At 64.8% G+C, this 57,671-nt stretch carries 49 protein-coding genes, 1 tRNA gene, 2 pseudogenes and 2 riboswitches (1 of these 54 running past the window's edge); of the genes and pseudogenes, 33 read left to right on the forward strand and 19 right to left on the reverse strand.

Features of this window, described 5'->3' with window-relative positions; genetic code table 11:
• Positions 1-261 precede the first annotated feature (261 nt).
• The 5 genes from sucD to recA form a co-directional block, all read right to left on the reverse strand.
• On the reverse strand, positions 262-1,143 hold the full coding sequence (gene sucD, locus HWY30_RS28770) for a succinate--CoA ligase subunit alpha (protein ID WP_013090441.1): 882 nt from the start codon (positions 1,141-1,143) through the stop codon (positions 262-264).
• 130 nt (positions 1,144-1,273) lie between these two features.
• Positions 1,274-2,443, reverse strand: coding sequence for an ADP-forming succinate--CoA ligase subunit beta (gene sucC, locus HWY30_RS28775; RefSeq protein WP_013090442.1), 1,170 nt, complete (start codon positions 2,441-2,443; stop codon positions 1,274-1,276).
• Between the two features lie 55 nt (positions 2,444-2,498).
• On the reverse strand, positions 2,499-3,173 hold the full coding sequence (locus HWY30_RS28780) for a DUF2889 domain-containing protein (RefSeq protein WP_176078965.1): 675 nt from the start codon (positions 3,171-3,173) through the stop codon (positions 2,499-2,501).
• Positions 3,174-3,303: 130 nt separating this feature from the next.
• Positions 3,304-4,062, reverse strand: a complete 759-nt coding sequence (recX, locus tag HWY30_RS28785; RefSeq protein ID WP_090801744.1) for a recombination regulator RecX — start codon at positions 4,060-4,062, stop codon at positions 3,304-3,306.
• 7 nt (positions 4,063-4,069) lie between these two features.
• Entirely contained in the window at positions 4,070-5,146 is a 1,077-nt protein-coding gene (recA, locus tag HWY30_RS28790; RefSeq protein WP_018421721.1) for a recombinase RecA, read from the reverse strand.
• Positions 5,147-5,400: 254 nt separating this feature from the next.
• On the opposite strand from recA, the gene HWY30_RS28795 reads away from it, so the two are divergent.
• The 4 genes from HWY30_RS28795 (at position 5,401) to HWY30_RS28810 (ending at position 9,787) form a co-directional block, all read left to right on the forward strand.
• Positions 5,401-6,189, forward strand: a complete 789-nt coding sequence (locus tag HWY30_RS28795) for a response regulator transcription factor (RefSeq protein WP_090805455.1) — start codon at positions 5,401-5,403, stop codon at positions 6,187-6,189.
• Between the two features lie 9 nt (positions 6,190-6,198).
• Positions 6,199-7,758, forward strand: coding sequence for a sensor histidine kinase (locus HWY30_RS28800; protein WP_090801746.1), 1,560 nt, complete (start codon positions 6,199-6,201; stop codon positions 7,756-7,758).
• A gap of 207 nt (positions 7,759-7,965) precedes the next feature.
• Positions 7,966-9,624 (forward strand): MFS transporter, encoded by a 1,659-nt coding sequence (locus HWY30_RS28805; protein ID WP_090805456.1) that lies wholly within the window; start codon positions 7,966-7,968, stop codon positions 9,622-9,624.
• 86 nt (positions 9,625-9,710) lie between these two features.
• Positions 9,711-9,787: transfer RNA gene (locus tag HWY30_RS28810), tRNA-Met, on the forward strand.
• A 182-nt stretch (positions 9,788-9,969) separates the two neighbouring features.
• On the opposite strand, the gene HWY30_RS28815 is transcribed toward HWY30_RS28810, so the two are convergent.
• Complete coding sequence (locus tag HWY30_RS28815; RefSeq protein ID WP_090801747.1) at positions 9,970-11,181, reverse strand: MFS transporter; 1,212 nt, start codon at positions 11,179-11,181, stop codon at positions 9,970-9,972.
• 299 nt (positions 11,182-11,480) lie between these two features.
• Positions 11,481-11,580, forward strand: a riboswitch (guanidine-I (ykkC/yxkD leader).
• Between the two features lie 57 nt (positions 11,581-11,637).
• On the opposite strand from HWY30_RS28815, the gene HWY30_RS28820 reads away from it, so the two are divergent.
• From HWY30_RS28820 to HWY30_RS28855, 8 genes are all read left to right on the forward strand, one after another.
• Entirely contained in the window at positions 11,638-12,708 is a 1,071-nt protein-coding gene (locus tag HWY30_RS28820) for a putative urea ABC transporter substrate-binding protein (RefSeq protein WP_090801749.1), read from the forward strand.
• 75 nt (positions 12,709-12,783) lie between these two features.
• On the forward strand, positions 12,784-13,596 hold the full coding sequence (locus HWY30_RS28825) for an ABC transporter permease (RefSeq protein ID WP_090801751.1): 813 nt from the start codon (positions 12,784-12,786) through the stop codon (positions 13,594-13,596).
• Entirely contained in the window at positions 13,593-14,384 is a 792-nt protein-coding gene (locus HWY30_RS28830) for an ABC transporter ATP-binding protein (RefSeq protein ID WP_090801752.1), read from the forward strand. The genes HWY30_RS28825 and HWY30_RS28830 overlap by 4 nt, the downstream gene beginning before the upstream one ends.
• A 13-nt stretch (positions 14,385-14,397) precedes the next feature.
• Complete coding sequence (locus HWY30_RS28835; protein ID WP_090801754.1) at positions 14,398-15,114, forward strand: urea amidolyase associated protein UAAP1; 717 nt, start codon at positions 14,398-14,400, stop codon at positions 15,112-15,114.
• A 15-nt stretch (positions 15,115-15,129) separates the two neighbouring features.
• Positions 15,130-15,771 (forward strand): urea amidolyase associated protein UAAP2, encoded by a 642-nt coding sequence (locus HWY30_RS28840; RefSeq protein ID WP_090801756.1) that lies wholly within the window; start codon positions 15,130-15,132, stop codon positions 15,769-15,771.
• Between the two features lie 172 nt (positions 15,772-15,943).
• Positions 15,944-19,543, forward strand: a complete 3,600-nt coding sequence (gene uca / locus HWY30_RS28845) for an urea carboxylase (RefSeq protein WP_090801758.1) — start codon at positions 15,944-15,946, stop codon at positions 19,541-19,543.
• A 17-nt stretch (positions 19,544-19,560) separates the two neighbouring features.
• Positions 19,561-21,393 carry an allophanate hydrolase gene (gene atzF / locus HWY30_RS28850; RefSeq protein WP_090801759.1) on the forward strand — a complete coding sequence of 611 codons (1,833 nt, stop codon included), beginning with the start codon at positions 19,561-19,563 and terminating at the stop codon, positions 21,391-21,393.
• Positions 21,394-21,507: 114 nt separating this feature from the next.
• A complete protein-coding gene (locus tag HWY30_RS28855) occupies positions 21,508-21,846 on the forward strand; it encodes a hypothetical protein (protein WP_090801761.1) in 339 nt (112 codons plus the stop codon).
• A 76-nt stretch (positions 21,847-21,922) separates the two neighbouring features.
• On the opposite strand, the gene HWY30_RS28860 is transcribed toward HWY30_RS28855, so the two are convergent.
• The gene (locus tag HWY30_RS28860; protein WP_090801762.1) at positions 21,923-22,366 is read right to left on the reverse strand and encodes a MarR family winged helix-turn-helix transcriptional regulator; all 444 of its coding nucleotides are present in this window, start codon (positions 22,364-22,366) and stop codon (positions 21,923-21,925) included.
• 187 nt (positions 22,367-22,553) lie between these two features.
• Here HWY30_RS28860 and HWY30_RS28865 point away from each other — a divergent pair, with 187 nt between their 5' ends.
• Complete coding sequence (locus tag HWY30_RS28865) at positions 22,554-24,041, forward strand: DHA2 family efflux MFS transporter permease subunit (protein ID WP_090805458.1); 1,488 nt, start codon at positions 22,554-22,556, stop codon at positions 24,039-24,041.
• Between the two features lie 23 nt (positions 24,042-24,064).
• Here HWY30_RS28865 and HWY30_RS28870 read toward each other — a convergent pair whose 3' ends face one another.
• Complete coding sequence (locus tag HWY30_RS28870) at positions 24,065-24,778, reverse strand: FadR/GntR family transcriptional regulator (protein WP_090801764.1); 714 nt, start codon at positions 24,776-24,778, stop codon at positions 24,065-24,067.
• A gap of 172 nt (positions 24,779-24,950) precedes the next feature.
• On the opposite strand from HWY30_RS28870, the gene dgoD reads away from it, so the two are divergent.
• Together dgoD and HWY30_RS28880 are read left to right on the forward strand one after the other, a co-directional pair.
• A complete protein-coding gene (gene dgoD / locus HWY30_RS28875; protein WP_090801766.1) occupies positions 24,951-26,099 on the forward strand; it encodes a galactonate dehydratase in 1,149 nt (382 codons plus the stop codon).
• A 246-nt stretch (positions 26,100-26,345) separates the two neighbouring features.
• Entirely contained in the window at positions 26,346-26,648 is a 303-nt protein-coding gene (locus HWY30_RS28880; RefSeq protein WP_090801767.1) for a hypothetical protein, read from the forward strand.
• 80 nt (positions 26,649-26,728) lie between these two features.
• Here the strand turns inward: HWY30_RS28880 and HWY30_RS28885 are convergent, their stop codons facing one another.
• Both HWY30_RS28885 and copC read right to left on the reverse strand, forming a co-directional pair.
• The gene (locus HWY30_RS28885) at positions 26,729-27,658 is read right to left on the reverse strand and encodes a CopD family protein (RefSeq protein WP_090801769.1); all 930 of its coding nucleotides are present in this window, start codon (positions 27,656-27,658) and stop codon (positions 26,729-26,731) included.
• Positions 27,655-28,032, reverse strand: coding sequence for a copper homeostasis periplasmic binding protein CopC (gene copC / locus HWY30_RS28890; protein ID WP_090801770.1), 378 nt, complete (start codon positions 28,030-28,032; stop codon positions 27,655-27,657). Before copC ends, HWY30_RS28885 begins: the two co-directional genes overlap by 4 nt.
• 394 nt (positions 28,033-28,426) lie before the next feature.
• Here copC and HWY30_RS28895 point away from each other — a divergent pair, with 394 nt between their 5' ends.
• From HWY30_RS28895 to HWY30_RS28910, 4 genes are all read left to right on the forward strand, one after another.
• Positions 28,427-29,158 (forward strand): c-type cytochrome, encoded by a 732-nt coding sequence (locus HWY30_RS28895; protein WP_090801772.1) that lies wholly within the window; start codon positions 28,427-28,429, stop codon positions 29,156-29,158.
• 21 nt (positions 29,159-29,179) lie between these two features.
• Positions 29,180-30,481, forward strand: a complete 1,302-nt coding sequence (locus HWY30_RS28900) for a c-type cytochrome (RefSeq protein ID WP_090801774.1) — start codon at positions 29,180-29,182, stop codon at positions 30,479-30,481.
• A gap of 132 nt (positions 30,482-30,613) precedes the next feature.
• On the forward strand, positions 30,614-31,234 hold the full coding sequence (trhA, locus tag HWY30_RS28905) for a PAQR family membrane homeostasis protein TrhA (RefSeq protein WP_090801775.1): 621 nt from the start codon (positions 30,614-30,616) through the stop codon (positions 31,232-31,234).
• A gap of 225 nt (positions 31,235-31,459) precedes the next feature.
• Positions 31,460-33,040, forward strand: coding sequence for a DEAD/DEAH box helicase (locus HWY30_RS28910; RefSeq protein ID WP_090801777.1), 1,581 nt, complete (start codon positions 31,460-31,462; stop codon positions 33,038-33,040).
• Between the two features lie 59 nt (positions 33,041-33,099).
• Here the strand turns inward: HWY30_RS28910 and HWY30_RS28915 are convergent, their stop codons facing one another.
• From HWY30_RS28915 to HWY30_RS28930, 4 genes are all read right to left on the reverse strand, one after another.
• Entirely contained in the window at positions 33,100-33,633 is a 534-nt protein-coding gene (locus tag HWY30_RS28915; protein WP_090801778.1) for a hypothetical protein, read from the reverse strand.
• A 138-nt stretch (positions 33,634-33,771) separates the two neighbouring features.
• Positions 33,772-34,599: a ferritin-like domain-containing protein gene (locus HWY30_RS28920; protein ID WP_090801780.1), complete on the reverse strand. Its 828-nt coding sequence runs from the start codon at positions 34,597-34,599 to the stop codon at positions 33,772-33,774.
• A gap of 362 nt (positions 34,600-34,961) precedes the next feature.
• Entirely contained in the window at positions 34,962-36,332 is a 1,371-nt protein-coding gene (locus tag HWY30_RS28925) for an MFS transporter (RefSeq protein ID WP_090801781.1), read from the reverse strand.
• Positions 36,333-36,517: 185 nt separating this feature from the next.
• Complete coding sequence (locus HWY30_RS28930) at positions 36,518-38,158, reverse strand: gamma-glutamyltransferase family protein (protein ID WP_090805460.1); 1,641 nt, start codon at positions 38,156-38,158, stop codon at positions 36,518-36,520.
• Positions 38,159-38,477: 319 nt separating this feature from the next.
• Here HWY30_RS28930 and HWY30_RS28935 point away from each other — a divergent pair, with 319 nt between their 5' ends.
• The 3 genes from HWY30_RS28935 to HWY30_RS28945 all read left to right on the forward strand — a co-directional run bounded on the left by HWY30_RS28935 (position 38,478) and on the right by HWY30_RS28945 (position 40,609).
• Positions 38,478-39,257: a DeoR/GlpR family DNA-binding transcription regulator gene (locus HWY30_RS28935; protein ID WP_090801783.1), complete on the forward strand. Its 780-nt coding sequence runs from the start codon at positions 38,478-38,480 to the stop codon at positions 39,255-39,257.
• A 306-nt stretch (positions 39,258-39,563) separates the two neighbouring features.
• Entirely contained in the window at positions 39,564-39,761 is a 198-nt protein-coding gene (locus tag HWY30_RS28940) for a hypothetical protein (RefSeq protein WP_167368606.1), read from the forward strand.
• 194 nt (positions 39,762-39,955) lie between these two features.
• Positions 39,956-40,609 carry a TetR/AcrR family transcriptional regulator gene (locus HWY30_RS28945; protein WP_090801787.1) on the forward strand — a complete coding sequence of 218 codons (654 nt, stop codon included), beginning with the start codon at positions 39,956-39,958 and terminating at the stop codon, positions 40,607-40,609.
• Between the two features lie 28 nt (positions 40,610-40,637).
• Here the strand turns inward: HWY30_RS28945 and HWY30_RS28950 are convergent, their stop codons facing one another.
• A complete protein-coding gene (locus tag HWY30_RS28950; protein ID WP_176078966.1) occupies positions 40,638-41,012 on the reverse strand; it encodes a hypothetical protein in 375 nt (124 codons plus the stop codon).
• A gap of 199 nt (positions 41,013-41,211) precedes the next feature.
• On the opposite strand from HWY30_RS28950, the gene glpD reads away from it, so the two are divergent.
• The 3 genes from glpD (at position 41,212) to HWY30_RS28965 (ending at position 45,284) form a co-directional block, all read left to right on the forward strand.
• Positions 41,212-42,741: a glycerol-3-phosphate dehydrogenase gene (glpD, locus tag HWY30_RS28955; RefSeq protein WP_090801790.1), complete on the forward strand. Its 1,530-nt coding sequence runs from the start codon at positions 41,212-41,214 to the stop codon at positions 42,739-42,741.
• A gap of 259 nt (positions 42,742-43,000) precedes the next feature.
• The gene (glpK, locus tag HWY30_RS28960; RefSeq protein WP_090805462.1) at positions 43,001-44,500 is read left to right on the forward strand and encodes a glycerol kinase GlpK; all 1,500 of its coding nucleotides are present in this window, start codon (positions 43,001-43,003) and stop codon (positions 44,498-44,500) included.
• A gap of 97 nt (positions 44,501-44,597) precedes the next feature.
• The gene (locus tag HWY30_RS28965) at positions 44,598-45,284 is read left to right on the forward strand and encodes an HAD family hydrolase (RefSeq protein WP_090801791.1); all 687 of its coding nucleotides are present in this window, start codon (positions 44,598-44,600) and stop codon (positions 45,282-45,284) included.
• A gap of 95 nt (positions 45,285-45,379) precedes the next feature.
• Here the strand turns inward: HWY30_RS28965 and ribB are convergent, their stop codons facing one another.
• The 3 genes and pseudogenes from ribB to HWY30_RS28980 all read right to left on the reverse strand — a co-directional run.
• A complete protein-coding gene (ribB, locus tag HWY30_RS28970; RefSeq protein ID WP_176078967.1) occupies positions 45,380-46,099 on the reverse strand; it encodes a 3,4-dihydroxy-2-butanone-4-phosphate synthase in 720 nt (239 codons plus the stop codon).
• 148 nt (positions 46,100-46,247) lie between these two features.
• Positions 46,248-46,431: riboswitch (FMN riboswitch) on the reverse strand.
• 137 nt (positions 46,432-46,568) lie between these two features.
• Positions 46,569-47,270, reverse strand: a complete 702-nt coding sequence (locus HWY30_RS28975; protein ID WP_090801795.1) for a helix-turn-helix domain-containing protein — start codon at positions 47,268-47,270, stop codon at positions 46,569-46,571.
• Between the two features lie 131 nt (positions 47,271-47,401).
• A pseudogene (locus tag HWY30_RS28980) lies at positions 47,402-48,079 on the reverse strand (MFS transporter); the annotation flags it as partial.
• Between HWY30_RS28980 and HWY30_RS28985 the strand changes: the two are divergent.
• The 7 genes and pseudogenes from HWY30_RS28985 to lnt all read left to right on the forward strand — a co-directional run.
• A pseudogene (locus tag HWY30_RS28985) lies at positions 48,070-48,726 on the forward strand (substrate binding domain-containing protein); the annotation flags it as partial. The pseudogenes HWY30_RS28980 and HWY30_RS28985 overlap by 10 nt on opposite strands.
• Before the next feature lie 132 nt (positions 48,727-48,858).
• Entirely contained in the window at positions 48,859-50,244 is a 1,386-nt protein-coding gene (miaB, locus tag HWY30_RS28990) for a tRNA (N6-isopentenyl adenosine(37)-C2)-methylthiotransferase MiaB (protein ID WP_090801796.1), read from the forward strand.
• A 43-nt stretch (positions 50,245-50,287) separates the two neighbouring features.
• Positions 50,288-51,370, forward strand: coding sequence for a PhoH family protein (locus HWY30_RS28995; RefSeq protein ID WP_090801798.1), 1,083 nt, complete (start codon positions 50,288-50,290; stop codon positions 51,368-51,370).
• Between the two features lie 82 nt (positions 51,371-51,452).
• On the forward strand, positions 51,453-51,914 hold the full coding sequence (gene ybeY / locus HWY30_RS29000; RefSeq protein WP_090801800.1) for an rRNA maturation RNase YbeY: 462 nt from the start codon (positions 51,453-51,455) through the stop codon (positions 51,912-51,914).
• Between the two features lie 41 nt (positions 51,915-51,955).
• Positions 51,956-52,615, forward strand: a complete 660-nt coding sequence (locus tag HWY30_RS29005) for a gamma-glutamylcyclotransferase (RefSeq protein WP_090801802.1) — start codon at positions 51,956-51,958, stop codon at positions 52,613-52,615.
• A 219-nt stretch (positions 52,616-52,834) separates the two neighbouring features.
• Positions 52,835-53,740 carry an HlyC/CorC family transporter gene (locus HWY30_RS29010; RefSeq protein WP_090801803.1) on the forward strand — a complete coding sequence of 302 codons (906 nt, stop codon included), beginning with the start codon at positions 52,835-52,837 and terminating at the stop codon, positions 53,738-53,740.
• A gap of 118 nt (positions 53,741-53,858) precedes the next feature.
• Complete coding sequence (lnt, locus tag HWY30_RS29015) at positions 53,859-55,616, forward strand: apolipoprotein N-acyltransferase (RefSeq protein ID WP_090801805.1); 1,758 nt, start codon at positions 53,859-53,861, stop codon at positions 55,614-55,616.
• A gap of 82 nt (positions 55,617-55,698) precedes the next feature.
• Here lnt and HWY30_RS29020 read toward each other — a convergent pair whose 3' ends face one another.
• Positions 55,699-56,313, reverse strand: a complete 615-nt coding sequence (locus tag HWY30_RS29020) for a glutathione S-transferase C-terminal domain-containing protein (protein ID WP_018421769.1) — start codon at positions 56,311-56,313, stop codon at positions 55,699-55,701.
• 211 nt (positions 56,314-56,524) lie between these two features.
• Between HWY30_RS29020 and HWY30_RS29025 the strand changes: the two genes are divergently transcribed.
• On the forward strand, positions 56,525-57,671 hold the 5' portion of the coding sequence (locus tag HWY30_RS29025; RefSeq protein ID WP_090801806.1) for an aminopeptidase P N-terminal domain-containing protein. It continues 272 nt past the right edge of the window; the window shows 1,147 of its 1,419 coding nt (coding positions 1-1,147); its start codon is at positions 56,525-56,527; its stop codon lies beyond the right edge, outside the window.

The raw sequence follows: 57,671 nt of genomic DNA on the forward strand, positions 1-57,671 counted from the left end.
GTATCCGCTTCCTGTTCGTCAGGCCAGCGCTTTGCTTCCGGCTTCCTTCGGATTCGCAGTCGCCCGCGACACCCTTGCCTTCCGCTAGCTCTTCCCCTTGTCGGGCGAGCAGAGGACTTTCACCTCCCAGTAAGTGCGCCCTGCCGGGCGCACAAAAAAAAAGCGGGGGAGTCTGCACTCCCCCGCTTTTCGGGACCGCCCGCTCACGAAAGGAGTTCGTAAGCGTATCAAAATCGCGCGCCAACGGCACGCGAATTCGATTTACAGCATCGCCTTCAGAAGACGCGCCATTTCCGACGGGTTCTTCGTGACCTTGATACCGCACGCGTCCATGATTTCCAGCTTCGCTTCGGCGGTGTCCGCACCGCCCGAGATCAGCGCGCCGGCGTGGCCCATGCGCTTGCCCGGAGGCGCCGTGACGCCAGCGATGAAGCCAACCACCGGCTTCTTCATGTTGTCCTTGATCCAGTGCGCGGCGTTCGCCTCGTCCGGACCGCCGATTTCGCCGATCATGATGACGGCGTCCGTATCCGGATCGTCGTTGAACATCTTCATCACGTCGATGTGCTTCAGACCGTTGATGGGGTCGCCGCCGATGCCGACTGCCGACGACTGGCCGAGGCCGATCGCGGTCAGCTGGCCGACTGCTTCATACGTCAGCGTGCCCGAACGCGACACGACGCCGATGCGGCCCTTGCGATGGATGTGACCCGGCATGATGCCGATCTTCAGCTCGTCCGGCGTGATCGTGCCCGGGCAGTTCGGTCCGAGCAGCAGCGTCTTGCGGTTTTCGCGACGCATACGGTCCTTGATCTCGATCATGTCGCGGACGGGAATGCCTTCCGTGATACAGATTGCGAGATCCAGGTCGGCTTCGACTGCTTCCCAGATTGCGGCGGCAGCGCCTGCCGGCGGAACGTAAATCACCGACACGGTCGCGCCCGTCTCAGCCTTGGCTTCAGCGACGCTCGCGTAGATGGGGATGCCTTCGAAATCTTCGCCGGCGCGCTTCGGGTTCACGCCCGCGACGTACGCTTCGCGGCCGTTTGCGTATTCACGGCAAGCACGCGTGTGGAACTGACCGGTCTTGCCGGTGATGCCCTGCGTGATGACCTTGGTGTCTTTGTTGATCAGAATCGACATGTATTGACCTCTGTTCGTTTGGCGTCGCGCGGTAGCGCCACTCGGCGCGATGCTTCACGCCTGTGTCGCTTGCGCGCCGCCACTCGTAAACCTGGCAAATGAGCTGGTAAATGCGCCGTGGACAGCTGGCTTACGCCTTGCCCGAAGCAGCCGCGACGACCTTCTGAGCCGCCTCTTCCATGCTGTCCGCCGAGATGATCGGCAGGCCGGATTCGGCGAGCATCTTCTTGCCCAGGTCTTCGTTCGTGCCCTTCATGCGGACCACGAGCGGCACCTTCAGCGACACGGCCTTCGAGGCCGCGATCACGCCTTCCGCGATCACGTCGCAGCGCATGATGCCACCGAAGATGTTGACCAGAATCGCGGTCAGGTTCGGGTTCTTCAGCATGATCTTGAACGCTTCGGTGACCTTCTCGGTCGTAGCTCCTCCGCCGACGTCGAGGAAGTTCGCCGGTTCGCCGCCGAACAGCTTGATGGTGTCCATCGTTGCCATTGCGAGGCCGGCGCCGTTCACCAGACAGCCGATGTTGCCGTCGAGCGAGATGTACGCGAGGTCGAACTTCGACGCTTCGATTTCAGCCGGATCTTCCTCGTCCAGATCGCGGTACGCGACGATTTCCGGGTGACGGAACAGCGCATTCGAGTCGAAGTTGAACTTCGCGTCGAGTGCGATGACCTTGCCGTCGCCGGTCAGGATCAGCGGGTTGATTTCGGCGAGCGATGCGTCGGTTTCCCAGAATGCCTTGTACAGGCCTTGCAGGATCGCGCGAGCTTGCGGGATCGAAGCGTCGGGCACGCCGATCTTCTTCGCGAGGTCGTCTGCTTCCGAGTCCTTCAGGCCGGTCGACGGATCGACGGCAACCTTGTGGATCAGCTCAGGCGTCTTTTCCGCGACTTCTTCGACGTCCATGCCGCCTTCGCTTGACGCCATCACGACGATCTTCTGCGAAACGCGATCGATCACGAGACCGACATACAGTTCCTTCTTGATGTCGGCGCCTTCTTCGATCAGCAGGCGGTTCACCTTCTGGCCTTCCGGACCGGTCTGGTGCGTGACGAGCTGCATGCCGAGGATCTGGTTCGAGTACTCGCGAACCTGTTCCAGCGACTTGGCGACCTTGACGCCGCCGCCCTTGCCACGGCCACCCGCGTGGATCTGAGCCTTCACGACCCACACCGGGCCGCCCAGCTCTTCCGCGGCCTTGACCGCATCATCCACCGAGAAGACCGGCTTGCCGCGCGGTACCGCGACACCGAATTTCCGCAGGATTTCCTTACCCTGGTACTCGTGAATCTTCATGCGTGATTCCCTTCAGTCTGAGAGTTGGATAGAACTTCGATTCCGTTGCCGCCGTTCAGGCCGACGCGTCGCCGCTTCGTTCGCGGGCCGCCGCGCCGTCCGACGAGGCCGCGCGTTGCGCCGGACGCGGTGCATGACCATACCAGCGCGGATAAAACTGTTTCACCGCCTCGCCGTCGAAACGCAGCGCGTGGCAGCGTCCCAGCTGGAATGGCGGTTTGTCGTTGGAATGCTCGCCTGTGCCGTTGGACGATTCGTCTCCCGAACCCGCGTTCGCGCCCGGCGTGCCGTCATCGGTGTTCCATACGTCGCCGGCGAACGCCTGGATCGCGGCGGTCGGCAGGATCGCGCACAGCTCGGTGAGATGCGTGCAACCGGCCGTGCCGGCCAGCAAACGGGCAGCATCGCGACGGAAGTTGTGGAACAGATTGAGCCCGATGAGGGCACGGTAGGCGGGATTGCTGGCCTGGCACAACCCTGGATAGGGCACCCAGTCGGACGACGCCTCGGCGTTGACGACATTGAGCTTGCGATCGATGGTGATGCGAAGCCAGAGTTCATGGATCGGCTGACCATTGGGCCGGACACCCGACGCAAGCGCCACATCGCGTGGCTTTTCGTCGGTCAGGCACGCTTCCACATCCCACAGGCCATCGGCTCGCTCGTAAGCTTCCGCTCTGATTGCGCGACGATGGCGCAACTGACGGGACACTGGCGGGGAGAGCGACATGCGGGAAGGAAAGGCCGGATTGGAAAACTTCTGGAGTTTAGCATAACGGCTATTTGGGACAGCCCCGATTGCGCACGGCCTGGCGTCAGGTTACGGCGCGGTAATTGCCCTACCCGTCGAGACTGGCGTGTTAGTCGCCGTCCCCGATGTCGTCGATACCCTTCAGGATCTTGCCGATCGTCGCGCCGGAGAAGCCGCGCGACGCGAGAAAGCGCGCCTGCTTCGCGCGCTCGGCCGGCGTTTGCGGCAACTGGCCGAACTTCTTGCGCCAGACCGCCTGGGCGCGCGCGAGTTCGGTTTCGCGCAATTGCGCGCTCGCCTCTTCGACGAGCGCCGTGTTGAGCGCGTGTTGCTTCAGTTCGCCGAGAATGCGGCTCGTGCCGAGCCGCGATGCGCGCCGATGGATCAGGCTTTCCGCGAAGCGCGAGTCGGATAGCCAGTTTTCGGCCTGCAGCGCGTCGAGCACCGTGTCGAGCGAATCGGTTTCCTCGACGTAAGGCTTCAGCTTGCGGGCGAGGTCGGCGCGGCTATATTCGCGGCGCGACAGATAGCCGAGCGCGCGCGCTTTCAGCGAACGGGCGGGGCGTTGGGATTTTCTGCTGTCGTCTTTGTCGGACTGGCCCGGCTTCTCTTCGCCGGGTTGGCGACGCGAGCGGGTGTAGGTGACTTCGGAGGGGATTGGGGAATCGAGCCCGGAGGAATCCCGGCTGGACGACGCTGCAGCGGGTGCAGACCGCGTACGCTGCGGGCCGCGGCCCGCGGCGCGGTCATGTGCGTCGAACGATTCGAACGGATCGCCGGACTCAGGCGATCCGTCCGCCGCGTCGCGCGGGCCGTCCGGATAGCGTCCGGAGTCGAAACCGGACAGCGGCCGGCCTTTGCGTATCACTTGATGCTTACTCTTCTTCGCCCGCGACTTCAGCGTCCGCGCCGGTCACGGCGTTCGCCATCGCGGTGACGCCCAGCGATTCGCGGATACGGTTCTCGATTTCCCGAGCGATATCCGGATTTTCGCGCAGGAATTCACGCGCGTTGTCCTTGCCCTGACCGATCCGCTCGCCGCTGTAGCTGTACCATGCGCCGGCCTTGTCGACGATCTTCGCCTGCACGCCGAGGTCGATGATTTCGCCCTGACGCGAGATGCCCTCGCCGTACAGGATGTCGAAAATCGCTTCACGGAACGGCGGCGCCACCTTGTTCTTGACGACCTTCACGCGGGTTTCGTTGCCGATCACTTCGTCGTTCTTCTTGATCGAGCCGATGCGGCGAATGTCGAGACGCACCGACGCGTAGAACTTCAGCGCATTACCGCCCGTGGTGGTTTCCGGGTTGCCGAACATCACGCCGATCTTCATGCGGATCTGATTGATGAAGATCACGAGGCAGTTCGTGCGCTTGATCGTGCCGGTCAGCTTGCGCAGCGCCTGCGACATCAGACGCGCCTGCAGACCCGGCAGCGAGTCGCCCATTTCGCCTTCGATTTCCGCCTTCGGCACCAGCGCCGCGACCGAGTCGATCACGATCATGTCGATCGAGCCCGAGCGCACCAGCGCGTCGGCGATTTCGAGCGCCTGTTCTCCAGTGTCCGGCTGCGAGACCAGCAGGTCGGCGACGTTCACGCCGAGCTTGCCCGCGTATTGAATGTCCAGCGCGTGTTCCGCGTCGATGAACGCCGCGGTGCCGCCGAGTTTCTGCATTTCGGCGACGACCTGCAGCGTCAGCGTGGTTTTACCGGACGATTCCGGTCCGTAGATTTCGACCACGCGGCCGCGCGGCAAACCGCCGACGCCCAGTGCGATGTCGAGGCCGAGCGATCCGGTGGAGACCACCTGGATGTCTTCGACTGCCTCACCTGCGCCGAGCCGCATGACCGACCCTTTGCCGAACTGCTTTTCGATCTGCGCGAGCGCGGCGGCGAGAGCCTTGCTCTTTTCAGCAGTCAGTCCAGCCGAGCCTTTCTTGCTTTCTTCCATGAATCGTCCTTTGCTATGATGAACGGCGTCTGAGGCAGGTGTGCACCCGTGGTTCCACTCGAATTGAGCGGAATCTCCAGGACATCACACGAAACGCAGACACTGTATAAAAAAACAGTAGTTTTGGCAAGCGCGATTGTGATGCGAACGCGCATCTTTTACTGTCGCATCGCCCCAACTACCCACAATAATGTTCGGAGACCGCTGCGCGCCGGGGCAACCCCGCGGTGCCGGCAAAGCCAGGCTGGCGCATCATGCGAATTCTGATTGCCGAAGACGACAGCATACTCGCGGATGGTCTGGTTCGATCACTCCGCCAATCGGCCTATGCGGTCGATCACGTGAAAAGCGGCGTAGAAGCCGATACCGCGTTGTCAATGCAGACGTTCGACCTATTGATCCTCGATCTGGGCCTGCCGCGTATGTCCGGGCTCGAGGTGCTGCGCCGCCTGCGCGCGCGCAATTCGAACCTGCCCGTGCTGATCCTGACCGCCGCCGATAGCGTCGACGAACGCGTCAAAGGCCTCGACCTCGGCGCCGACGATTACATGGCCAAGCCCTTCGCGCTGAACGAACTCGAAGCGCGCGTGCGCGCGCTGACACGGCGCGGCGCGGGCGGCGGCCCAACCGTCGTGCGGCATGGCTCGCTGTCGTTCGATCAGGTGGGCCGCATCGCCTACGTCAACGACCAGGCGATCGATCTGTCCGCGCGCGAACTCGGGCTGCTCGAAGTGCTGCTGCAACGGATCGGCCGGCTGGTCTCGAAAGAGCAGCTCGTCGACCATCTGTGCGAATGGGGCGAGGAAGTCAGCAACAACGCGATCGAAGTCTACGTGCACCGGCTGCGTAAGAAGATCGAACCGAGCGGCGTGCGCATCCTCACCGTGCGCGGGCTCGGCTACTGTCTCGAAAAAGCGGCGGCGCCGGCGAATGCGAGCGCGCCCGCCACCCCGGCCGGCTCCGAGCCGCAGACGGCACAAGCGGCACAATCGTCCACCGCGCCGTCGTCCACCGCGATGCCGGCGAGCCACCACTACAAATAGAGGCCAGCGATGTCCGCACGCGCTGATCGCGCCACGGCGCACGCTGCGGACCTCGACGAGGCGCGCGACGCGCGCTACGCCAATCCGTTCGCCCCGCCCGACGAAACCGAAGCCGCCGCCGAAGCGCGTCCGCGCTCGCTGTTCGGCGAAATTCTCGACTGGATGCTCGCGCCGCTGCTGCTGCTGTGGCCGATGAGCCTCGCGGTCACCTATCTGGTCGCGAAGTCGATCGCGAACGGGCCGTTCGACCGCGCGCTCGAAACCGACGCCTACGTGCTCGCGCGCCAGATCCATCCGGTCAACGGCGTCGCGGAGCTGTCGCTGCCCGAGTCGACGCGCGATTTCCTGCGTGCCGACAACGTCGACAGCGTGTTCTTTCAGGTGCTCGGCACGCGCGGCGAGCTCGTGGCCGGCGAGCGTGACATGCCGCTGCCGCACGAGGAAGACCGCCCGCCACCGGGCCTCGTCGAATTCCGCGACGACGTGCTGCGCGGCAACGACATCCGCGTCGCCTACACGACCGTCGAGTTTCCGCAGACGCCGGGCGCGCAGGCCGTGCTCGTGCAGGTCGCCGAAACGCTCGACAAGCGCAGCCAGCTCGCCAACGACATCATCAAGGGCGTGATCCTGCCGCAGTTCGTGATCCTGCCGCTCGCGATCCTGCTCGTGTGGTTCGGACTGTCGCGCGGGCTCGAGCCGCTGCATGCGCTGCAGGCGCATATCCGCGCGCGCCGGCCGGACGATCTGTCGCCGCTCGAAGCGCGCCGCGCGCCGCCGGAAATCGAGCCGCTCGTCACGTCGTTCAACGATCTGCTCACGCGCCTCGAACAGAACATGGAGCTGCAGAAGCGCTTCATCGCCGACGCCGCGCATCAGATGAAAACGCCGCTGGCCGGCCTGCGCACCCAGGCCGAGCTCGCGCTGCGCCAGAACGCGTCGGCCGAGGTTCGTCGCTCGCTCGAACAGATCGCGACGAGCTCCGAGCAGGCCGCGCGGCTCGTCACGCAATTGCTCGCGCTGGCGCGCGCGGAAAACCGTCGGTCGGGGCAGATCTTCACGCCGCTCGAACTCGGCGAACTCGCGCGCAGCGCGGTGCGCGAATGGGTGCAGGCCGCGCTCGCGAAGCAGATGGACATCGGCTACGAAGCGCCCGACGAGCCGGTCGAAGTCGCCGGCAATCCGGTGATGCTGCGTGAAATGCTGTCGAACCTGATCGACAACGCGATCCGCTATACGCCGGCGGGCGGCCGCATCACCGTGCGCGTGCGGCACGACGCCCCCGCGCGGCTCGTGCACCTGGAAGTCGAGGACACCGGGCTCGGCATTCCGGCCAGCGAGCGCTCGCGTGTGGTCGAGCGCTTTTACCGGATTCTGGGCCGCGAGGGCGACGGCAGCGGCCTCGGCCTCGCGATCGTGCGCGAGATTGCGGCAATGCACGGCGGCGAGCTCGCCATCGACGACAACGTCTACCAGGAGTCACCGCGGCTCGCCGGCACACTGGTGCGCGTCAGCTTGCACGTGCTCGAACGGGGCGGGACTTACCCTAACGCGCCTCTATCGTCAGCGTGACGGTCAGCGTTTTTTGAGATATTTCAGCGTGGATTGCGGGAACATCCCAGCACATTGACGGAAATTGAACGCCTATTCGTCGGCTTACCGGACTACCCCCAGGTTCAGCGCCGAGTCAGAACGCCGTAAGTTTCCACTCCAATAATCGGTTGCACGGGAACGCCTGTGCCGGCGATCCGCGTGTATATCAATATTGGAGACGACAATATGGCTACCGTTGGCGGGCAAATCTCGCACGTGCCGATGACGCGCGATGAGAAGCGGGTGATCTTCGCATCGTCGCTGGGTACGGTTTTCGAGTGGTACGACTTTTATCTGGCCGGCTCGCTTGCGGCCTTCATCAGCAAGAGCTTCTTCTCCGGCGTCAATCCGACCGCGGCGTTCATCTTCACGCTGCTCAGCTTCGCGGCGGGCTTCGCGGTGCGGCCGTTCGGCGCGATCGTATTCGGGCGGCTCGGCGACATGGTCGGGCGCAAGTACACGTTCCTGATCACGATCATCATCATGGGCCTGTCGACGTTCCTCGTCGGCTTCCTGCCGGGCTACGCGGCGATCGGCATCGCTTCGCCGGTGCTCTTCATCGCGATGCGCCTGCTGCAGGGTCTCGCGCTCGGCGGCGAGTATGGCGGCGCCGCGACCTACGTGGCCGAACACGCGCCAGCGAACCGCCGCGGCTTCTACACCGCATGGATCCAGACCACCGCCACGCTCGGTCTGTTTCTGTCGCTGCTCGTGATTCTCGGCATTCGCACGTTCATGGGCGAAGACGCCTTCGGCGCCTGGGGCTGGCGCATTCCGTTCGTCGTGTCGATCCTGCTGCTCGCGGTGTCGGTGTGGATTCGCCTGCAACTGCATGAGTCGCCGGTGTTCGCGCGCATCAAGGCCGAGGGCAAGACCTCGAAGGCGCCGCTTTCCGAAGCGTTCGGCCAATGGAAGAACCTGAAGGTCGTGATTATCGCGCTGCTCGGCCTGACGGCCGGCCAGGCTGTCGTCTGGTACACGGGCCAGTTCTACACGCTGTTCTTCCTCACGCAGACGCTGAGGGTCGACGGTTCGAGCGCCAACATCATGATCGCGCTCGCGCTGCTGATCGGCACGCCGTTCTTCCTGTTCTTCGGCTCGCTGTCGGATCGCATCGGTCGCAAGCCGATCATCATGGCCGGCCTGCTGATCGCCGCACTCACCTACTTCCCGCTGTTCAAGGCGCTCACACACTACACGAACCCGGCGCTCGAAGCGGCAACCGCGAAGTCGCCGATCGTCGTGATCGCCGATCCGGCCGAGTGCTCGTTCCAGTTCAACCCGGTGGGCACGGCGAAGTTCACGAGCTCATGCGACATCGCGAAGGGCGCGCTGTCGCGAGCCGGCCTGAACTACGACAACGTCGCGGCGCCTGCCGGCACGATCGCGCAGATCCGCGTGGGCGATACGGTCGTCAACACGTTCGACGGCCGCGCCGGCGACGCGAAGGAGCAAGCCAAGACGTTCGAAAAGACGCTCGCCGCGACGCTGAAGGCCGCCGGCTACCCGCCGAAGGCCGATCCGGCTCAGATCAACTGGCCGATGAGCATCGTGATCCTGACGATCCTCGTGATCTACGTGACGATGGTCTACGGGCCGATCGCGGCGATGCTGGTCGAGATGTTCCCGACGCGCATCCGTTATACGTCGATGTCGCTGCCGTATCACGTCGGCAATGGCTGGTTCGGCGGCTTCCTGCCGGCCACCGCGTTCGCGATCGTCGCGGCGAAGGGCAACATCTACTCGGGGCTCTGGTATCCGATCATCATCGCGGTGGTCACCTTCGTGATCGGCATGCTGTTCGTGCGCGAAACCAAGGACTCGGATATCTACGCGAAGGATTGAGTGGACCGACAGCCGGAGCTATCTGAAAAAGTTGTGAGCCGGGGGTTGACAGCCTCCGGTGGCCCCAGCATAATCTCGCTTCTTTCGGCGAATTAGCTCAGTCGGTTAGAGCGACGGAATCATAATCCGCAGGTCCGGGGTTCGAGTCCCTGATTCGCCACCAGCTTCAAGAAAAAGCCGCTGTCCCACAAGGACAGCGGCTTTTTTGTTTTGAAACGCTGCCACGAAGCCTGACGACCGATGGGCATCCGAGTTCAGGCAGACGCAGCGACACACCACTCAACGTTGGGGAAATAGCGGCAACAATGCGCGCATTGTCCAGACGGATACCCCGGCAATGCCACGTTAGCTCAGGTCGTGAAGAGATTGAGCCGGTGTCGGGTGAAAGAGCAGCAGCACCACGGTCATCAGACCGAAGGCTGCGCCCGCATAAAAGGTCGTGGCTGCGCCCAGACGTTCCCACAACTGGCCTGCGATAACGCTCGAAACCAGCGTCACGATGCCGCTCAGCAGATTGAAGAAACCGAACGCAGTCCCGCGCAGATGCGCAGGTGCCGTGTGCGCGACCATCGTAGCGAGCAGGCCTTGCGTCATCCCCATGTGCAGGCCCCACAGCGCTACGCCTACGACGACTATGCTCCAGTGGGTGCCGCGTGCAAGCACGAGGTCGGCGCCAATCAACACGATCAGACCACCTATCAGCAGCCGCGTATGCCGCATCGTGTCCGCGAGCTTCCCGAACGGATAAGCGGACAGCGCGTAGACGATATTCATTGCCACCATGACGAGCGGAACGAGCGCAATCGGTACGCCGCTGCCCATCGCACGAAGCACCAGAAAAGCCTCGCTGAATCGCGCCAACGCAAAAACGGCGCCTATCCCTACGACCCACCAGTAGTCCAAACCAAGCTCCCTGAGACTCTGCCACCGCACAGGATTGCTTCTTTTGGCGCGAGGCTCGTGCTCAGGCTCCGTGATACCAAACGTCAACAGCGCGACCGCGAGCACACCGGGAATGACGGCAAGCCAGAAGGCAAGCCGAAAATTATCTGCCCATATCAGCATGATGACAACGGCCAGCAGCGGTCCGAGGAACGCACCGACCGTATCGAGCGACTGGCGCAGGCCGAAGGCCGCGCCACGCAGGTGCTGCGGCGTGACATCCGCGATGAGTGCATCGCGAGGCGCACCGCGAATGCCCTTGCCGACACGGTCAATGACGCGCGCCGTCACCACGACTCCAACCGAGGACGCAATGGCAAAAAGCGGCTTGCTCATTGCGCCGAGCGAATACCCTGCTACGGCGAGCCACTTTCGGTTGCCGAGGTAGTCACTCAGCGTTCCCGAAAACACCTTGACCATCTGGGCCGTGGCCTCCGCGATGCCCTCGATGAGCCCGATCGTGCCGGCGCCGGCGCCAAGGCTTGCCAGCAGAAACATCGGCAGCAGGCTGTGGATGATTTCGGATGAGATGTCCATGAAAAGACTCACACATCCTAGAACCCACACGCTGCGTGGAATCTGCCGGACGACATTGACTTGCGGTTCGTTTCGCATTCGATAGGGATGGCATCAAATAACAGGTTCGAACGGCGCAGACGCATGCGAGCACCAAGGCAGCCCGCTACGACCGTTGCATCTTGTCTGGCATCGCTGAGTCGCATACCCGTCCTCTCACGCCCGAATCGAGTGCACTCCCTGACACACATCAGTGCACACCTTCCCCGCCCCAGGGCAAAAACTTGCCCTTCTCCGCACAAAGCTAGCGACCAACCCGCGGTATGGCCCCTGGCACACTTCCCGCTTTAAAGAGCGCGCAAGGAGCCGGCGCAACCTCCGGTTCGACAGACAATCTGGAAATGGACGGCTAGGGTTCCGGCCTGCTTCACGCAGGTGCTGGTCCGAGAGCTGTCGACCTCAGGCGAGGTTACACGGCGGGACAAAAGCCCGGGAGAGAACGCGATGTTTGCGCTGCTCCCTGCCGTCGCTAACCGTCCCCTCCGAGGTCAACCCATGTTCAAGCTCGTTCGCTGTCTTGGTATTGCCGCCGTCTCCCTCGCCACCTTCGCCTCGAGCCCCACGTTCGCCGCGGGCCGCAACGACTTCAAGGTCTGCTGGACCATCTACGCCGGCTGGATGCCGTGGGGTGAGGCGAAAACCCAAGGCATCGTGTCCAAATGGGCCAGGAAATACGGCATCAATGTCGACGTCGTGCAGCTGAACGACTACGTCGAGTCCATCAATCAGTACACGGCCGGCAAGTTCGACGGCTGCGCGATGACCAACATGGACGCGCTCACGATTCCCGCCTCCGGCGGCGTGGATTCGACGGCACTGATCGTCAGCGACTATTCGAACGGCAACGACGGCGTGCTGATGAAGGGCAAGGGCAAGCAGATCGCCGACCTGAAGGGGCAGCAGGTCAACCTCGTGCAGTTTTCCGTCTCCCACTACCTGCTCGCACGCGCGCTCGAAAGCGCTCACATGAGCGAGCGCGACCTCAAGGTCGTGAACACCTCGGATGCCGACATCTCGGGCGCATTCGCGACCCCCACGGTTCACAACGCGGTCACCTGGAATCCGATGCTCGCCGATCTGAAGTCGCAGCCGAACGTCAGCGAAGTCTTCGACTCCAGCAAGATCCCCGGCGAAATCATGGACATGATGGTCGTCAACACGAAGACGTTGCAGCAGAACCCCGCCCTCGGCAAAGCGCTGACCGGTGCATGGTTCGAAATGGTCGCGCTGATGCACACCGACTCCGCGGCCAGCACGTCCGCGCTGAGCGCGATGGCGAAGGCCTCGGGCACCGATCTCGCCAACTTCAAGGGCCAACTGGCGACGACCGCCCTCTTCTATTCGCCGCAAGCCGCGCTCGACTTCGTCACCAGCGCCGACATGCCGAAGATCATGACGCGCGTCGCGAAGTTCTCTTTCGATCACGGCCTGCTCGGACAGGACGCGAAGAGCGCGGACGCGGTCGGCATGGCGTTCGACAAGGGCGTCGTCGTCGGCAACAAGAACAACGTCAAGCTGCGTTTCGATCCGACCTACGTCGCGATGGCGGCCGCGGGCAAGCTCTGACACGGACCGTCCAGGCACTCGCCGGGGGCTCGCCATGGCGGGCTCGCATCCCAGCTTTCCAACCAGGCGCTCACCATGCGACTCATCAATCGACATCCGAGCCGGATCGGCGGCTTGATGCTGCTTCTGCTGCCGTTCGTCGTGCTGTTCGCGGTCTACTTCACCGGGTCCTCGATGCGACTCTCGCTCAATCCCGATGACAAGCTGCTGCCGAGCGCGGCGCAAATGAGCGACGCGGTGAAGTCGGCCGCCTTCACCGAGGACAAGCGCACCGGCGAGTATCTGTTGTGGACCGACACGCTGTCGAGCTTGCGGCGGCTCGGCATCGGCCTTGTCGTCAGTGCCGTGATCGCACTGGTCGCCGCGATCGCGACCGGTTCGTTGCCGCTCGTCAGCGCGACGCTGTCGCCATTCATCACCGTGATCTCAATGGTGCCGCCGCTGGCGGTGCTGCCGGTCCTGTTCATCGTGTTCGGGCTCGACGAGTTGTCGAAGGTCGTGCTGATCGTCGTCGGCATCACGCCGGTGATCATTCGCGATCTGCATGCTCGCGCCCGCGAGATTCCGGTCGAGCTGTGGGTCAAGGCGCAGACGCTCGGCGCCACCAGCTGGACGCTGATTCTGCGTCTGGTGCTGCCGCAACTGCTGCCGCGTCTGCTGGCGGCGACGCGTCTTTCTCTCGGCGCGGCGTGGCTCTTTCTGATCGCAGCCGAAGCGATCGCGTCGACCGATGGCCTCGGCTACCGCATCTTTCTCGTGCGCCGCTATCTGTCGATGGATCTGATCCTGCCGTACGTCGCGTGGATCACGCTGCTCGCATGGCTCACCGACGAGCTGCTGCGCCGGATCACGCAATGGTGCTTCCCGTGGTACGGAGGCGCGCGATGATCGAGGTCCGCAACGTCTGGAAAGAGTACAGCGACCAGGTCGTGCTCGAGCGTTTGAATCTGACCGTCAAGGAAGGCGAGTTCTGTTCGATGGTCGGCGCGTCCGGCTGCGGCAAGTCGACGTTTCTGCGCCTGCTGCTGGGTCAGGAGCGCGCGACGCGCGGCGAGATCCTGCTGGACGGCAAGCCGCTGCCCGGCGAACCGGACCGGCATCGCGGCGTCGTGTTTCAACGCTACTCGGTGTTCGACCATCTGAGTGTGTTGCGCAACGTGATGCTGGGGCTGGAGCTTCCACAGGCGAAGTTCACCGGCCGGCTATTCGGTGCCCGTCGGCGCGTGGCGGGAGACGAGGCAGCGGCCATGCTCGAGCGCGTCGGTCTGGGCGCTGCCTTGAACAAGTTTCCGCAGCAGCTGTCGGGCGGCATGCAGCAACGCCTCGCGATCGCGCAGGCGCTGATGATGAAGCCTCGCGTGCTGCTGCTCGACGAACCGTTCGGCGCGCTCGACCCCGGCATCCGCAAGGACATGCATGAGCTGCTCTCCGACCTGTGGCGCGAAGCGAAGCTCACGATCTTCATGGTCACGCATGACCTGAAAGAAGGCTTCACGTTGGGAAGCCGCGTGCTGGTTTTCGACAAGGTGCGCGTCGACCCGCAGGCGCCGGGCGCCTATGGCGCGCGCATCACCTACAACATTGCGCTCGACCGTAGCCGCGATTCCATGTCCGCCGTGCAGATCGCCGAGGCTGCCGTGCGAGGCGCATCGCATATCGAACTGGTCTCCGACTGAAGGGAACTCAGGTATGAACTCAGATACGACCTTATTGCTTGAAGAAACCGTCCCAGGCGGCGGCCATACGTCGCTGATCGTCAAGCGTGGTCGATCACTGCGCATTACCGACCTGCGCGGCGGTGCGAACGTCAGCGTGATGATGGTCAACGCGACGGAAAAGAGCGAACGGCTCAATCTGCCGGATTCGTTGAAGTGCCAGCACACGGCCAGGCTCACGGTCGGGCACTGCCTGTACTCCGACATGGGCCGCGTGCTTGCCGCGATCGTTGCGGATACCTGTGGCTGGCACGACAGCATCGGCGGTGTGTCGAACGCCGACGAGGTTCGCGAACGATACGGCGCGGGCCGCTACCAGGAGCTGCGCAACGCGTTCTATCGCAACGGCACGGACAACCTGCTCGTCGAAATGGGCAAGTGGGGACTCGGCATCACTGACCTGCTGATGACGCTCAATCTGTTCAGCCGTGTCGATGTCAGCGACGACGGCGTTCTCAGTTTCGTGCCAGGAAACTCAAAAGCCGGCAACTACGTCGAGCTCTACGCACCGATGAACACGCTCGTCGTGCTCACCGCGATCCAGCACCCGCTCGACCCGAACCCCGAGTACGCGCCGAGGCCCGTCAAGCTCGAGTTGAGCGACGCGCGGCCCGAGGTCGCCGAAGTTTGCCGCACCGCATGCGAAGAGAACGCACGCGGTTTCATCAACACAGAACGCTTCTTTCTTTGAGCGAAGGCCACGCTTATGACCAGCACGCTTATCGTCAGCGACAAACGTCCGGAAACCGCGGTCCATCGCGAGACACTCGCCGCCGGCGAGCCGTGGCTTCACGAGGTGAAGGCCGGGCAAACGCTGCGCATCGTCGATCTCGAAGGCAACCAGGCGGTCGACACGCTGTTCTACAGCCTCGCCGATCCGCGCGAGCGCTTCGACCCGCAACGCACGTTGCGCCGGCAAAAAAGCCTCTACCTGACGACGGGCTCGGTGCTGTACTCGAACCTCGGCAAGCCGATGCTGACGATCGTCGCCGACACGTGCGGCCGCCACGATACGCTCGGCGGCGCCTGCGCGCAGGAAAGCAACACGGTGCGCTACGCGCTGGAGAAGCGCTACATGCACAGCTGCCGCGACAACTTCCTGCGTGCCTGCGCTCACGACGGCCGCCTGTCGAAGCAGGACATCGGCGCGAACGTCAACTTCTTCATGAACGTGCCGGTCACGGCCACGGGCGGGCTCAGCTTCGAAGACGGCATTTCCGCGCCGGGCAAATACGTCGAATTGCGCGCGGAGATAGACGTGATCGTACTGATCTCCAACTGCCCGCAGTTGAACAATCCGTGCAACGCCTACAACCCGACGCCCGCGGAGCTGCTGATATGGAATTGAAGCGCATCCGCCACTGGCTTTTTCTCCTCATGCTGGTTCGCTCGGGCCGGTACTTCAGCCGTACGCGCGAAGAACTGACCCAGACGCATCGCTGACGCGACTTCGGCCGTGGACGACCACGGCCGGCCATTCCCACGGCGGGACGGCCCGCCTTCGAATCAACACACCTTCCATGTTCGAGAAGATTCTGATCGCCAATCGCGGCGCTATCGCGTGCCGTATTCTCAGGACGTTGCGCGAACTCGACGTCACCGGCGTCGTCATCTATGCGCAAGCCGACCGAGCGAGCCGCCACGTCAGCGAAGCGCCTGTCGCGCATGCGCTCGGCGAGGGTCCGGCCGCGCTGACTTATCTCGACGTGGCCAAGATCCTCGCGATTGCGCGTCGCGAAGGCGTGCAGGCGATCCATCCCGGCTACGGCTTCTTATCGGAGAACGCGGCGTTCGGCGAAGCCTGCGAAGCGGCCGGCATCGCGTTCATCGGACCGACACCCGCGCAGCTTCGCGCGTTCGGCCTCAAGCACACGGCCCGCGAAATCGCGGCCAACGAAGGGGTGCCGATGCTCGAAGGCACCGGGCTGCTCGCGGACTTGCCGGCGGCGCTCGCGGCGGCACAGGCCATCGGCTATCCGGTGATGCTGAAGAGCACCGCGGGCGGCGGCGGCATCGGCATGCGGGTGTGCTGGAACGCCGACGAACTCGGCGCCCATTTCGATGCCGTGAAGCGCCTCGGCGAAAACAATTTCAGCGATGCCGGCGTGTTTCTGGAGAAGTACATCGAACGGGCGCGGCATCTGGAAGTGCAGGTATTCGGCGATGGCAAAGGCGACGCGCTCGCGCTTGGCGTGCGTGACTGCTCGGTGCAGCGGCGCAATCAGAAGGTGCTCGAGGAAACGCCCGCCCCCTGCCTGCCGGACGGCATTCAGGCCGCGCTCTGCGAGGCAGCGGTCAAGCTCGCGCAAGCCGTCGACTATCGCTCCGCCGGCACCGTCGAATTCGTGTACGACAGCGCCGCCGAACAGTTCTACTTCCTCGAAGTCAATACGCGTCTGCAGGTCGAGCACGGCGTCACCGAACAGGTGTGGGGCGTCGACCTCGTGCGTTGGATGATCGAACTGGCGGCCGGCACGCTCGCGCCGCTGAAGCACCTGGCGGCGAGTCTAACGCCGCGAGGGCACGCGATCCAGGCGCGACTCTACGCGGAAGATCCGGGGCGTGATTTCAAACCGAGTCCGGGCCTCTTGACCGAGGTCGCGTTCCCGCACGCTGACGGGCGCGCATTGCGCATCGATACATGGATCGAGGCCGGTTGCGAAGTGCCGCCGTACTTCGACCCGATGCTCGCGAAAGTGATCGCGTGGTCGCCGACTCGCGATGAAGCGCGCGATGCGCTCGACGATGCGCTGCGCAACACCCGACTCTACGGCGTCGAGACCAATCGCGACTATCTGCGCCAGATTCTGCGCGACCGGCCGTTTGCGTCGGGCGAACCGTGGACTCGATGTCTCGAAGGGCTCAGGTATCGGGCCAGCACGGTCGAAGTCGTCAGCGGCGGCACGCAGACGACGGTGCAGGACTATCCCGGCCGCCTGGGCTACTGGGCAGTCGGCATCCCGCCGTCGGGGCCGATGGATGACCGGGCGATGCGGCTCGGCAATCGCCTGCTCGGCAATGCGGCCGACGCCGCCGCTCTCGAAGTCACGATGAGCGGGCCGACGCTGCGCTTCAACACGGATGCCGTGGTCGCCATCACCGGCGCGCAGATTCCGGTGCTGCTCGACGATGTCGCTCAGCCGCTGAACACGAGCCTCCATGTGCCGGCGGGTTCGACGCTCGCGCTCGGCACGATACGCGGCGCGGGCGCGCGCGCTTATCTGTGCGTGCGCGGCGGCTTCGACGTCGCACTGTATCTCGGCAGCCGCAGCACCTTTACGCTCGGTCAGTTCGGCGGACATGGCGGCCGCGCGATCCGCGCGGGCGACGTGCTGCATCTTTATCCGCTCGGCGATGCGCAGGCCGGAGCGGCGCTCGTCGACGCGCCGACGCTCGACGGCGTGCGCACCGTTCGCGTGATCTATGGTCCGCACGGCGCACCCGAATACTTCAGCGCCCGCTATATCGCGCAGCTGCTCGACACCGAGTGGGAGGTTCACTTCAACTCCAGCCGTACCGGCGTGCGCCTGATCGGACCGAAACCCGAGTGGGCGCGCGAGGACGGCGGCGAGGCTGGACTGCATCCGTCGAACATTCACGATAATCCGTACGCGGTCGGCGCCGTCGACTTCACCGGCGACATGCCCGTGATTCTCGGACCCGACGGCCCGAGTCTCGGCGGCTTCGTCTGTCCGGTGACGATCATCGAGGCGGACCTCTGGCAGATCGGCCAGTTGAAAGCAGGCGACAAGATCCGCTTCGCGCCCGTCGAAGTCGAACAAGCGCGTGAGGCTGCGCGTGAGCGTCGTCGGGAACTGGAGAGCCTCGAGATTGCACCGGGTGCGCCGAGCGAAAGAAGAGCATCGCTGACGTCGCCGATCGTGCTCGATACCGGGGCGGACCGCGACAGACTCGTCGCGCGTGTATCCGGCGACACACATCTGCTGCTCGAAATCGGTCCAGCGGAGCTCGACCTCGTGGCACGGTTTCGCGGACATGCGCTGATGCAGTCCCTCGAAGCGCAGCATCTGACTGGCGTCATCGATCTCACGCCGGGCATCCGTTCGCTGCAGATCCACTACCGGCCCGAGGATCTGCCGCTCGTCAGATTGCTCGACATCGTCGCGCGGGCGTGGGACGAGGTCTTGTTGCACAAGGATCTGCGCGTGCCGTCGCGGGTCGTTCATCTGCCGCTGTCATGGGACGACCCCGCGTGCCAGCTCGCGATCGAAAAATATATGACCACCGTGCGCAAGAACGCGCCGTGGTGCCCGAGCAACCTCGAATTCATTCGCCGCATCAACGACCTCGACTCCATCGACGCGGTCAGGCAAATCGTCTTCGATGCGAGCTATCTGGTGATGGGCCTCGGCGACGTGTACCTCGGCGCACCCGTCGCGACACCGCTCGACCCTCGTCACCGGCTGGTCACGACGAAATACAACCCGGCCCGTACGTGGACCGCGGAGAACTCGGTCGGCATCGGCGGCGCGTATCTGTGCGTGTATGGCATGGAAGGGCCTGGCGGCTATCAATTCGTCGGCCGCACGTTGCAGATGTGGAATCGCTACCGCGAAGTCGCGGATTTCGCCGGACAGCATTATTTGCTGCGCTTCTTCGACCAGATTCGTTTCTACGAAGTATCGGCCGACGAACTGTTGCGCATCCGCGCGGACTTTCCGCTTGGGCGTTTTCCGTTGCGGATTGAAGAGTCCGAGCTTTCGTTGCCGGACTATCAGGCGTTTCTCGCTAGCGAATCCGCCAGCATCGAGCAGTTCCGTTCAAGACAGCAGGCGGCCTTCCAGGCCGAGCGCGAGCGGTGGCGTGAAGCGGGCACCTCGGAAGTCACGTTCGAGACGCCGGTCACCGAAGACACTCAGTTAGCTCCGCTTCACGACGGCGAAGTCGCCGTGGACAGCGAGATCGCCGGCAGCCTCTGGCAAGTCAAGGTGAAAACCGGCGACGCGGTCGACGCGGGCGACGTGCTGCTCATCATCGAGTCGATGAAGATGGAAATCCCGGTGTGTGCGCCGTGCGCCGGAACGGTCGGCGAGATCTACGTGGCGCCGGGTTCGCCCGTGCGCGCGGGGCAACGCGTCGCCGTCGTCGAACGTCACTAATTATCCGGACGCAAACCATGTCTTCATTCTCGTCATTCGATCTTCGCCTCCCGACACTTCGCTCCGCATACCGTGATGGAACGCTCACGCCGCGCAAGCTCGTCGCTGAACTGCTCGAAAAAGCTGCGGCGCTCAATCCATCGTTCAATCTGTTCATCCATCTTCTGACCGAAGATGAAGTCGCGCCCTACCTCGACTGGCTCGACACCCAGGACGTCGAAAGCCTGCCGCTCTATGGCGTTCCCTTCGTGATCAAGGACAACATCGATCTCGCCGGCATTCAGACGACCGCCGCGTGCCCCGCGTTCGCGTACACGCCGTCGCGATCGGCGAGCGTCGTTGCGCAATTGATCGCGCTCGGCGCGGTGCCGCTCGGCAAAGCCAATCTCGACCAGTTTGCGACCGGTCTGAACGGCACCCGGTCGCCGTATGGCAAGTGTCGCAATAGCGTGCATCCCGACTATCCGTCGGGCGGCTCGAGCGCGGGGTCTTCACTCGCGGTCGCGCTCGGCGTCGCCAGTTTCGCGCTCGGGACCGACACGGCCGGTTCCGGTCGCGTGCCTGCCGCGCTGAACAATCTCGTCGGTCTCAAGCCGACTAAAGGCCTGCTGTCCACCGCGGGTGTGGTGCCCGCGTGCCGCACGCTCGATTGCGTGACGTTCTTCACGGCGACGGCGAAAGAAGCGAGCGAGTTGCTTGCGTTGAGCGCGCACCCCGATCCTCGCGATGCATACAGCCGCGCGAATCCGCAATGGAATACGGCACGCGCGTTTGGCAAGCCCACGGCGTTCAAGTTCGGCGTGCCGGCGCAACTGGAATTCGCCGGCTGTTCCGAGAGCCCCGGGCTGTTCGCGAAGGTGCGCGCGTTGCTCGAAGAAGCAGGTGGTGAAGCTGTCGAAATCGACTTCACGCCGTTTGTCGAAACCGCCAATCTGCTCTATCAGGGGCCGTGGGTGGCCGAGCGTTACAGCGTGGCGGGCGAGTTGATGACGGAGAAACCCGCTGCGGTTTTGCCCGTCATTCGCGATGTGTTGGCGAAGGCACCCGGCGCGAGCGCGGTCGAACTGTTTCGCGCGCAGTACCGCTTGCAGGAATTGAAGGCCCTCTGCGATGCGTCGATCGATTCACTCGATTTCGTTCTGACGCCGACGTATCCGCGTGCCGTGACGCTCGACGAGTTGGAGCGCGACCCCATTGGTCCGAACTCCCTGCTCGGCTATTACACGAACTTCATGAATCTGCTGGACTATGCCGCCGTCGCTACGCCGACCGGTTTCATGAAGAATGGTCTGCCCTGGGGCGTGACCGTCTTTGGCCGCGCGTTCACCGACCAGTATCTGTTGGGTGTGGCCGACCTGCTGCAACGAAAGAGCGGCGTGCACTGCGTCGGAGGTCTAACCGTCGAGCCGGAGCCGCGCGGCGAACGATGCGCGGCGAGCCACGATCGCATGCGGATCGCGGTCTGCGGCGCACACATGCAAGGTTTGCCCCTCAACCGCGATCTGCTTGCCCGACGCGGGCGGCTCTTGCAGGCCACTCAGACTGCCGCGCAATACCGGTTGTCGGCGCTGCCTGCGTCGGCGGACGGCACGAGGCGTCCAGGCCTGTGGCGCGTCACCGATGGCGGCGCAAAAATTGCTGTCGAAGTGTGGGAAATGCCGAGCGCGGAGTTCGGCTCGTTTATTTCGACCGTTCCGTCTCCGCTGGTTCTGGGGAAGGTCGAACTCGTCGACGATTCGTGGGTTACCGGTTTCCTCTGCGAGCCGTATGGCGTGCAGTCGGGAACCGATATCTCGGAGTTTGGCGGATGGCGAGCATGGCTTGCCAGCGAGCATTGCGCGAGTTTCTGATGGAACGAACGATGAGCAGCGGCGTCGCAGGGTATGGGCAGTGAAGCGCCGCGGGTTTGGTTGGCACCTCCGGCTTCCTTCCGCAATTCCGTCGCAACTTCGAGAGGTTCCTTAATGACGCTCCGCACCGTCGCGCTCGCCGCAACCACCGCTGCGCTCACGCTCGCCGGCACGACCGCCGCCCTCATCGCACAAGCTCAAACGCCGAGCACCGCCGACAGTCAATGGCGCGCCAGTTCCACCATGCTCGCGACGCTGCTGCAGGACGGCTACAAGATCGTCGCCGTGGTCAACAACGGTCCCGCCGACACGATCTTCGTGCAGCGCGATCAGAGCGCGTTCAAATGCATCGATACGCAGCATCCGGATGCAAAAGCAAAAACGTCGGTGGCGCCGGGCTGTTACGAGCTGGTACCGCCGAGCGGCGCCACGCCGGCGTCGGAATCCAGATAACGTGATTTGAAGCGCGAGCTCAACGTAACCCCGGCTCGCGCGAAAGACTTCGGCGTCGCGCCAACACCGCGACGCTTCAGCGATCCACGAGCCGGCTCAGATTGCCGCGCACCCGCTGCAGCAGCGCGATCAACCGCGCCGCTTCTTCATCGCTGAAACCATTGAGCGCTTCGAGCGCGACCTCGTCGCCGACCTTACGCGCCTTGCCGAGCGTGCGCTCAGCCTTCGGCGTCATGCGCACCTGGCGCTCGCGGCGATCCTGCGGATTCGCGGTCCGCTCGATCCAGCCGCCCTCCTCCATCCGGTCGAGCAGCCGGCCCGCCGAGATCGGCGCGACCTCGAGCAGATCCGCCAGCCGGGCCTGATTGATGTCGCCGTAGTGGCCGAGATAGGCCAGCACGCGACACTGCGCGCGCGTCAGATCGACCGACGACCTCGCGAGATCGTCGAACCGCTTGCCCGCCAGCCGGCCGACGTCGTAGATCAGAAAGCCGAAGCGCTCTTCGAATTGGGTTTTCATGCGCGGATTATACGGAAGCACTTCGGCGTACAGCGCGACTGCGTGTGCGTTCTATTCTCAGCACAACTCCCGATAGCGCCAACCCGTATCGTCGATATACTAAGCATGCTTACTATATCGAGCCTCCCCACCGTCCATGTCTTCCGCCTCCACGTCGGCGAGCGCCACTGAGCTGCTCAACCGGCCGATGATCACGATCTCGATCATGCTTGCGACGCTGATCCAGACGCTCGACAGCACGATCGCCAACGTGGCGCTGCCGCATATGCAAGGCACGCTGTCCGCGTCGCAGGACGAGATCACGTGGGTGCTGACCTCCTATATCGTCGCCGCCGCGATCGCCACGCCGCTCACCGGCTGGCTGGCGGATCGCCTCAGCGTCAAGCGGCTGCTGCTGATCGCGATCGGCGGCTTCACCGTGTCGTCCGCGTTGTGCGGACTCTCCGAGACGCTGTCGCAGATCGTCGTGTCGCGTCTGTTGCAAGGGATCTTCGGCGCGTCGCTGGTGCCGCTGTCGCAGTCGATCCTGCTCGACATCAACCCGCGCGAAAAGCAGGGCCAGGCGATGGCCGTGTGGGGCATGGGCGTGATGGTCGGGCCGATCCTCGGTCCGACGCTCGGCGGCTGGCTCACCGATAGCTACAACTGGCGCTGGGTGTTCTTCATCAACGTGCCGATCGGCGCGATCGCGCTGTTCGGCGTCGCGAGCTTCCTGCCGACGCGCGCGCCGAAACACGACGTGAAGTTCGACGCGTTCGGCTTCATCACGCTCGGCCTCGCGATCGGCGCATTGCAGGCGATGCTCGATCGCGGCGAGCAGCTCGACTGGTTTTCGTCGACCGAGATCGTGATCGAGGCGCTCGTCGCGGCAATCAGCTTCGCGTTTTTTCTCGTGCACACGGCGACGATCGGCGAGCGCTCGTTTTTCAAGTACAAGTTATTGAAGGACCCGAACTTCGCGACCGGCACGTTGTTCATCTTCGTGATCGGCGCGGTGATGTACGCGACCCGCGCGCTGCTGCCGCCGATGCTGCAAAACCTGATGGGCTATCCGGTCGCGACCACGGGCCTCGTCACCGCACCGAGCGGCGCCGGCACGATGGTCGCGATGCTGATCGCCGGCCGGCTGCTCAAGCGCGTCGATGCGCGGCTGTTGCTGCTCTGCGGTTTCCTGATATCGGCGTTCGCGCTGTGGCAGATGATGCAGTACACGATCGTGCTATCGGCATCGGACATCGTGTGGCCCGGCGTGATCCAGGGCTTCGGACTCGGCCTCGTGTTCGTGCCGCTGTCCACGCTGACGTTCTCGACGCTGTCGCCGGAGCTGCGCGCGGACGGCACCGCGACTTATAGCCTGATGCGCAACATCGGCAGCAGTATCGGCATTTCGATCGTGCAGACGCTGATGACGCGCAACACGCAGATCTCGCACGCGGACCTCGCTGCGAACGTCACCGCGTTCAATCCGGCGTTCCAGTCGATGCTCAACAGCGGCTCGAACTATGACATCGCGGCGCTGAACGCGTCGATCACGCAGCAGGCGGCGATGGTCGCGTATCTGAACGACTTCAAGCTGATGTTCGTGGCGACGCTGCTGGTCATCCCGCTGTTGCTGCTGATCCGGCCGTCGCACAAGGCACCAGATGCGTCGATCGCGCATGCGGCGATGGATTGAGACCGAATGCGCCGACGTCCGCCTCAGCCTTCGATTCGCCCGCGCGTCACGCCGAGCAATGACGCCATCGCCGCATACGCCGCGGCGGCATCGCGGGCGCGGATCGCCTCGAACACCGCCGTGTGCTCGGCGAGCGACGCGTTGAACACATCGGCGCGTTTCGCATTGAGCCGCAATTGTGCCTCGAGCGTGCGCTCGATCAGCGCGCCAAGCGGGATCAGCAGTTCGTTGCTGCACGCGGTGAGCACGCGCAGGTGGAACTGCAGATCCGCGCGCACCCATTCGTCGACGTTGCGCGCCGCCACCATCGCGGTATGCGCGGCCGCAAGCGCACCCAACGTATCGTCGGTGTGCGCGGCGGCCGCGAGGCCGGCGGCATAAGGCTCGATCATCTCGCGCATTTCCTGCAGCTTGAGCGCGAACGCCATCGGCTCGGCGACGCGTGAATACCAGTCGAGCAGATCGGCATCGAGCAGATTCCACGCGGACTTGACCCGCACGCGCGTACCCACGCGCGGCCGCGATTCGATCAGCCCTTTCGACGTCAACGTGCGCAGCGCCTCGCGCAGCACCGTGCGGCTCACGCCGAACATCTCCATTAACTCGGCTTCACGAGGCAGGATCGACTCCGGCGCATAGTCGCCGCGCAGAATCGCGGTCGCCAGCAGTTGGGCGACTCGCCCGTGCAGATCGTGCGTAATGGTTTTCTCCTCGCGGTTGATGATCCCGTCGCGCAACGCGGCGGTAAGTCGGCAGATCTCACCACTATGTGGCAAATAGTACTATTAATAGTATTTTAATGCAGTTTTGTTGTAGCATGGAATTCCCCGAAATTTTGCATGCCCGCAGACCTGCTTTGCATGGGTTCGGAGTAAGCGCCAACTTCGATCGACACCGGAGACACACACCATGAAAATCACCAAGCTCGAAACCTTTATCGTCCCGCCGCGCTGGTGCTTCCTCAAGATCGAGACCGACGAGGGCATCGTCGGTTGGGGCGAGCCGGTGGTGGAAGGCCGCGCGCATACGGTCGCCGCGGCCGTCGAGGAACTGTCCGATTATCTGATCGGCAAGGACCCGCTGTTGATCGAGGATCACTGGCAGGTGATGTACCGCGCGGGCTTCTATCGCGGCGGCCCGATCACGATGAGCGCGATCGCCGGCGTCGATCAGGCGCTGTGGGACATCAAGGGCAAGCATCACGGCGTACCGGTGCATGCGCTGCTCGGCGGCCAGGTGCGCGACAAAATCAAGGTGTACTCGTGGATCGGCGGCGACCGTCCGAGCGATGTCGCGAACAACGCACGCGCGGTGGTCGAGCGCGGCTTCAAGGCCGTCAAGATGAACGGCTCGGAAGAGCTGCAGATCATCGACACCTTCGACAAGGTGCAAGGCGTGATCAACAACGTCGCGGCGGTGCGCGAGGCGGTCGGGCCGAACATCGGCATCGGCGTGGACTTCCACGGCCGCGTGCACAAGCCGATGGCGAAGGTGCTCGCCAAGGAACTCGACCCGTACAAGCTGCTGTTCATCGAAGAGCCGGTGCTGTCGGAAAACGCCGAGGCGCTGCGCGACATCGTCAATCAGACCAACACGCCGATCGCGCTCGGCGAGCGTCTCTATTCGCGCTGGGACTTCAAGCACATCCTGTCGGGCGGCTACGTCGACATCATCCAGCCGGACGCGTCGCACGCGGGCGGCATCACCGAGTGCCGCAAGATCGCCGCGATGGCGGAAGCCTACGACGTCGCGCTCGCGCTGCATTGCCCGCTCGGCCCGATCGCGCTCGCAACCTGTCTGCAGATCGACGCGGTCAGCTACAACGCGTTCATCCAGGAACAGAGCCTCGGCATCCACTACAACCAGGGCAATGACCTGCTCGATTACATCAAGAATCCGCAAGTCTTCAAGTACGAAGACGGCTTCGTGTCGATTCCGCAGGGCCCTGGACTCGGCATCGAGGTCAACGAAGAGAAGGTGCGCGAGATGGCGAAGGTCGGTCACCGCTGGCGCAATCCGGTGTGGCGTCACGCGGACGGCAGCGTCGCCGAATGGTGATCTGAACACCTGAGCGAAGCAGGCGGAACGCCGCCGGCGGGCCACGTGACGCGCGGGCCGTCGCAGTAACGTAACTTCCCGGACCAGCCGGCTCGAACCGGCGTTCGAGCGGTGCCCCCCGACCTGCATCACTCCGCGCCGAGCCTTATCCCGCCCCGCTTTCGCGACGTTTGTTCGGTATCGGACATACGTATGGCCTGCTCCTTGCTGAAATGCATGCCAACAACGCATGCAGCGAGGAGCACCATGGGCGAATTCGTTCCTGACTATCTGATCCGCGAACAGGCGGCGGTCGGCGCGCTGGTTGCGTTCGGCGTGCTGCGCATCATCGGCGCGATGCTCGCGTACGAGCGCGGATGGAACATCTCGGTAGTCGGGAAATGCTTTATCGCCGCGGCGGTGCTGTACTGCCTGCCGCAGGTCTTCGATCTGCTCACGCAGATGGTCGGCTCGCACGCGGCCGGCGCCGAACTCGAAGGCAAGGCCGCGGGCTGCGCGATCGCGTTGTTCTGCGCGCCGATTCTCGGTCATCGCCTCGGCTTCGAGTAAGCGGGCTTCGCAGTGCGGCGCTTTTTTACGCGGCGCGCATCCATCGCCGATTGGTCAATCGCCTATGCCGCGCCGCGCGTTCAACCGAGCGCAGCGAACGCCGGCACGGTGTGTGACAACGCGGCCGCGACGACGAACACGCCGATCATCACGAGCGCTTCCAAATACATCACGTTGACGAAGGTGTGCGCATCCATCGTCGATGCGGTGCGACGCAGGCGTGGCAGCGCCGATGTGCGGTTCAGCGCGCCGAGCACCAGCGCGAGCGCGACCAGCACGAGCTTCAACGTCAGCACATGACCCCACGTGCTCGCCTGAATCGCTTCGAACGAACTGCCCGAGTCGCGCACCGCATTGAAGACGCCCGACAGCAACACCAACGCGACCGCGACGATCGACACGTTCGACACCTGGGTCGCCGTGCGGATCAGCATGCCCCGCGCGGTGGATGCCCCGAGCGCCGGCAGCACCGCCAGGCCGGAGGCCATCGCGAGTCCGCCCCATACGCTCGTTGCGAGCACGTGCAGCGTCTGCATGCCGATCGCGGCCGACACCACGCCGGCATCGGCCGCATGACCGAGCGACGCCTTACCCGCCGCGATCGCGAGCACCGCGAGCCACAGCAGCGTATTGCGCAGCATGCCCGTGCCATGGCTCAGCGCGGTGCCGAGCAGCACCAGCGCGCCGCCGAACGCGACGCTCCAGCCATAGCCGACATGCGTTTGCGTCAGCACCGTCGGCACCACGCCGAACGCCGCGGACAACCCGACACCGCTCATCGACGCCGCCTGATACAGGAGCCAGCCGAGATCCGCGAGCACCAGCACGATGGTGGCCGCGAGCATCGAGCGTTGCGCGCGCATCCAGCCGGGACGCGCCGGTGAAGTGCGCTGGAGCCCGTCCCTCGCGAGCCATGCGCCGAGTAGCGCCGAGCCGACGGCGAAGCCGAACGAGACGTTCATGAGCGTGGCCATTGCGACCTGCCCGATCCACAGTCCGTCGAAGTTCATTTGACGTTGAACGCGAAGTCGCCATGGGTACGATGGCCGTCGGTGGCCACCGCGATCCAGTGCACCGCATAGCGGCCGCTCGTCAACTGAGGCAGCGCGAGGTGCATCACGCGGGCGTCCGCGCTATCGACCGTCGACGCGCCCGGCGTCGCGGGCTTGCCGCTTGCATCGGCGAGTGTGATCTTGCTGAATGCGGGCTCGAGCGGCTCGGTGAAATGGATCGTCAGGTCGGTAGGCGCGACGGCGTCGGCGTTCGCGGCCGGCACGCTCGAGATCAGATGCGCATGCGCGAACGCGGTGGACGACATGGCCAGCGCCACCGCGCCGGACATCAACGCTCGCAGCGTCGACGAGGAGAAATCGAATAGCTTCATGTAAGGCCGATAGCGGATGAGAACGAACGGAACATAGGCGGGCCGGCGAGGCGCATCGTCTGCACGACGGCCGGCGAGCCCGGAAGTGTACGCTTCGATGGCGCGCGCGGGGATCGGTTCAACCTGGCTTGATCGAATGCGTCACGCGGCATCACGCTTGCGGCGGCGACGCCGTGATTATTTTTGAGGCAAAGACGTCGACCACGATCCGTGACGCAACCAAAGTCCGAAACCGGCATAACGCGACATACTGTCGCATGGCGGTCACACCTGGAACCGTCTCTAATGCGGCAAATAGTCACGATTACCCTTCGATGATAGAATGCTGCGTCGCCGCAGCGACGGCTGTCCTTCACACCGAGCCGCCCGAAGTTCGGTCAGGTCCCCGATTCCGATGGAGTTACGCGTGTCTTCAAGACGCCTCTTCCGCCCGTTGCTTGCCCTTCTGTTGATCGGCGCCGCGGGTGTCTATAGCGCAGCGAAAGCGCAGACTCAACCGAAGGCCCCCGACACGATGGAAGCGCGCGTGCAAGGCTGCACGGCCTGCCACGGCTCGCATGGGCAAGGTACCGACAACGACTACTTCCCGCGCCTCGCCGGCAAGCCGGCGGAATATCTGTTCAATCAGTTGCAGAACTTCCGTGAAGGGCGCCGCAGGTACCCGCCGATGAACTACCTCGTCACGTATCTCTCCGACGACTACCTGCATCAGATCGCCACCTTCTTCTCGCAGCAGCGCCCGCCGTATCCGACGCCGGCCAAGCCGACCGTCTCGGCCGCCACGCTCGCGCGCGGTGAGCAGATCGTGCTGCACGGTGATGCATCGAAGCAGGTGCCCGCTTGCGCGGCCTGCCACGGCAAGGCACTGACCGGTATGGAACCGGCAATTCCGGGTCTCGTCGGTCTGCACGCCGACTACATCAGCGCGCAGCTCGGTTCATGGCGCTCGGGCACGCGTCACGCGATCGCGCCGGACTGCATGCACACCATCGCCACGCGCCTCAGCGACGAAGACGTGAACGCCGTCGCGGCCTGGCTTTCCACGCAGCAGGCTCCGCCAAACCCCGTGCCGGCTCCGGCCCGCTCCTTGAAGACTCCGCTTGCCTGCGGCAGCGAACCGCAATAAGGCGCCGGGAGAGACATTCAAATGAAACACAAGTCTTTGTTCGCCCTCTCGGCAGTCGTCGTGGTCGCGGCCGCCGCACTCGTTCCCGTCCTCTGGTCGGGCGGCGACAATCTGCATAGCAGCGGCGCAGCCGTGGCGGCAACGCCCGCGGACCAGGCCGACCTGATCAAGAAGGGCGAGTACCTCGCCCGCGCCGGCGACTGTATCGCCTGCCACACGGTGCGCGGCGGCAAGCAGTTCGCCGGCGGCCTGCCGATGGCCACGCCGTTCGGCACGATGTTCACGCCGAACATCACGCCGGACGACCAGTACGGCATCGGCAAGTGGACCCAGGACGACTTCTATCGCGCGATGCACACCGGCCGCTCGAAAGATGGCAGCCTGCTTTATCCGGGCTTCCCGTTCACGAGCTACACGAAGGTCACGCGCGCCGACTCGGACGCGATCTACGCGTACCTGCGCTCGGTCGCGCCGGTCAACGTGCCGAGCCGTCCGCACGAACTGAAATTCCCGTTCAACCAGCGCAACATGCTGATCGGCTGGCGCACGCTGTTCTTCCGTGAAGGCGAGTTCAAGCCGGATCCGACCAAGTCGGTCGAATGGAACCGCGGTGCGTATCTGGTCGAAGGCCTTGGTCACTGCGGCATGTGCCACACGTCGATCAATGCGATGGGCGCCCCGGTCAGCTCGGCCGCGTTCGCGGGCGGCCTGATTCCGCTGCAGAACTGGTATGCGCCGTCGCTGACGTCGAACCGCGAAGCCGGCCTCGGCGACTGGGACCTCAAGGACATCGCCGACCTGCTCAAGACCGGCGTGTCGAGCCGCGGTGCGGTGTTCGGTCCGATGGCCGAAGTGGTTCACAACAGCCTGCAGTATCTGTCGACCGAAGACATCAACGCGATGGCGACGTACCTGAAGACGATTCCGCAGAAGAGCGAAGCACCGGAACCGCTGCAGCTCGAAACCTCGGAAAAATTCGGCGGCGAACTGCTGAAGCAAGGACAGAAGATCTACGCTGACAACTGCGCGAAGTGCCACGAGGATAACGGTCTCGGCCGGCCGCCGGCATTCCCGCCGCTCGCGAACAACCAGTCGATCCAGATGCCGTCCGCGGTCAACCCGATCCGCATGGTGCTGAACGGTGGTTATCCGCCGAGCACGGAAGGGAACCCGCGTCCGTATGGCATGCCGCCGTTCGCGCAGGCTCTGTCGAATCAGGAAGTCGCAGCGGTCGTGACGTACATCCGTATGTCCTGGGGCAACCACGGCACGGCCGTGTCGCCGCAGCAGGTGGCCGAACTGCGTTCGGCGCCGCTCGACTAAGCAGGGTTCGACGCACCCCGGGCGCGGCCTGCGAAATTCGCGGCCGCGCCCTTCGTTTTTTCAGGACCGGTATCATGTGGGCCTGTTTGTGTCGGTGGTCGCCCTCGTGGAACCGTGCAGGAGGAAAGAGTTGTGCCCTTCGGTGAGCGTTTGAACAGCATCACCCATCTCGTCGGCGCCGTGCTGGCGGTGGTGGGGCTGGCGGCGCTCGTCACGATGGGCGCGCTCGCCGGCGACGCGTACAAGGTCGTCAGCTTCGCCGTATATGGTGCGATGCTGTTCGTGCTGTACGCGATCTCTACGCTGTATCACAGCGTCAGCCATCCGCGTCTGAAGGCGATTCTGCAGAAATGCGATCATTCGGCGATCTACCTGCTGATCGCCGGCAGCTACACGCCGTTCACGCTCGTCACGTTGCGTGGACCGTGGGGCTGGTCGTTATTCGGCGTGAGCTGGGGGCTCGCTGCCCTCGGCATCGTGCAGGAACTCACGCTCGGGCGACGCACCCGCAGCGTGTCGATGGTGCTGTATGTGTTGATGGGATGGCTCGCGCTCGTAGCCGTCCACCCGCTGGTGCAGGCGTTGCCGGCCGCGGGGACCGCGTGGCTCGTGGCCGGCGGCGTCATCTATAGCGTCGGCATCTATTTCTTCATCAACGACGAGCGCATCCGCCACGGACATGGTATCTGGCACCTGTTCGTACTGGCGGGCAGTCTGTGTCAATTCGTCAGTGTCGCGCGCTATGTCGCGTGACATTCCACGGCGACGAATTGCAACTTAAGGCCAGTCGACGTGTCTGCATAGCGCGTTGAAACATTCGGCACATCTGTGAGCGTGCCGCCGATTTCTCCGTGAACGGAACCGGGCCTCGGCCTCGAACACGCCATGCGGGCGTGTCGATGCCGCGCTGGTTTTTCCGCGTTGGGGTCCTTTGGGCCCAGCGGGGCCGTTCGCGACACTGCATTGCAAAGAGCTTTTATGTCTTTTGATTCCCTCGGCTTGTCCGAACCGCTGGTCCGCGCTGTCAATGAACTCGGCTACACCAGCCCGACTCCGATCCAGACTCAGGCGATCCCGGCCGTGCTCAACGGCGGCGATCTGCTCGCCGGCGCGCAAACCGGCACCGGCAAGACCGCCGGCTTTACGCTGCCGATCCTGCAGCGCCTGAATTCGATGCCGCCGGCCGCCGGCGGCAAGCGCGTGGTGCGCGCGCTGATCCTCACGCCGACGCGCGAACTTGCCGCGCAGGTCGAAGAAAGCGTGCGCGCCTACGGCAAGTATCTGAAGCTGAAGTCGACCGTGATGTTCGGCGGCGTCGGCATCAATCCGCAGATCGATGCGCTCAGGCGCGGCATCGATATCGTCGTCGCGACGCCGGGCCGTCTGCTCGATCACATGCAGCAGAAGACCATCGACCTGTCGCATCTCGAGATCCTCGTGCTCGACGAAGCGGACCGCATGCTCGACATGGGCTTCATCCACGACATCAAGCGCGTGCTCGCGAAGCTGCCGCCGAAGCGCCAGAACCTGCTGTTCTCGGCGACCTTCTCCGACGAGATCAAGACACTCGCCGATGGCCTGCTCGACTCGCCGGCGCTGATCGAAGTCGCGCGCCGCAACACGACGGCCGAAACGGTCGCGCAGAAGATTCACCCGGTCGATCGCGACCGCAAGCGCGAGTTGCTCACGCATCTGATCCGTCAGCACAGCTGGTTCCAGGTGCTCGTGTTCACGCGCACCAAGCACGGCGCGAATCGCCTCGCCGAGCAGCTGGCGAAGGACGGCATCAGCGCACTCGCGATTCACGGCAACAAGAGCCAGTCGGCACGCACGCGCGCGCTCGCCGAGTTCAAGGACGGTACGCTGCAGGTGCTGGTGGCGACCGACATCGCCGCACGCGGCATCGATATCGATCAGTTGCCGCACGTGGTCAACTTCGATCTGCCGAACGTGCCGGAAGACTACGTGCATCGCATCGGCCGCACGGGTCGCGCGGGTGCGACCGGCGAGGCGGTGTCGCTCGTGTGCGTCGATGAACTGCAGTTGCTGAAGGACATCGAGAAGCTGATCAAGCGTCCGGTCCCGCAGGAAGTGATCGCCGGTTTCGAGCCGGACCCGACCGCGAAGCCGGAGCCGATCCTGCGACGCGGGCAGGGCGGCGGCGGGCGCTCGCCGCGCCAGGGACAAGGTGCGGTGCGTCGTGACGGCGGTGCCGGTGGTGGCGCACCGGCCAAGCCGGCTCAAGGCTCCGGTCAGCGTTCGGGACAAGGCACGGGTCAGCGTTCGGCCCAGCGTGCGTCGAACGCTCAGCCCACGCCGCGGCCACAAGGTGCGAAGCCGGCCGGCAATGGCAATCAGCCGCGTCGCGATACGCAGCGTCACGACGATCGGCCGCGTACCGCCGCGCATGACGGCGCTCCCGCGCCCCATGCGCCGCGCAAGCCGCAGGGCAATCGTTCGCGCAACGGCAATCCGGGCGCGTTGCTCGGCGGCGGCGCGAAGCGCAACGATGCGCCGCGTGGTGCGCAACCGTCGCGCAACGGCGACCGTGGCCGTTAAGCGTCGCGGGGCCTAAAGGCTGCCCGCGCATCAGCCGTTAGCGCTTCCCTGCTCGAAGACTAACGGCTGCTCGCGGCGGCAGCCTGCTTCAAATGTTCGACCTGCCGTTCCCATCGCTCGAGCACCACACTTCCCTCTCCTTGCAATTCGAACGTGATGCCGCCCGTGAGGCGCGCATAACGGACGCTTTGCGCTTCTGCTGTGTCGATCGAGCCGAGCAGATAGACGAGGCCGCTGTCGTCGCCAGCAACACCGGGCAGCGGCGCGACACGCAACTGCACCTGATAGAACGCCGCATCGCAGACGAAGCTCAGCGCCGCGCGCCCGCTTTGCGCGATCGCGCGCGTCGCGCGCGCCTGCGGCCATAGCGCGATGCACAGCGTGCGCGAGTCGGGCGCATAGAGTTCGCCGACGCTCAGCAGAGATGTGCGCACGTGGCCGTTCGCATCGACGCTCAGTAGCGACGCGGTGAAGCCCAGCTTGTCCGCAAGCGACGAACCGTCGAACAACGCGCGCACATTGGCCGGCCATTCGTCGAACACGATCTGTTCGAGCGGACGCGCGGACGTAGATGCGGAGGAGGAAGCGCTCATGCCATCGATCCAGTCGAAGTAGTCGGTAAAGCTCCATCATGCCTCGGAAAAACCAAAGCCCGCATGAGCGGGCTCCGGTTCGCTTCGTCAGGTCGTTGCAGCTGCATTCAGCCGATGCCTCGCGCAACGTTCGATAGCTCAGCGAAAGAATACGTGCTGCGTGATCTTCGCGAGCGGATAATGCACGCCCGGCTGAATGCGCGCCGGCAGATCGAGCGGCTTGAGCAGCATCTTCACGCACATGTCGGCGGACAGATTGCGGCGCACCAGCTTGTTGATGCGCGCCGCGCGCTCGCGGTTATACGCGGAGTCGTGCACGCGCTCCGGATAGCGAATCGCGAACACGTGCCGCAACGCGATCTCCGAATCTTCGTTCTTGATTTCCATCACGCGACGCATCAACGCGCCCAGCACCGCGAGCCGACCGTTGCCCTCGATCCGGTTGTACTTTTTGAAGTACCTGAAAAAGTGCTTGTAGTGACGGACTTCGTCGGTGCGGATGTTGTCGGTGATCTGCTTGAGGACCGCTTCGTCCGAGCACTCGTTGATCGCGCGGTACAGCGTCGCGGTACCCGTTTCGACTACGCAACGCGCGACCATCTCCAGCGCGCGGGTCTTTTCGAAATCCTCGACCGAGCACGTGAGCGAATACTCGTCCATGAAATTGCGGAACGCGGTGTCCCAGTCGAACTCGGGCCATACATACGCGATATAGGTCTTCAGCGCCCGGCCGTGCTGCATTTCCTCGGGCTCCCACTCGTGGTTGAGCCAGGCCGAGACCTCGGGATCGTCGTTGAAAAACGTACTCAGATTGCTGGTGTAGAGATCGGTGCCGCTTTCGATAAACGAAGCCGCGCACAACAACAGCAGCAGGTCCTCGTTGGCCGCGGCCTTCTGACGGTCAATGCGCGTCAGATCGATGTCTTCGATCCGCCAGGGCATGACATGGTTCAGCTCTGTATGCATCGTGTCTTGCTCCCATGCTGTACCGACCCGTGGAGTTCTTCGCAACTGCCACCGCGCTCGCCGTGATGTTTCTGCGTGTCGGATACAACACCGTGAATTAGAGTTGGGCCCTTGTACTCTGCATCTTAGCCGGAGATATCCGACCTTGCAGATCACACAGCACAGACCATGCCGCATCGACGCAGTTCCGATTTCAAGATAGTCGAAATCTTCCAACGTGTTAAAACATGTGCGCAAGGCAAAAAAAGCCAGCCCAAAAGGCTGGCTTTTCGGACAGACATCAGACCCGGCGGGGTTGGGGCACGGGCGGGGCGCCCTACGCGGGCCCCCTTGGGCGGCCCCCTGGGCGGGCCCCCTCTTCCTCAGGCAGGTTGGACGTCGCCCGGGATGGGACGCACGCGACGCATGCGCAGCGCGACGATGATCAGCGATACGCCCGAAAGCACCGCCGCAAGCAGGACGTAATAACTTGGCGCGAGTTTGTCGCCGGTCAAATGAATGAAGGTTTCGACGATGGTCGGCGCGAAGCCGCCGAAAATCGTCACACCGATGCTGTAACCGATTGAAAGGCCAGTCGAGCGCATCTGGGTCGGGAAGATCTCCGACATCAGCGCGGGCATCGGCCCCGAGTACGAGGCCTTGAAAATACCGGCGACGCCTTGCAGCACGAGCAGCCAGCCAATCGTCGGATGTGTCTGCAGCCATGCGAACATCGGATAGATCAGCAGGCCCATCAGGATCGACGTGCTCAGCATGATGCGAATTCGGCCGATGCGATCGGACAGCGCGCCCATGATCGGCGAGAAGATGAACTGCATGCCGCCGTTCAGCACGACCACGCCGAACGACGCGGCCGCCGCCATATGCAGCTGCTTGACCGCGTAAAGCGGCATGTAGAGCTGCAGCACGTACACGCCGACCGTCGACTGCGCAACCATGCCGATCGCGAGCAGCAGGTTGACCCACTGATTCGAGAACGACGCGTCCTTCGTTCCGCTGACGACCTTGTGCTCGCCAGCCGCGTCGCGAGCCGCGCGTTCTTCACGCAATGCCAGGAATTCGGGCGTCTCGTCGAGATGCGAGCGGATGTAGTAGCCGACCGGCCCGACCAGCAGACCGAACACGAACGGCACACGCCAGCCCCAGCTGTTCAGATGCTCGGCCGGCAGCCACGCGGTCAGCAGCGAACCGAAGGCCGCCGCGGTGATCGCCGCGAGACCCTGGCTCGCGAACTGCCAGCTCGCGTAGTAGCCGCGCCGGGTCGCGCTGTGCTCGACCATGAACGCCGTCGCGCTGCCGAACTCGCCGCCGACCGCGAAGCCCTGCACGAGCCGCGCCAGCAGCACCAGCAGCGGCGCCGCGAGACCGATCGTCGAAAACGGCGGCATCACGGCCATCGTGAAAGTACCGACCATCATCAGCGCGATCGCGAGCGTGAGCGCCGCCTTGCGGCCCTTGCGGTCGCCGTACACGCCGAGCACGACCGCGCCGAGCGGGCGCATCAGGAACGAGAGGCCGAAAGTGGCGATCGCGAGCAGCGTCGACAGCCACTCGTCCTGCATCGGGAAGAACTGTTTCGCGATGATCGTCGCGAAGTAGCCGTAGACCAGGAAGTCGAACCACTCGAGCGCGTTACCGATCGACGACGAGAAAACGATCCGCCGCACCATCGCTTTCGAAAGCGGCGCGGCGTGGGGGAAAGCGGTCGTCGAGTGCGACGCGGGGGTATTCATGATGGTCTTCTGCCTGTCTGCTGCGTGATAGCTGTGGTAGGTGCGGCACCGTCTGGGTCAGCGAGGCGGCTGGCGGGCGCGCAATAGCGCGGCATATGCCATGCCGCGCGTTCGTTACGTGTTACCCGGGTATCGGACCTGAGTCCCGGTGCGGACCTCGGCCCCGGGCGTCGCCTCGTTATGGCCTAGAAGCCGGCGGCGAGACCGTCGCGGCGGCTGTCGCTGGCCGCCACGTAGCCGCGCTCCGGCTCGTTGCGATCGAGTTTCCAGATGAACTGGCCGGAGCCGAAGTCCATGTACGGATCGTCGACCGACTTGATCGTGTGGCCGAGCTTCTGCAGGCCCTCGGTGGTCTTCGGATCGAGCGTCGACTCGATATCGACCGTGAAGTCGCGGTTGACCTTCCAGCGCGGCGCGTCGCACGCGGCCTGCGGCTGCTGAGCGTAGTCGAGCATGCGCACCACCGTTTGCAGATGGCCTTGCGGCTGCATGTCGCCGCCCATCACGCCGAAGCTCATCACCGCTTCCTGCTGACCGTTCACCTGCTGCGTGAGGAACGCCGGGATGATCGTGTGGAACGGCCGCTTGCCGCCCTCGACGACGTTCGGCGACTTCGGATCCATCGAGAAACCGCAGCCGCGGTTCTGCAGCGCAATGCCGCTGTCCGGCACCACCACACCCGAGCCGAAGCCCATGTAGTTCGACTGGATGAAGCTGACCATCATGCCGCTCTCGTCCGCGGCCGACATGTAGATGGTGCCGCCCGCCTTCGGCATGCCGAAGTCGAAGTGCGTCGCCCGCTTCGGATCGATCAGCTTCGCGCGCGAGCTCAGGTACGCGTCGTCGAGCATCTGCTCGGGCGTGACTTCCATCGACCGCGGATCGGCCACATAGCGATACAGGTCGGCAAACGCGAGCTTCATCGCTTCGATCTGCAGATGCTGCGACTCGACGCTGTCGACCTTCAGCGACTTCACGTCGAACTTCTCGAGGATGCCGAGCGCAACCAGCGCCGCGATGCCCTGGCCGTTCGGCGGAATCTCATGCACGGTGTAGCCGCGATAGTCCTTGCCGATCGGCTCGACCCAGTCCGCGCGGTAGTTGCGGAGATCGTCGGCGCTCAGCGCGGCGCCGCCTTCGCGTGCGAACGCGGCGATCCGCTCGGCGATCTCGCCTTCGTAGTACGCGCGCGGGCCCTGCGCGGCGATCAGGCGCAGCGTCTTCGCGTGGCCGGGCAAGCGCACCAGCTCGCTGACCTCAGGCGCGCGGCCGCGCGGCATGAAGGTCTGCGCGAAGCCCGGCTGATCCTTCAGTTCCGGCACCGCGGCCGCCCATTTGTAGGCGACGATGCTCGCCACCGCGTGACCGCGCTCGGCGATCTCGATGGCCGGCTCCATCAGGTCGGCGAACGGCAGCTTGCCGAACTTCTGGTGCAGCGCTTCCCAACCGGCGATCACGCCCGGCACCGTGACGGCGTCCCAGCCACGCTTCGGCTGTTTCGCGAAGCCGTTTTCCTCGCCGTATTTGCGCTTGAAGTAATCGACGTTCCACGCAGCCGGCGACACGCCCGACGCGTTCAGACCATGCAGCTTCTTGCCGTCCCACACGAGCGCGAACGCGTCGCCGCCCAGGCCGCACGACACCGGTTCGACCACTGTCATCGCTGCGGCCGCCGCGATGGCCGCGTCGACGGCATTGCCGCCCTTCCACAACATGCGCAGCCCGGCCTGCGCCGCGAGCGGATGCGAGGTCGAAACGATATTGCGTGCGAATACGGGCAGACGTTGCGTCGGATAAGGGTTTTGCCAGTTGCTAAAGCCAGTCATGTCGAACACTCTCGAAAGCGCGGGCCGGCACGAAAAAGTCGCCGGACATCATGGGAAAGGTTGTAAGGCAGGTAAATCGCGGAACCCAGAATTGCATCGCGAAGCGCACCAAAAAACAAATTCATTTATCAAATGAATAAATGCGTATTGCACCTGAATAAAGGTTCGAGCAGGTTCGGCGCATTCGCGGCCAGTTGGCGGACAAGGGGCACGATGGTTTTACAATAGCCGCAATCGCGTTCGTCGACGGCGGGCTTTCTGCCAGCCGCTCGATGATCGCGACGGACCACGCCGACACGACAGCCACCACCCGAGACACATGACACGAGACCCCCGCCTGACTCTCAACGCCCGGCAACAGGAATTGCTGGAATGGGTGCAACGCGACGGCTTCGTGACCGTGGACGACCTCGCGAGCCACTTCGACGTCACCCCGCAGACGATCCGCCGCGACGTCAACTGGCTCGCCGATATGAATCTGCTGCGCCGCTATCACGGCGGCGCCAGTCTGCCGACCAGTTCCGAGAACGTCTCCTACACCGCGCGCCAGCGCATGTTTCATGAAGAGAAAAGACGCATCGCGGCGCTAGTCGCCACTCACATTCCCGATCAGGCATCGCTTTTCATCAACCTCGGCACGACCACCGAGGAAGTGGCACGCGCGCTGAACCGCCACCGTGGACTGCGCGTGATCACGAACAATCTGAACGTCGCGAGCATGATGAGCGGCTACCCGGATTGCGAAGTGCTGGTGACGGGGGGCATCGTGCGGCCGTGGGATAAGGGCATCGTCGGTGAACTGGCGATCGACTTCATCCGGCAGTTCAAAGTCGATTTCGCGATCATCGGCACGTCGAGCATCGAAACGGACGGTACGCTGCGCGATTTCGACACGCGCGAAGTGCGTGTCGCCGAGGCGATCATCGAGCACGCACGCACCGTGTTCCTCGCCGCGGATCACTCCAAGTTTGGCCGCCCGGCGCTAGTTCGCCAGGGACATCTGGAGCAGATCGACGCATTGTTCACCGACGCCGCGCCGACCGCCGAGATGGCCGAGGCGCTGAACGCCGCGAATTGTCAAATCTATATCGCCGGATAATTCCAGGCGATCTCCGCCATGCTGCGGTGCACGCAAAACCTCGCGTGAAATCAAGAATCTGGCTGCGGGGCCGGACCGCCTATCGCGCGACCAATTGTCAAATGGAAAATTTACGGGGACCAGGTTGGCGTTTCATCGGTGCTCGCCTACACTCCAGTTCCCCAACGTGCGTTGCGAGTTTCGCACGGCGTCGGTTTGTGAATCTGTCGTGTAAGCCGTACCTCCCGCCCTGATCCTTAGCGGACCCCGCCCCGGCCTGCCGGTCGACGGCAAGGCTGTCCGCAATTTGCTGACATGGAGAGAACGATGCTGAGTCCGCATGAATTCGCCACGTTGTTACTCGTCAAGGACGCCCCCAACCAGGTCGAAATGGACCGAGAAGAACTCGATGCGTTGCTCGAACGCCAACTGGTGCAACTCGAGCGCCTCGCATCGGGCAACGAAGAATGGCGCGTGACCGAAACCGGCGACACCGCATTGCGGGCCATCAAACGTTTTTCCTGAGATTCCCTGTCGTTCGATCCGAGAGCCGTTGGCGGCGTATCCGCGCCGCCCTGGCGGATGCGCCGCGCGCTTCGCTCGCGACTGCCGGGCTCGTATCGTTCAATTCCCTGACAGCGGGCCGCCTTCGCGGCCCTTTGTTGTGCGCATCTCATTTACACAGTAAATTCACGCGACGGACTTCCCCGCCCTCGCGCATGCCCAAGACGCTCTCCGCCGACGACATCCAGCAGTTTCGCGAAGCCATGCGACGCGTCGCCGAAAACGCATTTGCGACCCGCGGCGCGCAAGGCGTGACGATGCGCGAGCTGGCGAAGGAGCTCGGCTGCAGTGCGATGACACCGTATCGCTATTTCCGCGACAAGGAAGAAATTCTGGCGATGGTCCGCGCCGCCGCGTTCAACCGCTTCGCCGCGCGCCTCGAAGCGGCCGCGCGCGGCATCCCCGCGAACGCCCCCGCCATCGATCACAGCGCCGTCGGCCGGGCCTACGTCGACTTCGCGCTCGATGAACCGCACGCCTACCGTTTGATGTTCGATCAGACGCCGCAACAGCGAGGCGCTTACCCTGAACTGGCCGCGGCGTCGCAGCGCGCGTGGCGTCTGCTGGAAGCGCACTTCGAGCGGCTCGTCGAGGCGGGTATTCTCGAAGGCGATCCGCGCCTGATCGGCTATGCGTACTGGACGAGCCTGCACGGCTTCACGATGCTCGCGCTCGCGAACCAGCTACCGCCGTCGGCCGCGCAACAGGCGGATTCCGCCGGCGACGGAGCGCCGCAGCCATCACGTGAAGCCGTGTTCGCGCAGCTTTTGCGCATGCTGTGGCGCGGAGCGTTGGCGCCGCACAAGTGAACCGGCTCGCCGGTCAACCCGTTGCTGCTTAACCGTTACGCAAGGTCGGATCGGCACTCGCACGCCAGCTGATCGCCCTTGCGCGTTGCTCGTTGAAAAACTCGACCCACTGGTTGCGCACCTTCGGATCGCTGCTCGTCGCCTCGCTCGCATGGCGCTGCGCGATCGATGCCTGGAACGCGCAGAAGTCGTCGTTCGACAGCCGGCCGCGCCGGTTCGCCACATAGGCATCGAAGAACGTCTCATAGACGTTCTGCGCGTCGCTGCCGTAGTCGACGGTTTGCGGCGAGCACATCTTCTGTAACGCCTCGAACGACGTTGCGCCCCTCGTCTCTTCCAGACTCGGCGTACTCACGCATCCCGCCAGCAGCGCCGCCGCGCCGATCATCAAAAGTCCACGCATACATCACCTCGAAATGGCTGCTACCGAGAGTATCGTCCGCGGTCGCGCGTTGTGTCACTCCCGTGCCATTCGACCTAGGCTCGCTCGGGTCGAAGCGAACTTTACTTTTTCGAATATGTTCATTAAAGTTCGAAAACGAACATGCTTCATTCAATTTGCTTTCCAACTTACTCCCAGATTCGATGCAGAGGCTCACCAGGTGACGCAAGGCACGAAATACGATTTGCTCGTCGTCGGTGGCGGGATCAACGGCGCCGGCATCGCCCGCGACGCGGCCGGCCGCGGCCTGGCGGTGCTGCTGTGCGAGCAGGACGATCTGGCCGCGCACACCTCGTCGGCGAGTACCAAGCTGATCCACGGCGGCCTGCGCTACCTCGAGTACCGCGAGTTCGGGCTCGTGCGCAAGGCGCTGCAGGAGCGCGAGACGCTGCTGCGCGCGGCGCCGCACATCATCTGGCCGCTGCGCTTCGTGATGCCGCATATGCCGGATCTGCGCCCCGCCTGGCTGATCCGCGCGGGTCTGTTCCTGTACGACCATCTGGCCAAACGTGAGCTGCTGCCGGGCTCGCGCGGCATCGTGATGAGCCGGCATCCGGCCGGCGCGCCGCTCGTCGAAACGATCAAGCGCGGCTTCGTTTATTCGGACGGCTGGGTCAACGACGCGCGCCTCGTCGTCCTGAACGCGCTCGACGCGCACGAGCGCGGCGCGACGATCCTCACGCGCACGAAGCTGGTCAACGCAGAGCGCGCCGGCGGCGAGTGGCGCGCGCAACTGCAACGCGCGGACGGCACGACGCTCGACGTGCGCGCCGCCGCGATCGCCAACGCGGCGGGCCCGTGGGTCGGCGAGCTGCTGAAGGGCGCGCTCGGCCGGCCATCGGCGCATAGCGTGCGGCTCGTCAAGGGCAGCCACATCGTCACGCGGCGCCTGTTCGAACACGACCACGCGTACATCTTCCAGAACGCCGATAAGCGGATCATCTTCGCGATTCCCTACGAGCACGACTACACGCTGATCGGCACCACCGACCTCGAATATCGCGGCGACCCGTCGCAAGTCGCGATCGACGCCAACGAAACGCAGTATCTGTGCGATTCGATCAACCGCTACTTCAGGCAGAAGATCTCGCCGGCCGACGTGCGCTGGAGCTATTCGGGCGTACGCCCGCTGCTGGAGGACGAGAACGCGGACAATCCGTCGGCGGTCACGCGCGACTACTCGCTCGAACTCGACGCGCCCGCGGAACAGGCGCCGCTGCTGTCGGTATTCGGCGGCAAGATCACGACGTTTCGCAAGCTCGCCGAGCAGGCCGTCGATACGCTCACCGACGCGCTGCGCCACGGCGGGTCCGCGTGGACCGTCGACGCGCCGCTGCCGGGCGGCGACATCGCACAGGCGAACTTCAATCGCTTCCTCGGTGAGTTCTCGCGCGAGCATGCGTGGCTGCCGGCGTCGCTCGCGCATCGGCTCGCGCGCGCGTATGGCACCCGCGCGAATCGCGTGATCGGCCTCGCGCGCTCGCGCGCCGAGCTCGGTCGCGAGTTCGCGCCGGGACTCCACGAAGCCGAGCTGGTTTATCTGCGCGATACCGAATGGGCGCGCACCGCGCAGGACGTGCTGTGGCGGCGCTCGAAGCTCGGCCTGCACGTCGAGCCGGGCACGCTCGATGAGGTTACGCGCGATATCGACGCGTGGTTCGCGCGCGAACCGGCCCGGCAGAGCGCGTAGGCGGCCCGGCCGGGCAAACTGGCATGCCCCGACAAAAGCGGCGGCAAACACAACGCGGCGCCAATGCGGGGTGAAGCAAACGGCGCGGGCCAGTAGAAACGGCGCACACCATCCGCGCGCCCCGGGCCGGCGCCACCGCAGCTTCGGCTGGACGACACCGGCACGCGCCGTCACACTATGGCGGCCCGCTCACGACAACACGCCGCTCGCATCGCCGGCCAGCAATCCGGCGATCCGTAACATGCATGGAGAAGAGACAATGCTGGATCAGTACGTTCTCGCGCTTGACCAAGGCACCACCAGCTCGCGCGCGATGCTGTTCGACCGGCGCGGCAACGTCGTGTCGACCGCACAAAAGGAATTCCAGCAGATCTACCCGCACCCGGGCTGGGTCGAGCACGATCCGCAGGAAATCTGGTCGACGCAGGCCGGCGTCGCCGCCGAGGCGGTCACGCGAGCCGGCATGAACGGCACGTCGATCGCGGCGATCGGCATCACGAACCAGCGCGAAACCACGATCGTGTGGGATCGCGAAACCGGCCACCCGATCTACAACGCGATCGTCTGGCAGGACCGCCGCACCGCCGACTTCTGCGACGACCTGAAAGCGCAGGGTCTCGAAGCGAGCGTGCGCGCGAAGACCGGCTTGCCGATCGACTCGTATTTCTCGGCGACCAAAATCCGCTGGATTCTCGACAACGTCGAAGGCGCGCGCGAAAAAGCGCGTCAGGGCCGGCTCGCGTTCGGCACCGTCGACAGCTGGCTGATGTGGAATTTCACGAAGGGCGCGCTGCACGTCACCGACGTGACCAACGCGTCGCGCACGATGCTGTTCAACATCCACACCCTGAAGTGGGACGACGAACTGCTCGCCGCGCTCGACATTCCGCGCAGCATGCTGCCGGAAGTACGGCCGTCGTCGGAGGTGTACGGGCCGACGGTGACCACCGTGTTCGCGTCGAAGATTCCACTCGCGGGCATCGCCGGCGATCAGCACGCCGCGCTGTTCGGCCAGATGTGCACCGAGTCCGGCATGGTCAAGAACACCTACGGCACCGGCTGCTTCCTCGTGATGAACACGGGCGCCAAACCGATCGAATCGAACAACAATCTCGTCACGACGATCGCCTGGCAGATCGGCGAGCGTATCGACTACGCGCTCGAAGGCAGCATCTTCATCGGCGGCGCCGTGGTGCAGTGGCTGCGCGACGGCCTCGGCATCATCAGGAACGCGGCGGAAATCGAAACGCTCGCGCGCGGCGTGCCGCATTGCGACGGCGTGTATCTCGTGCCCGCGTTCGCCGGCCTCGGCGCGCCGCACTGGAACGCGCATGCGCGCGGCACGCTGTTCGGCGTCACGCGCGGCACGACCTCCGCGCATCTCGCGCGCGCGGCGCTCGATTCGATCGCCTATCAATCGCTCGATGTGCTGAAGGCGATGGAAGCCGACTCGGGCATTCGCATCGGCGAGTTGCGCGTGGATGGCGGCGCCTGCGCGAACAATCTGCTGATGCAGTTCCAGGCCGACATCCTCGGCGTCGACACGGTGCGCCCCCAGGTGTCCGAGACCACCGCACTCGGCGCCGCCTATCTGGCCGGTCTTGCGGTGGGCTACTGGAAGGACATCGACGAGTTGAAAAGCCAGTGGAAGCTCGAGCACCGCTTCACGCCGGCGCTACCGCATGCGGAGGTCAGGACCTGCCTCGATGGCTGGCAGCGCGCGATCCGCGCGGCGAAGGCCTGGGCCGATACGCCGTAAGGACGCGGTCCGAAAGTACGTATGATGACGCTTTTCATCCCGGCGCGCGGGCCCGCAACCCGCCGCCCGCGCGCTTTGCGCTTACCGTTTTTCAGGCATGATCGACCACCTCATCTGTGACTGCGACGGCGTGCTCGTCGACAGTGAAGTCATCGCCGATCGCGTGATGTTCGACACGCTGACGGCCACTTTCCCCGGCATCGATTTCGCCGCCGTCGTCAAAACCGCGTTCGGCCAGCAAACCTCGCGCTTTCTCGCCGGCCTCGAAACGCGGTTCGACATCACGCTGCCGGTGAACTTCCTCGACACGATCGAGCACCATGTCGAGCTCGCGCTCGCCGCGTCGCTCGGTCCGATCCACGGCGTGCGCGACGCGCTGCAACGCGTGACGCTGCCGGCTGCGGTCGTGTCGAACAGCCGTATGTCGCGCGTCGCCGCATCGGTACGGCGCGCGGGTCTGCAGCAGATTTTCGGCGAGCGCGTGTTCAGCGCCGAGCAGGTCGCGCGGCCGAAGCCGTATCCGGACGTCTATCTGTTCGCGGCCACGACGCTTGGCGTCGTGCCGGCGCGTTGCCTCGTCGTCGAGGACAGCGTCGCGGGTTTGAACGCGGCGCGCGCGGCCGGCATGAAGACGATCGCGTTCGTCGGCGCGAGCCATATTCCGGACGGCTACGCGGATGCGCTGCGCGCGATGGGTATCACGCGAATCATCAAGCATATGGATGAACTGCCGGCGCTCATCGAGGCGGGCGTGGGCGGCGAATTCGGCGACGTGCAGTCGTAGCGGTTTTGCGCAACGCCGATAAAAAAGCCTGTTCTTCGGAAGAAGAACCGGCTTTTTTGCGTCATGGCGTCGCGTGCCGCTCGATGGATGGCCCGTCAAGCCTCGGCCATCGCGCCCTCGCGCACCTGCGCGAGCGACTCGCGAAACTCGACCAGCTCGGCGATCGTCAGCATCGGCAGATCATGTTGCGCGGCGAAGCGCTCGACGTCCGCGCCACGCGTCATCGTGCCGTCGGCGTTCATCAGTTCGCACAGCACGCCGGCCGGCTTCAGGCCCGCGAGAATCGCCAGATCGACGGTGCCTTCGGTGTGGCCGCGCCGCGCCAGCACGCCGCCCGGCATCGCGCGCAGCGGGAACACGTGGCCGGGGCGCACGATGTCGGCGGGTTTGGCCGTATCGGCGATCGCGGCGCGGATCGTGGTCACGCGATCCTGCGCGGACACGCCGGTGCTGACGCCTTCGCGCGCTTCGATCGACACCGTGAACGCGGTGCCGTGACGGCTTTCGTTGTTGACGGCCATCGGCGGCAGTTCGAGCGCGCGGATCTTGTCGTCGGGCAGGCACAGGCAGACGATGCCGCTGCATTCCCGGATCAGCAGCGCCATCGTTTCGACCGACAGGCGCTCGGCCGCGACGATCAGATCGGCTTCGTTCTCGCGGTCGTGGTCGTCCTGCAGCACCACGGCGCGGCCCTCGCGCAGCGCCTGCAAGGCGGCGGCGATACGCGGCGGAACGGCTTCGGTGGCAAGCAGCGGGAGATCGGCGAAGGCATCGTCTGCAATCGTCGACGGAGCAGGAAAAGTAGCAAAGGACATAGTTGAAACGCTCATCGCAAAAGTTGGGCGAGAAACGTTTCAGGGCATTGCAAACAGACTGACACGCGCCGCCCAGGCGCCGCGCGAAAGCGGACGCTGATACGCCACCCAGGCTACAGGCGGCGTCGCGGAACGCACATGACTGTCTGCACATCTTCTTCCATCCGGACTATGACCGTCGGCTCTGGCTTCTGACCAGATCTGCTGACCCCGCCGCTGTCTCCGCTATTCCGAAGGCTAAGCGATGCGGGCGCTCGCGGGCTTGCCGGCTCACGCTGTCGCGCTGCCGGCCTACCGCCGGTGGGGAATTTCACCCCGCCCTGAAGACGCACTGATTGCCGGTTCGACCGGCGGCCGAAGCATACAACAGTCGCGCGAGCGCTGCAGCGCGACGAACAAAGACCCTACTCACTGCATTGGACCTGCATCGACGCCCTGAGCCGCGCTTGAACCTCGAACGCGTCGATTCTCAACCCGGCACGTCTTCGCGCGCGGCTTCGTCGCGTGCGGCGCCCGCGGCCGGCACTTCCCAGCGCGGCGGCGTCTCAGCCCGCAGCGTCACGCGAAACGCGCGCGCCTCGGTGTCGCCGGGATTGCGCAGGCTGTGCGGCTGGTCGGCGTCGAACACGATCGCGTCGCCGGTCGCGAGCAGTTGACGCTGGTCGTGCACGCTGACTTCGAGCGTACCGTCGCTGACCACCAGATTCACCGTCGTGCCAGGCGCGCGGCGCACGCCCGCTTCGGTATGCAGCGGGGCGATCCGCAGTTCGTGAAACTCGGCGGCGATCGACTCGTCGTCGGGATAGAGCGGCCGCACCGAGTAGCAACCGTTCGCGCTGACCACGCGGGCCGAGCGCTCGGCCGGCAGATGCTCGAAGCCGTTGGTCGCGTGACGCCGCAGGAACGCCGCCACCGACACCTTCAGCGCCGCCGCCACCTTGCACAGCACCTTGATCGACGGCACGCTGCGCGCCGACTCGATCTGCGCGAGCATGGCGCGCGACACGCCTGATGCGCGCGCCAGCGCATCGAGCGAAAGCTGCCGTTCGGCGCGCAGCCGCGCCAGATTCACGCCGACCAGCTGTTCGAGCGCATCGAAGGGTTCGGCCGAGCGCGGCGCCGCGTCGGTGTCGGCAGAGGGATCGCGGACCAGCGCGAGCGGGGAATGCATATTGGCCTCCAGAGCGCCGCCAGGCGGCGCAAGAGCAGTAAGGTGGAAGCAAGATAGCATCGGCTTTGGCCGCACCCAACGAAGTTATCTTCACACTGTTATCAGCATGGCGGAGGCAAGCAACTGACGACTCACGCGCTTTGCGCGAGCGCGCGCGCCGGCGCATCCATGCGCGCCGCGAACCACGTCAGCAGCAGCGCGGCGACGCTGACCGCGGCCGCGACCCACGGCAAGGTATCGAGCGCGTGACCGTGATTGATCACGAGACCGCCGAGCCACGCACCCGCCGCATTGCCGACGTTGAACGCGCCGATGTTCAGTGTCGACGCGAGATTCGGCGCGGCGGCCGCCTTCTCGACCACGCGCATCTGCAACGGGGGCACCGTCGCGAACGCCGCGATGCCCCACACGAACACCGTGATCGCGGCAGCCGCTTGCGAATGGCTGGTGCGCGCGAAGATCGCCATCACGACCGCGAGCGCGGCGAGAATGCCCATCAGCGACGGCATCAGCGCGCGGTCCGCAAGCTTGCCGCCGACCATGTTGCCGACCGTCAGGCCCACGCCGAACAGCACGAGGATCAGCGTCACGCCGCGCGGCGAAAAACCGCTCACCTGCTCGAGGATCGGCGCGATATAGGTGAACACGACGAACACGCCCCCGAAGCCGAGCACCGTCATCGCGAGGGCGCTCCACACTTGCGGGTCTTGCAGCACGCGCACTTCGTGGGCGAGGCCGGCGGGGCCGGTGTCGTGGCGGTTCGGCACCAGCGCGCTGATGCCCGCGAGCGACAGCACGCCGCAACCTGCTGATGCACTGGCTCGACGAGTTCAACGCGCTGTACCCGGACGTGACGTTCGCGTTGACGCTGTCGGATGCGCTGGCCAATCTCGTGCAGGAGGACATCGATCTGGCGATCCGCTTCGGCGTGCCGCAGGACAGCTCGCTGGTCGCGCGCCGGCTCGCGCCGAACCGGCGGGTGCTGTGCGCATCACCGGCATACGTCGGGCGTCGCGGCGAGCCGAAGGACCCGCTCGACCTCGCCAATTTCGACTGCATCGTGCTCGGCACCGCATCGGGGCCGGCCAGCGAATGGCGCTTCACGCGCGGTGACGAGGTGCAGCACTACAGCGTGCCGTTCGAAGCGGCGCGCGAAACCAACGACGGCGCGGTCGCGCGCGAATGGGCGCTGCGCGGCTACGGCATCGCGATCAAATCGATGTGGGACGTGGAAGCGGACCTGCGCGCCGGCCGCCTGAAGATCCTGCTGCCGGAATGGCGCTACCCCGATGCGCCGCTGCACGCGCTGTATCACCGCAGTCGCTTCATGGCGCCGCGCGTGCGCGTGCTGCTCGATTTCCTCGCCGAGCGCTTCGCGCAGGTGTCGGATGAACTGGAAAGCCTGCTGGGACTGCCGCCGGACCGGCCAATGAGCGCCGAAACCCCCGTTGCGTGAAGGGCTATAATATGCAGTTACGCTGCAAAGACACGCGCAAGCCGGCCATCACGCGCCGCGCTGTCCCGCGCCGCGGCCTCCTTCACCTTTTTACGACGCCCCCAGGTTAACCACTGCGACCGGCGAAATTCGATGACCAAGAAAGTTTATGTAAAAACCTTTGGCTGCCAGATGAACGAGTACGACTCCGACAAGATGGTCGACGTGCTCGGTGCCGCTGAAGGACTCGTCAAGACCGACACGCCGGAAGACGCCGACGTGATCCTGTTCAATACCTGCTCGGTGCGCGAAAAAGCGCAGGAAAAAGTCTTCTCCGACCTCGGCCGCGTACGCGAGCTGAAGGACGCGAATCCGAATCTGATCATTGGCGTGGGTGGCTGCGTCGCGAGTCAGGAAGGCGCATCGATCGTCGCGCGCGCACCGTACGTCGATATCGTGTTCGGTCCGCAAACGCTGCACCGCCTGCCGCAGATGATCGACGAGCGCCGCGCGAGCGGCCGCGCGCAGGTCGATATTTCGTTTCCCGAAATCGAGAAGTTCGATCACCTGCCGCCGGCGCGCGTCGAAGGTCCGAGCGCGTTCGTGTCGATCATGGAAGGCTGCAGCAAGTACTGCAGCTACTGCGTCGTGCCGTACACGCGCGGCGAGGAAGTGTCGCGTCCGCTCGACGACGTGCTGACCGAAATCGCCGGCCTCGCCGACCAGGGCGTGCGCGAAGTCACGCTGCTCGGTCAGAACGTGAACGCTTATCGTGGAAAATTCGGCGGCGCGCCGACCGTGGGTTCGACCGAGATCGCCGACTTCGCGACGCTGATCGAATACGTCGCGGACCTCCCCGGCATCGAACGGATCCGCTACACGACGTCGCATCCGAAGGAGTTCACGCAGCGCCTGATCGACACCTACGCGAAGGTGCCGAAGCTCGTCAGCCACCTGCATCTGCCGGTGCAGCACGGCTCCGACCGCATCCTGATGGCGATGAAGCGCGGCTACACCGTGCTCGAGTACAAGTCGGTGATCCGCAAGCTGCGCGCGATTCGCCCGGACCTGTCGCTGTCGACGGACATGATCGTCGGCTTCCCCGGCGAGACCGAGGAAGACTTCGCGAAGATGATGGCGCTCGTCGAAGAGATGAAGTACGACACGAGCTTCTCGTTCATCTACAGCCCGCGTCCCGGTACGCCGGCCGCGAACCTGCACGACGACACGCCGCGCGAGGTGAAGCTCAAGCGCCTGCAACATCTGCAGGCCACGATCGAAGAGAACGTGCAGCGCATCAGCGACGCGATGGTCGGCAAGGTCGAACGCATTCTGGTCGAGCGCCCGGCGCGCAAGGACCCGAACGAGCTCGCGGGCCGCACCGGGAACAACCGCGTCGTCAATTTCCCGGCGCCGGTCGCGTCGCATGCACGGCTGATCGGTCAGATGGTCGACGTGAAGATCGTGCACGCGTATCCGCACTCGCTGCGTGGTGAACTCGTGATGGTTCACGACGACAGCGCCGCGACGACGCATTGAACGACATTCTGAGTACCGCAACCGACAGGATCGACTCACCGCCTTGAAGACCACTCAGCAGCCTCTGGAATTCACCGCACCGCGCGAAGATAATGCGCGGCTCGCCAACCTCTGCGGACCGCTCGACGAAAATCTGCGGCAGATCGAGCAGGCGCTCGACGTGACCCTGCAGCGCCGCGGCCACCGCATCGCGATCCGCGGGCGCGGCGCGAAGCTCGCGCTCACCGCGCTCGAAAACTTCTACAACAACGCGCGCGAGCCTTTGTCGGTCGACGACATCCAGCTCGCGCTCATCGAAGTGCGTCATCCGGTGCGTCATCGTTCGAATGGCAACGGCAATGGCAATGGCGACACCGTCGACGCGCACTTCGCCGGCAATCCCGATCACCCGTTCGACCAGCCCGCCGACGCCACTGCGAGCGAGGACGACTTCGAGGAATACGGCCCGAAGCTGTACACGCGACGCGCGGATCTGCGCGGCCGCACGCCGGCGCAGCGCGAGTACCTGAAGCAGATCGTGTCGCACGACGTCACGTTCGGCGTCGGCCCGGCCGGCACCGGCAAGACCTATCTCGCGGTGGCCTGCGCGGTCGACGCGCTCGAGCGCGACCAGGTCAAACGCATCGTGCTGACGCGCCCGGCCGTCGAGGCGGGCGAGCGGCTCGGCTTTTTGCCGGGCGATCTCGCGCAGAAAGTCGATCCGTATCTGCGCCCGCTCTACGACGCGCTGTACGACCTGCTCGGCTTCGACAAAACCGCGAAGATGTTCGAGCGGCAGATGATCGAAATCGCGCCGCTCGCATACATGCGCGGCCGCACGCTGAATCACGCATTCATCATCCTCGACGAGGCGCAGAACACCACGCCCGAGCAGATGAAGATGTTCCTCACGCGAATCGGCTTCGGCTCGAAGGCGGTCGTCACCGGCGACACGACCCAGGTCGATCTGCCGCGCGGCCAGAAGAGCGGGCTGATCGAAGCGCAACAGGTGCTCGCGAACGTGCGCGGCATCGCGCTCACGCGTTTCACGAGCGCGGACGTGGTGCGGCATCCGCTGGTCGCGCGAATTGTGGAGGCGTACGATGCGCATGCGCAGAAGTCGCCGGCCGCGGTCGATCCGCGCTAAAGCGATGCGCTTCGCAGCGCGAGGCCCGCGTCGCCTCGCCGCAAAAAAAGACTGAGCCAGGAATGCCACGCATAGAAACCGCATGAGCCGCACCCCGAAACTGACGTTGAGCCTGCAATTCCCCGCCGCCAAAGCCTGGCCGGAACACAAGGCGCTGCTGCCGCGCGCGACGGTGGCCGGCTGGATCAAGGCGGCGCTATTCGCGGACGGCGAACTGACGGTTCGGTTCGTCGACGCCGAAGAAGGCCGCACGCTGAATCGCACCTATCGCGGCAAGGATTACGCGACCAACGTGCTGACCTTCGCCTATGCCGAATCGGAAGATGATCCGGTCACGGGCGATCTGATTCTGTGCTGCCCGGTGGTCGAGAAGGAAGCCGCCGAGCAGGGCAAGCCGCTCGCCGCGCATTACGCGCACCTGCTCGTGCACGGCACGCTGCATGCACAGGGCTACGACCACGAGGTCGAAGAAGAAGCCGAGGAAATGGAAGCGATCGAAGCCGAAATCCTCGGCAAGCTCGGCTTTGCGGACCCTTACCAATAGGCGTTCCGCCCCTCCTCGACGCCAGCCCGCCCGAACCCACCGTGAGCACTCCGTCCCCCGAAGCCGATATCCCCGTGCGCTGTCCGGACTACCCGCCGGTGCTCGGCGACTCGCGGCTCCTGACGGACGACGAACTGCGCGCGTCGCTCGAATCCACGTTGCGCGGCTGGGACCGCCAAAGCGATCTGTGGCTGTTCGGCTATGGCTCGCTGATCTGGAACCCGGGCCTGCCGACCGTCGAGGCGATGCGCTCGAAGGTGCACGGCTATCACCGCGGACTCTATCTGTGGTCGCGAGTCAATCGCGGCACGCCAGAGCAGCCCGGCCTCGTGCTCGCGCTCGATCGCGGCGGCTCGTGCACCGGCATGGCTTTCCGGCTCGCGGCCGATGGCTCGAGGCCGCATCTCGAAGCACTGTGGCGCCGCGAAATGCCGATGGGCTCGTACCGTCCCGCGTGGCTGCCGTGCGTGCTCGCGGACGGCCGGCGCGTCGACGCGCTCGCATTCGTGATGCGCCGCGACGTGCCGAGCTACACCGGCAAGCTGCGCGACGACATCATCCAGACCGTGCTGGGCTGTGCGAGCGGCCGCTACGGCACGACCTTCGACTACGTGAGCCGCACCGTGCACGCGCTGCGCGAAAGCGGCATGCCGGACCGCGCGCTCGAAGCGCTGCTCGCGCGCTGCAAGCCGGCCGTGTGACCGCCGCATCTCGGCGAAAACCCCACCCGCGACTTTTTTGCCAGCGAGCGCTTTTGCCCGCGTAATCGGTTAGGATGATTCCACGCTCCGCCGTCGCGGCGGGGCCGTTTCACCCTGGCTTCGCTCATCGCCGGGCCCGGCGGGACACGGTTCCGCCATGCGCCTGGTGTATCCTTAACGCACTGCAACAGCGCGCCCAGTCTCGCCGGGCGCACTACCATGAACGACACGTATCCCAGTCGACGCCATACCGGACGTCAACTCGACAAACCGCAGGAAAAGCGCACGCTGCTCGAGCGCCTGACCGACTTCATCTCGCCCGAGCCCGACTCGCGCGCCGAACTTCTGGAAATTCTGCAGGACGCGCACGAACGCAACCTGATCGACGCCGACTCGCTGTCGATGATCGAAGGCGTATTCCAGGTGTCAGAACTGAGCGCACGCGACATCATGGTGCCGCGCGCGCAAATGGACGCGATCAACATCGCGGACAATCCCGCTGAATTCATCCCCTACGTGCTGGACAAGGCGCATTCGCGCTATCCGGTCTACGAGGGCAATCGCGACAACATCATCGGCGTGCTGCTCGCGAAAGATCTGCTGCGCTACTACGCCGAAGAAGAGTTCGACGTGCGCGGCATGCTGCGCCCTGCCGTGTTCATCCCCGAGTCGAAGCGGCTGAACGTGCTGCTGCACGACTTCCGCGTGAACCGCAACCACCTCGCGGTGGTCGTCGACGAGTACGGCGGCGTCGCGGGCCTGATCACGATCGAAGACGTACTGGAGCAGATCGTCGGCGACATCGAGGACGAATACGATTTCGACGAGGAGAGCGGCAACATCATCGCTTCGCCGGACGGACGCTTCCGCGTGCGCGCGCTGACCGAGATCGAGCAGTTCAACGACACCTTCGGCACGCATTATTCGGACGACGAGGTCGACACGATCGGCGGGCTGGTCACGCATCACTTCGGCCGGGTGCCGCATCGGGGCGAGAAAGTCCGCCTCGACGACCTGATCTTCGAGATCCTGCGCGGCGACGCCCGCCAGATCCACATGCTGCTGGTGCGCCGCGACCCGCTCGCGGGCGAGCGCGAGCGCGAGTCACAGCACGCGCAGACCTGAGCCGGCGGCTCGGGCCGATGCACGGCCTGAGCGCCCGCGCGCTTTCATTGCCGACGCATTTGCCAACTCGTTTGCCTACTGAGTTGCCCTTTCAACTACCGACGCCGACCGCGCAACAATGGCCGACCCGATCACTTCCCGTTCGCACCGCGGCGTGAGCGCCCCCGCTCCCGCTCCCACCGAAGACGGCACACGCAGCCGCGCGCTGCCGCGCTGGCACTACCTCGTCGCCCTGGCCGCTGGCGCGGCCAATACGCTGTCGTTCGCGCCGACGCCGCATGGCGGCTGGCTGCAACTCGCGATCTTCGTGTTCTTCTTCGCGTGGCTCACGCGCAGCACCGGCTGGAAAAGCGCCGCGCTGACGGGCGGCGCGTTCGGCTTCGGCAACTTCGTGAGCGGGGTCTGGTGGCTGTATGTGAGCATGCACGACTACGGCGGCATGCCGGCACCGCTCGCCGGCACGGCGCTCGTGCTGTTCTGCCTGTATCTCGCGGTCTATCCGGCGCTCGCCGCGGGGGTGTGGTCGTTCTGCGCGGGCCATGCGCGCAACGGCGCGGCCGACGAGCGCGCGCCATTCTCGCCGACCTGGCACGGCGCGCTCGCCTTTGCGAGCGCGTGGGCGATCGGCGAATGGCTGCGCGGCACGGTGTTCACCGGCTTTCCGTGGCTCGCCACCGGTTATGCGCAGGTCGACGGCCCGTTGGCGGGGTTTGCGCCGGTGGTCGGCGTATATGGCGTCGGTTGGATGGTTGCGCTCACCGCCGCGTTGATCGTGCAGGCGTTGCTGGCGCTGCCGCCGAGGCGGCGCTCCGGGCGGGCGAATGAATCGCTCGAGCCGAACGCCAGCGCCGCTGATGACGCCGGCGGTCGCGCCGCGCGGGGCCGCGGCACGCGCATCGCCCCCATCGTCGTGCCTGCTGGCGTCGCGCTCGCGCTGCTCGTGATCGGCCTGCTGCTGCCGCTCGTGCAGTGGACCACGCCCGCCAACGCGGCGCTGTCGGTGCGGCTGCTGCAAGGCAACGTGAAGCAGGAGATGAAGTTCGAGGAAGCCGGCTTGCGCGCGGCGGTCGACGAGTATCAGCAGATGATCACGTCGAAGCCGGCCGATCTGATCGTCACGCCGGAAACCGCGATCCCCGTGCTCGCGCAGCAGCTTCCGCCGAACTTCGCGGCCGCGATCCGCCAGTTCACGGATTCGACCGGCAGCGCGCTGCTGTTCGGCGCGATCGGCGGCACGATCACGCCGGACGGCCGGGTGGTCGACTACACCAACAGCCTGTTCGGCGTCACGCCCGGCTCGCACGAGATTTATCGCTACGACAAGCACCATCTGGTACCGTTCGGCGAATTCGTGCCGTGGGGCTTCCGCTGGTTCGTGAACCTGATGAACATTCCGCTCGGCGATTTCTTCCGCGGCCCGCCGGTACAAAAGCCGTTCATGGTGCATAACCAGCCGGTCGCGGTGAACATCTGCTACGAGGACATCTTCGGCGAGGAGATCGCGCGCACGCTGCGCGAGAATGCGACGCCCGCCGGCGTGCTGATCAACTCGACCAATCTCGCGTGGTTCGGCGACACGATCGCGCTCGACCAGCATCTGCAGATCGCGCGCATGCGCTCGCTCGAAACCGGCCGGCCGATGCTGCGCGCAACCAACACCGGCATCACCGCCGCGATCGACGCGAACGGCCGCGTGATCGGGCGCCTGACGCCCTACACGGTCGGTTCGCTCGACGTGCGCGTGCAGGGCACCTCAGGCTACACGCCTTACGTGACGAGCGGCAACAACACGGTGCTCGCGGTGTCGGCGCTGCTGCTCGCGTTCGGTTTCGCGTTCGGACCGGGGCTCGCGCGGCGACGCAACGGCAAGCGGTAACGCCGACGCCAAAGGCACGACACCCGCAAAAAAAATGCGCCCGACATGCAGGCGCATTTTTTTCATGCTCGTTCGAGCTTCGTCAATCCTTCGGCACCGTATCGATGAACGACTGCCGCAGCGACAGCTTCTGGAAGTGCTTGTCCAGATTCGGATGCGATTCGCGCCAGTTCAGTTCCGGCATACGGAAGTCCAGATAGCCGAGCGCGCAGCCCACCGCGATGTCGGCCAGCGTGTAGTGATTGCTCGCGCACCACGGCTTGCTGCCGAGCCCTTGCGACATCGCGATCAGCGCTTCGTCGATCTTGCGCTGCTGCCGCGCGAGCCACGCGTCCACGCGCTGCTCGGGCGCGCGCTGCGTGCCTTCGAGACGGATCAGCACGGCCGCGTCGAGCATGCCGTCGGCGAGCGCTTCCCAGCAGCGCACTGCGACGCGCTCGCGCCCCGACGGCGGAATCAGCTTGCCGACCGGCGACAGCGTATCGACGTACTCGCAGATGACGCGCGAATCGAACACGGCCTCGCCGTCTTCCATCACGAGGCACGGCACCTTGCCGAGCGGATTGAAGGTGTGAATCCGGGTATCCGGCGCCCAGACGTTCTCGGGCACCAGTTCGTAGTCGATCTTCTTATCGGCGAGCACGATGCGTGCTTTGCGCACGAACGGGCTGCCGAACGAACCGATGAGTTTCATCATGACCTTCTGCCTTTTTCTGAATCCGGCGAAAGTATAAGTGGTCTAAGGCTTCCGCGAGCGTGCTGGCGCCATCTTCGCGAACCGCCCGCCGAGCCGCTGTGGACGGATTGCAACATGACGGCGACCGCCGCGCCGTCCGGAGCCGCACAAAGCGAGTCAATGTCCTGCGCGGAGAATGGGGCCAGGAGAATCGCGGCGCTACAATCGCACGATGAACCAGCCGACCGAACCCACCATCGCCATCGACGTCTACCGCACGCGCCGCGAGCGCGTTCTCGCCGCGCTGCGCGCCGCGGGCGGCGGCGTCGCCATCGTCCCGACCGCGCCGGAAGCGCTGCGCAACCGCGACACTGACTACCCGTACCGCCACGACAGCTACTTCTATTATCTGACCGGCTTCACCGAGCCCGAAGCGCTGCTGGTGCTCGATGCCAGCGCCGCGCCCGGCGCGCCCGCGTCGATGCTGTTCTGCCGCGAGAAAAGCGTCGAGCGCGAGACATGGGAAGGCTTCCGCTTCGGCCCCGACGGCGCGCGCGAAGCATTCGGGCTCGACGCCGCGTTCCCGATCGGCGAACTCGACACGCAGCTGCCGCGCATCATCGCCGACAAGCCGGCGCTGCACTACGCGTTCGGCACCTCGGCGCATTTCGACGAGCAGGTGCGCGGCTGGCTCGACGCGGTGCGCGCGCAAAGCCGCGGCGGCACCGTCGCGCCCACGGCCGCGCGCGACCTGCTGCCGTTGCTCGACGAGATGCGGCTCGTCAAGGACGACCACGAACTCGCGATCATGCGCCGCGCCGGACAGATTTCGGCGGCCGCGCATCGTCGCGCTATGGCGCTGTGCCGGCCCGGTATCCGCGAGTATGAACTCGAGGCCGAACTGCTCTACACGTTCCGCAAGTTTGGCGCGCAGGCGCCGGCCTATACGTCGATCGTCGCGGCTGGCGCGAACGCGTGCGTGCTGCACTACCCGGCCGGCAACGCGATCGCGCGCGACGGCGACCTGATCCTGATCGACGCGGCCTGCGAACTCGACGGCTACGCGTCCGACATCACGCGCACGTTTCCGGCGAGCGGGCGTTTCACGCCGGCGCAGCGCGAGCTGTACGACATCGTGCTGGCAGCGCAGCAGGCCGCCGCCGACGCGACGCGCGCCGGTGCGAGCTTCGACGATCCGCATCAGGCCGCGCTGCGCGTGCTGTCGCAGGGGCTGCTCGACACCGGCATCGTGCCGCGCGCGAAGTTCGCCTCGGTCGACGACGTGATCGCCGAGCGCGCCTACGTGCCGTTCTACATGCACCGCACCGGCCACTGGCTCGGCATGGACGTGCACGACTGCGGCGACTACCGCGAGCGCG

The organism is Paraburkholderia tuberum STM678 (assembly GCF_902833905.1).
In the GTDB taxonomy this organism is placed as follows: Bacteria; Pseudomonadota; Gammaproteobacteria; order Burkholderiales; family Burkholderiaceae; genus Paraburkholderia; species Paraburkholderia tuberum.

What these genes read in the sequence shown, in the direction of transcription:
- HWY30_RS28865 (WP_090805458.1), top strand. Translation starts at nt 22,554, where the DNA reads ATGATCACGATCTCGATCATGCTTGCGACGCTGATCCAGACGCTCGAC.
- HWY30_RS28800 (WP_090801746.1), top strand. Translation starts at nt 6,199, where the DNA reads ATGTCCGCACGCGCTGATCGCGCCACGGCGCACGCTGCGGACCTCGAC.
- atzF (WP_090801759.1), top strand. Translation starts at nt 19,561, where the DNA reads ATGTCTTCATTCTCGTCATTCGATCTTCGCCTCCCGACACTTCGCTCC.
- HWY30_RS28840 (WP_090801756.1), top strand. Translation starts at nt 15,130, where the DNA reads ATGACCAGCACGCTTATCGTCAGCGACAAACGTCCGGAAACCGCGGTC.
- HWY30_RS28795 (WP_090805455.1), top strand. Translation starts at nt 5,401, where the DNA reads ATGCGAATTCTGATTGCCGAAGACGACAGCATACTCGCGGATGGTCTG.
- HWY30_RS28900 (WP_090801774.1), top strand. Translation starts at nt 29,180, where the DNA reads ATGAAACACAAGTCTTTGTTCGCCCTCTCGGCAGTCGTCGTGGTCGCG.
- HWY30_RS28940 (WP_167368606.1), top strand. Translation starts at nt 39,564, where the DNA reads ATGCTGAGTCCGCATGAATTCGCCACGTTGTTACTCGTCAAGGACGCC.
- HWY30_RS28945 (WP_090801787.1), top strand. Translation starts at nt 39,956, where the DNA reads ATGCCCAAGACGCTCTCCGCCGACGACATCCAGCAGTTTCGCGAAGCC.
- ribB (WP_176078967.1), bottom strand. Translation starts at nt 46,099, where the DNA reads ATGTCCTTTGCTACTTTTCCTGCTCCGTCGACGATTGCAGACGATGCC.
- uca (WP_090801758.1), top strand. Translation starts at nt 15,944, where the DNA reads ATGTTCGAGAAGATTCTGATCGCCAATCGCGGCGCTATCGCGTGCCGT.
- HWY30_RS28885 (WP_090801769.1), bottom strand. Translation starts at nt 27,658, where the DNA reads ATGAACTTCGACGGACTGTGGATCGGGCAGGTCGCAATGGCCACGCTC.
- HWY30_RS28925 (WP_090801781.1), bottom strand. Translation starts at nt 36,332, where the DNA reads ATGAATACCCCCGCGTCGCACTCGACGACCGCTTTCCCCCACGCCGCG.
- HWY30_RS28915 (WP_090801778.1), bottom strand. Translation starts at nt 33,633, where the DNA reads ATGAGCGCTTCCTCCTCCGCATCTACGTCCGCGCGTCCGCTCGAACAG.
- HWY30_RS28935 (WP_090801783.1), top strand. Translation starts at nt 38,478, where the DNA reads ATGACACGAGACCCCCGCCTGACTCTCAACGCCCGGCAACAGGAATTG.
- HWY30_RS28830 (WP_090801752.1), top strand. Translation starts at nt 13,593, where the DNA reads ATGATCGAGGTCCGCAACGTCTGGAAAGAGTACAGCGACCAGGTCGTG.
- HWY30_RS28815 (WP_090801747.1), bottom strand. Translation starts at nt 11,181, where the DNA reads ATGCGAAACGAACCGCAAGTCAATGTCGTCCGGCAGATTCCACGCAGC.
- HWY30_RS28835 (WP_090801754.1), top strand. Translation starts at nt 14,398, where the DNA reads ATGAACTCAGATACGACCTTATTGCTTGAAGAAACCGTCCCAGGCGGC.
- HWY30_RS28860 (WP_090801762.1), bottom strand. Translation starts at nt 22,366, where the DNA reads ATGAAAACCCAATTCGAAGAGCGCTTCGGCTTTCTGATCTACGACGTC.
- HWY30_RS28825 (WP_090801751.1), top strand. Translation starts at nt 12,784, where the DNA reads ATGCGACTCATCAATCGACATCCGAGCCGGATCGGCGGCTTGATGCTG.
- HWY30_RS28910 (WP_090801777.1), top strand. Translation starts at nt 31,460, where the DNA reads ATGTCTTTTGATTCCCTCGGCTTGTCCGAACCGCTGGTCCGCGCTGTC.
- copC (WP_090801770.1), bottom strand. Translation starts at nt 28,032, where the DNA reads ATGAAGCTATTCGATTTCTCCTCGTCGACGCTGCGAGCGTTGATGTCC.
- lnt (WP_090801805.1), top strand. Translation starts at nt 53,859, where the DNA reads ATGGCCGACCCGATCACTTCCCGTTCGCACCGCGGCGTGAGCGCCCCC.
- HWY30_RS28975 (WP_090801795.1), bottom strand. Translation starts at nt 47,270, where the DNA reads ATGCATTCCCCGCTCGCGCTGGTCCGCGATCCCTCTGCCGACACCGAC.
- HWY30_RS28965 (WP_090801791.1), top strand. Translation starts at nt 44,598, where the DNA reads ATGATCGACCACCTCATCTGTGACTGCGACGGCGTGCTCGTCGACAGT.
- ybeY (WP_090801800.1), top strand. Translation starts at nt 51,453, where the DNA reads ATGAGCCGCACCCCGAAACTGACGTTGAGCCTGCAATTCCCCGCCGCC.
- sucD (WP_013090441.1), bottom strand. Translation starts at nt 1,143, where the DNA reads ATGTCGATTCTGATCAACAAAGACACCAAGGTCATCACGCAGGGCATC.
- HWY30_RS28895 (WP_090801772.1), top strand. Translation starts at nt 28,427, where the DNA reads ATGGAGTTACGCGTGTCTTCAAGACGCCTCTTCCGCCCGTTGCTTGCC.
- recA (WP_018421721.1), bottom strand. Translation starts at nt 5,146, where the DNA reads ATGGAAGAAAGCAAGAAAGGCTCGGCTGGACTGACTGCTGAAAAGAGC.
- HWY30_RS28920 (WP_090801780.1), bottom strand. Translation starts at nt 34,599, where the DNA reads ATGCATACAGAGCTGAACCATGTCATGCCCTGGCGGATCGAAGACATC.
- sucC (WP_013090442.1), bottom strand. Translation starts at nt 2,443, where the DNA reads ATGAAGATTCACGAGTACCAGGGTAAGGAAATCCTGCGGAAATTCGGT.
- HWY30_RS28855 (WP_090801761.1), top strand. Translation starts at nt 21,508, where the DNA reads ATGACGCTCCGCACCGTCGCGCTCGCCGCAACCACCGCTGCGCTCACG.
- HWY30_RS28930 (WP_090805460.1), bottom strand. Translation starts at nt 38,158, where the DNA reads ATGACTGGCTTTAGCAACTGGCAAAACCCTTATCCGACGCAACGTCTG.
- HWY30_RS29020 (WP_018421769.1), bottom strand. Translation starts at nt 56,313, where the DNA reads ATGATGAAACTCATCGGTTCGTTCGGCAGCCCGTTCGTGCGCAAAGCA.
- dgoD (WP_090801766.1), top strand. Translation starts at nt 24,951, where the DNA reads ATGAAAATCACCAAGCTCGAAACCTTTATCGTCCCGCCGCGCTGGTGC.
- HWY30_RS28780 (WP_176078965.1), bottom strand. Translation starts at nt 3,173, where the DNA reads ATGTCGCTCTCCCCGCCAGTGTCCCGTCAGTTGCGCCATCGTCGCGCA.
- glpK (WP_090805462.1), top strand. Translation starts at nt 43,001, where the DNA reads ATGCTGGATCAGTACGTTCTCGCGCTTGACCAAGGCACCACCAGCTCG.
- miaB (WP_090801796.1), top strand. Translation starts at nt 48,859, where the DNA reads ATGACCAAGAAAGTTTATGTAAAAACCTTTGGCTGCCAGATGAACGAG.
- HWY30_RS28820 (WP_090801749.1), top strand. Translation starts at nt 11,638, where the DNA reads ATGTTCAAGCTCGTTCGCTGTCTTGGTATTGCCGCCGTCTCCCTCGCC.
- HWY30_RS28950 (WP_176078966.1), bottom strand. Translation starts at nt 41,012, where the DNA reads ATGCGTGGACTTTTGATGATCGGCGCGGCGGCGCTGCTGGCGGGATGC.
- HWY30_RS28880 (WP_090801767.1), top strand. Translation starts at nt 26,346, where the DNA reads ATGGGCGAATTCGTTCCTGACTATCTGATCCGCGAACAGGCGGCGGTC.
- HWY30_RS29010 (WP_090801803.1), top strand. Translation starts at nt 52,835, where the DNA reads ATGAACGACACGTATCCCAGTCGACGCCATACCGGACGTCAACTCGAC.
- HWY30_RS28805 (WP_090805456.1), top strand. Translation starts at nt 7,966, where the DNA reads ATGGCTACCGTTGGCGGGCAAATCTCGCACGTGCCGATGACGCGCGAT.